The sequence below is a fragment of the Brevibacillus brevis NBRC 100599 genome (genome assembly GCF_000010165.1).
GTDB classification, from domain to species: Bacteria; Bacillota; Bacilli; order Brevibacillales; family Brevibacillaceae; genus Brevibacillus; species Brevibacillus brevis_D.
Window position 1 is genome coordinate 5,865,955 of record NC_012491.1, and the last position, 57,671, is coordinate 5,923,625.

58 protein-coding genes and 3 riboswitches (2 of these 61 only partly in view) are annotated in these 57,671 nt (G+C 46.3%); of the genes, 18 read left to right on the top strand and 40 right to left on the bottom strand.

Going from position 1 to position 57,671, the window contains the following annotated elements; translation table 11 throughout:
• Both BBR47_RS27745 and BBR47_RS27750 read right to left on the bottom strand, forming a co-directional pair.
• Positions 1-943 carry the 5' portion of a glutamine--tRNA ligase/YqeY domain fusion protein gene (locus BBR47_RS27745; RefSeq protein ID WP_015893717.1) on the bottom strand. The gene continues 725 nt to the left of window position 1, outside the view, so the window shows 943 of its 1,668 coding nt (coding positions 1-943); it begins with the start codon at positions 941-943; its stop codon lies off the left edge, out of view.
• A gap of 79 nt (positions 944-1,022) precedes the next feature.
• Entirely contained in the window at positions 1,023-1,640 is a 618-nt protein-coding gene (locus BBR47_RS27750; protein ID WP_015893718.1) for an SET domain-containing protein, read from the bottom strand.
• A gap of 240 nt (positions 1,641-1,880) precedes the next feature.
• Positions 1,881-1,969, top strand: a riboswitch (cyclic di-GMP riboswitch).
• A 181-nt stretch (positions 1,970-2,150) separates the two neighbouring features.
• Here BBR47_RS27750 and ggt point away from each other — a divergent pair.
• On the top strand, positions 2,151-3,869 hold the full coding sequence (gene ggt / locus BBR47_RS27755) for a gamma-glutamyltransferase (RefSeq protein ID WP_015893720.1): 1,719 nt from the start codon (positions 2,151-2,153) through the stop codon (positions 3,867-3,869).
• Positions 3,870-3,949: 80 nt separating this feature from the next.
• Positions 3,950-5,938 carry a methyl-accepting chemotaxis protein gene (locus BBR47_RS27760; protein ID WP_015893721.1) on the top strand — a complete coding sequence of 663 codons (1,989 nt, stop codon included), beginning with the start codon at positions 3,950-3,952 and terminating at the stop codon, positions 5,936-5,938.
• Between the two features lie 62 nt (positions 5,939-6,000).
• Here the strand turns inward: BBR47_RS27760 and BBR47_RS27765 are convergent, their stop codons facing one another.
• From BBR47_RS27765 to BBR47_RS27810, 10 genes are all read right to left on the bottom strand, one after another.
• Complete coding sequence (locus tag BBR47_RS27765) at positions 6,001-6,720, bottom strand: glycerophosphodiester phosphodiesterase (RefSeq protein WP_015893722.1); 720 nt, start codon at positions 6,718-6,720, stop codon at positions 6,001-6,003.
• 30 nt (positions 6,721-6,750) lie between these two features.
• Positions 6,751-8,079: an ABC transporter substrate-binding protein gene (locus BBR47_RS27770; RefSeq protein WP_015893723.1), complete on the bottom strand. Its 1,329-nt coding sequence runs from the start codon at positions 8,077-8,079 to the stop codon at positions 6,751-6,753.
• 32 nt (positions 8,080-8,111) lie between these two features.
• Positions 8,112-8,939, bottom strand: coding sequence for a carbohydrate ABC transporter permease (locus BBR47_RS27775; RefSeq protein WP_015893724.1), 828 nt, complete (start codon positions 8,937-8,939; stop codon positions 8,112-8,114).
• A 26-nt stretch (positions 8,940-8,965) separates the two neighbouring features.
• Positions 8,966-9,922 (bottom strand): carbohydrate ABC transporter permease, encoded by a 957-nt coding sequence (locus BBR47_RS27780; protein WP_015893725.1) that lies wholly within the window; start codon positions 9,920-9,922, stop codon positions 8,966-8,968.
• Positions 9,922-10,989, bottom strand: coding sequence for an ABC transporter ATP-binding protein (locus BBR47_RS27785; protein WP_015893726.1), 1,068 nt, complete (start codon positions 10,987-10,989; stop codon positions 9,922-9,924). The genes BBR47_RS27780 and BBR47_RS27785 overlap by 1 nt, the downstream gene beginning before the upstream one ends.
• Positions 10,990-10,995: 6 nt before the next feature.
• On the bottom strand, positions 10,996-11,658 hold the full coding sequence (locus BBR47_RS27790) for an HAD family hydrolase (protein ID WP_015893727.1): 663 nt from the start codon (positions 11,656-11,658) through the stop codon (positions 10,996-10,998).
• Entirely contained in the window at positions 11,636-12,235 is a 600-nt protein-coding gene (locus BBR47_RS27795) for a glycerol-3-phosphate responsive antiterminator (protein ID WP_015893728.1), read from the bottom strand. The genes BBR47_RS27790 and BBR47_RS27795 overlap by 23 nt, the downstream gene beginning before the upstream one ends.
• A gap of 448 nt (positions 12,236-12,683) precedes the next feature.
• Positions 12,684-13,871, bottom strand: a complete 1,188-nt coding sequence (locus BBR47_RS27800) for an MFS transporter (RefSeq protein ID WP_015893729.1) — start codon at positions 13,869-13,871, stop codon at positions 12,684-12,686.
• A 66-nt stretch (positions 13,872-13,937) separates the two neighbouring features.
• Positions 13,938-14,990: an LLM class flavin-dependent oxidoreductase gene (locus BBR47_RS27805; protein ID WP_041749703.1), complete on the bottom strand. Its 1,053-nt coding sequence runs from the start codon at positions 14,988-14,990 to the stop codon at positions 13,938-13,940.
• Between the two features lie 60 nt (positions 14,991-15,050).
• Positions 15,051-15,332, bottom strand: a complete 282-nt coding sequence (locus tag BBR47_RS27810; protein WP_015893731.1) for an ArsR/SmtB family transcription factor — start codon at positions 15,330-15,332, stop codon at positions 15,051-15,053.
• Between the two features lie 211 nt (positions 15,333-15,543).
• Between BBR47_RS27810 and BBR47_RS27815 the strand changes: the two genes are divergently transcribed.
• A complete protein-coding gene (locus BBR47_RS27815; protein ID WP_015893732.1) occupies positions 15,544-15,897 on the top strand; it encodes an ASCH domain-containing protein in 354 nt (117 codons plus the stop codon).
• Between the two features lie 2 nt (positions 15,898-15,899).
• Entirely contained in the window at positions 15,900-16,343 is a 444-nt protein-coding gene (locus BBR47_RS27820; protein ID WP_015893733.1) for a DUF2269 family protein, read from the top strand.
• A gap of 60 nt (positions 16,344-16,403) precedes the next feature.
• Here BBR47_RS27820 and BBR47_RS27825 read toward each other — a convergent pair whose 3' ends face one another.
• The 7 genes from BBR47_RS27825 to BBR47_RS27855 all read right to left on the bottom strand — a co-directional run bounded on the left by BBR47_RS27825 (position 16,404) and on the right by BBR47_RS27855 (position 24,411).
• Positions 16,404-17,126 carry a nucleoside phosphorylase gene (locus BBR47_RS27825; protein WP_015893734.1) on the bottom strand — a complete coding sequence of 241 codons (723 nt, stop codon included), beginning with the start codon at positions 17,124-17,126 and terminating at the stop codon, positions 16,404-16,406.
• Between the two features lies 1 nt (position 17,127).
• Positions 17,128-17,793, bottom strand: a complete 666-nt coding sequence (locus tag BBR47_RS27830; protein ID WP_041749704.1) for a sulfite oxidase-like oxidoreductase — start codon at positions 17,791-17,793, stop codon at positions 17,128-17,130.
• Between the two features lie 40 nt (positions 17,794-17,833).
• A complete protein-coding gene (locus tag BBR47_RS27835; RefSeq protein ID WP_015893736.1) occupies positions 17,834-18,748 on the bottom strand; it encodes an ABC transporter permease in 915 nt (304 codons plus the stop codon).
• A complete protein-coding gene (locus BBR47_RS27840; RefSeq protein ID WP_015893737.1) occupies positions 18,735-19,805 on the bottom strand; it encodes an ABC transporter permease in 1,071 nt (356 codons plus the stop codon). The genes BBR47_RS27835 and BBR47_RS27840 overlap by 14 nt, the downstream gene beginning before the upstream one ends.
• Positions 19,780-21,309, bottom strand: coding sequence for an ABC transporter ATP-binding protein (locus BBR47_RS27845; protein ID WP_015893738.1), 1,530 nt, complete (start codon positions 21,307-21,309; stop codon positions 19,780-19,782). The genes BBR47_RS27840 and BBR47_RS27845 overlap by 26 nt, the downstream gene beginning before the upstream one ends.
• Before the next feature lie 123 nt (positions 21,310-21,432).
• Positions 21,433-22,461 carry a BMP family lipoprotein gene (locus BBR47_RS27850; protein WP_015893739.1) on the bottom strand — a complete coding sequence of 343 codons (1,029 nt, stop codon included), beginning with the start codon at positions 22,459-22,461 and terminating at the stop codon, positions 21,433-21,435.
• Between the two features lie 200 nt (positions 22,462-22,661).
• Positions 22,662-22,784, bottom strand: a riboswitch (SAM riboswitch).
• 151 nt (positions 22,785-22,935) lie between these two features.
• The gene (locus tag BBR47_RS27855) at positions 22,936-24,411 is read right to left on the bottom strand and encodes a methyl-accepting chemotaxis protein (protein WP_015893740.1); all 1,476 of its coding nucleotides are present in this window, start codon (positions 24,409-24,411) and stop codon (positions 22,936-22,938) included.
• A 155-nt stretch (positions 24,412-24,566) separates the two neighbouring features.
• Here BBR47_RS27855 and BBR47_RS27860 point away from each other — a divergent pair, with 155 nt between their 5' ends.
• Positions 24,567-25,184 (top strand): DUF3298 and DUF4163 domain-containing protein, encoded by a 618-nt coding sequence (locus BBR47_RS27860; RefSeq protein WP_015893741.1) that lies wholly within the window; start codon positions 24,567-24,569, stop codon positions 25,182-25,184.
• A gap of 118 nt (positions 25,185-25,302) precedes the next feature.
• Here the strand turns inward: BBR47_RS27860 and BBR47_RS27865 are convergent, their stop codons facing one another.
• Entirely contained in the window at positions 25,303-25,740 is a 438-nt protein-coding gene (locus BBR47_RS27865) for a hypothetical protein (RefSeq protein ID WP_015893742.1), read from the bottom strand.
• 260 nt (positions 25,741-26,000) lie between these two features.
• Here BBR47_RS27865 and BBR47_RS27870 point away from each other — a divergent pair, with 260 nt between their 5' ends.
• Positions 26,001-26,414, top strand: coding sequence for a MarR family winged helix-turn-helix transcriptional regulator (locus tag BBR47_RS27870; RefSeq protein ID WP_015893743.1), 414 nt, complete (start codon positions 26,001-26,003; stop codon positions 26,412-26,414).
• Between the two features lie 50 nt (positions 26,415-26,464).
• Here BBR47_RS27870 and BBR47_RS27875 read toward each other — a convergent pair whose 3' ends face one another.
• From BBR47_RS27875 to BBR47_RS27885, 3 genes are all read right to left on the bottom strand, one after another.
• Complete coding sequence (locus tag BBR47_RS27875) at positions 26,465-26,740, bottom strand: hypothetical protein (protein WP_015893744.1); 276 nt, start codon at positions 26,738-26,740, stop codon at positions 26,465-26,467.
• Positions 26,715-27,050: a hypothetical protein gene (locus BBR47_RS27880; RefSeq protein ID WP_041749705.1), complete on the bottom strand. Its 336-nt coding sequence runs from the start codon at positions 27,048-27,050 to the stop codon at positions 26,715-26,717. The genes BBR47_RS27875 and BBR47_RS27880 overlap by 26 nt, the downstream gene beginning before the upstream one ends.
• A 180-nt stretch (positions 27,051-27,230) precedes the next feature.
• Positions 27,231-28,664, bottom strand: a complete 1,434-nt coding sequence (locus BBR47_RS27885; protein ID WP_015893746.1) for an NAD(P)/FAD-dependent oxidoreductase — start codon at positions 28,662-28,664, stop codon at positions 27,231-27,233.
• A 51-nt stretch (positions 28,665-28,715) separates the two neighbouring features.
• Positions 28,716-28,815, bottom strand: a riboswitch (purine riboswitch).
• A 300-nt stretch (positions 28,816-29,115) separates the two neighbouring features.
• Here BBR47_RS27885 and BBR47_RS27890 point away from each other — a divergent pair.
• From BBR47_RS27890 to BBR47_RS27900, 4 genes are all read left to right on the top strand, one after another.
• Entirely contained in the window at positions 29,116-30,303 is a 1,188-nt protein-coding gene (locus BBR47_RS27890) for an amino acid deaminase/aldolase (RefSeq protein WP_015893747.1), read from the top strand.
• On the top strand, positions 30,291-31,607 hold the full coding sequence (locus BBR47_RS27895; RefSeq protein WP_015893748.1) for a D-arabinono-1,4-lactone oxidase: 1,317 nt from the start codon (positions 30,291-30,293) through the stop codon (positions 31,605-31,607). The genes BBR47_RS27890 and BBR47_RS27895 overlap by 13 nt, the downstream gene beginning before the upstream one ends.
• Before the next feature lie 62 nt (positions 31,608-31,669).
• Positions 31,670-32,014: a helix-turn-helix domain-containing protein gene (locus tag BBR47_RS30710; RefSeq protein ID WP_155801110.1), complete on the top strand. Its 345-nt coding sequence runs from the start codon at positions 31,670-31,672 to the stop codon at positions 32,012-32,014.
• Positions 32,015-32,252: 238 nt separating this feature from the next.
• Positions 32,253-33,134: an ankyrin repeat domain-containing protein gene (locus BBR47_RS27900; protein ID WP_015893750.1), complete on the top strand. Its 882-nt coding sequence runs from the start codon at positions 32,253-32,255 to the stop codon at positions 33,132-33,134.
• Between the two features lie 328 nt (positions 33,135-33,462).
• Here BBR47_RS27900 and BBR47_RS27905 read toward each other — a convergent pair whose 3' ends face one another.
• The gene (locus BBR47_RS27905) at positions 33,463-34,176 is read right to left on the bottom strand and encodes a restriction endonuclease (protein ID WP_041749706.1); all 714 of its coding nucleotides are present in this window, start codon (positions 34,174-34,176) and stop codon (positions 33,463-33,465) included.
• A gap of 273 nt (positions 34,177-34,449) precedes the next feature.
• Here BBR47_RS27905 and BBR47_RS27910 point away from each other — a divergent pair, with 273 nt between their 5' ends.
• Positions 34,450-34,980: a hypothetical protein gene (locus BBR47_RS27910; RefSeq protein ID WP_015893753.1), complete on the top strand. Its 531-nt coding sequence runs from the start codon at positions 34,450-34,452 to the stop codon at positions 34,978-34,980.
• A gap of 91 nt (positions 34,981-35,071) precedes the next feature.
• Here BBR47_RS27910 and BBR47_RS27915 read toward each other — a convergent pair whose 3' ends face one another.
• The 5 genes from BBR47_RS27915 to BBR47_RS27935 all read right to left on the bottom strand — a co-directional run bounded on the left by BBR47_RS27915 (position 35,072) and on the right by BBR47_RS27935 (position 39,418).
• On the bottom strand, positions 35,072-35,638 hold the full coding sequence (locus BBR47_RS27915) for an N-acetylmuramoyl-L-alanine amidase family protein (protein WP_041749707.1): 567 nt from the start codon (positions 35,636-35,638) through the stop codon (positions 35,072-35,074).
• 401 nt (positions 35,639-36,039) lie between these two features.
• Positions 36,040-36,264, bottom strand: coding sequence for a helix-turn-helix domain-containing protein (locus tag BBR47_RS27920; protein ID WP_015893755.1), 225 nt, complete (start codon positions 36,262-36,264; stop codon positions 36,040-36,042).
• Positions 36,227-36,814, bottom strand: a complete 588-nt coding sequence (locus BBR47_RS27925; protein WP_015893756.1) for a sigma-70 family RNA polymerase sigma factor — start codon at positions 36,812-36,814, stop codon at positions 36,227-36,229. The genes BBR47_RS27920 and BBR47_RS27925 overlap by 38 nt, the downstream gene beginning before the upstream one ends.
• Before the next feature lie 357 nt (positions 36,815-37,171).
• Entirely contained in the window at positions 37,172-38,581 is a 1,410-nt protein-coding gene (locus BBR47_RS27930) for an amino acid permease (protein WP_015893757.1), read from the bottom strand.
• Positions 38,582-38,653: 72 nt separating this feature from the next.
• The gene (locus BBR47_RS27935; RefSeq protein ID WP_015893758.1) at positions 38,654-39,418 is read right to left on the bottom strand and encodes a dimethylarginine dimethylaminohydrolase family protein; all 765 of its coding nucleotides are present in this window, start codon (positions 39,416-39,418) and stop codon (positions 38,654-38,656) included.
• A 280-nt stretch (positions 39,419-39,698) separates the two neighbouring features.
• Between BBR47_RS27935 and BBR47_RS27940 the strand changes: the two genes are divergently transcribed.
• The 5 genes from BBR47_RS27940 (at position 39,699) to BBR47_RS27960 (ending at position 45,298) form a co-directional block, all read left to right on the top strand.
• Positions 39,699-40,439 (top strand): IclR family transcriptional regulator, encoded by a 741-nt coding sequence (locus BBR47_RS27940; protein ID WP_015893759.1) that lies wholly within the window; start codon positions 39,699-39,701, stop codon positions 40,437-40,439.
• Between the two features lie 58 nt (positions 40,440-40,497).
• Positions 40,498-42,135, top strand: a complete 1,638-nt coding sequence (locus BBR47_RS27945; RefSeq protein ID WP_015893760.1) for a M20/M25/M40 family metallo-hydrolase — start codon at positions 40,498-40,500, stop codon at positions 42,133-42,135.
• Between the two features lie 94 nt (positions 42,136-42,229).
• Positions 42,230-42,613: an OsmC family protein gene (locus tag BBR47_RS27950; protein ID WP_007720051.1), complete on the top strand. Its 384-nt coding sequence runs from the start codon at positions 42,230-42,232 to the stop codon at positions 42,611-42,613.
• A 62-nt stretch (positions 42,614-42,675) separates the two neighbouring features.
• Positions 42,676-44,256: a helix-turn-helix domain-containing protein gene (locus BBR47_RS27955; protein ID WP_231850527.1), complete on the top strand. Its 1,581-nt coding sequence runs from the start codon at positions 42,676-42,678 to the stop codon at positions 44,254-44,256.
• A 67-nt stretch (positions 44,257-44,323) separates the two neighbouring features.
• Entirely contained in the window at positions 44,324-45,298 is a 975-nt protein-coding gene (locus tag BBR47_RS27960; RefSeq protein WP_041749708.1) for an ABC transporter substrate-binding protein, read from the top strand.
• Between the two features lie 417 nt (positions 45,299-45,715).
• Here the strand turns inward: BBR47_RS27960 and cls are convergent, their stop codons facing one another.
• On the bottom strand, positions 45,716-47,164 hold the full coding sequence (gene cls, locus BBR47_RS27965) for a cardiolipin synthase (protein ID WP_015893763.1): 1,449 nt from the start codon (positions 47,162-47,164) through the stop codon (positions 45,716-45,718).
• An 82-nt stretch (positions 47,165-47,246) separates the two neighbouring features.
• Positions 47,247-48,191: an aminopeptidase gene (locus tag BBR47_RS27970; protein WP_015893764.1), complete on the bottom strand. Its 945-nt coding sequence runs from the start codon at positions 48,189-48,191 to the stop codon at positions 47,247-47,249.
• A 292-nt stretch (positions 48,192-48,483) separates the two neighbouring features.
• On the opposite strand from BBR47_RS27970, the gene BBR47_RS27975 reads away from it, so the two are divergent.
• Positions 48,484-49,767, top strand: a complete 1,284-nt coding sequence (locus tag BBR47_RS27975) for an HAD family hydrolase (RefSeq protein ID WP_041749709.1) — start codon at positions 48,484-48,486, stop codon at positions 49,765-49,767.
• 38 nt (positions 49,768-49,805) lie between these two features.
• Here the strand turns inward: BBR47_RS27975 and BBR47_RS27980 are convergent, their stop codons facing one another.
• From BBR47_RS27980 to BBR47_RS28000, 5 genes are all read right to left on the bottom strand, one after another.
• The gene (locus BBR47_RS27980; RefSeq protein ID WP_015893766.1) at positions 49,806-51,269 is read right to left on the bottom strand and encodes a DUF4179 domain-containing protein; all 1,464 of its coding nucleotides are present in this window, start codon (positions 51,267-51,269) and stop codon (positions 49,806-49,808) included.
• The gene (locus BBR47_RS27985) at positions 51,262-51,834 is read right to left on the bottom strand and encodes an RNA polymerase sigma factor (protein ID WP_015893767.1); all 573 of its coding nucleotides are present in this window, start codon (positions 51,832-51,834) and stop codon (positions 51,262-51,264) included. Before BBR47_RS27985 ends, BBR47_RS27980 begins: the two co-directional genes overlap by 8 nt.
• 246 nt (positions 51,835-52,080) lie before the next feature.
• Complete coding sequence (locus tag BBR47_RS27990) at positions 52,081-52,704, bottom strand: hypothetical protein (RefSeq protein WP_231850528.1); 624 nt, start codon at positions 52,702-52,704, stop codon at positions 52,081-52,083.
• Between the two features lie 166 nt (positions 52,705-52,870).
• Positions 52,871-53,332, bottom strand: coding sequence for a hypothetical protein (locus BBR47_RS27995; RefSeq protein ID WP_015893769.1), 462 nt, complete (start codon positions 53,330-53,332; stop codon positions 52,871-52,873).
• A gap of 70 nt (positions 53,333-53,402) precedes the next feature.
• On the bottom strand, positions 53,403-53,807 hold the full coding sequence (locus BBR47_RS28000) for an Rv0361 family membrane protein (RefSeq protein ID WP_015893770.1): 405 nt from the start codon (positions 53,805-53,807) through the stop codon (positions 53,403-53,405).
• A 285-nt stretch (positions 53,808-54,092) separates the two neighbouring features.
• Here BBR47_RS28000 and BBR47_RS28005 point away from each other — a divergent pair, with 285 nt between their 5' ends.
• Positions 54,093-55,055, top strand: a complete 963-nt coding sequence (locus tag BBR47_RS28005) for a hypothetical protein (RefSeq protein ID WP_015893771.1) — start codon at positions 54,093-54,095, stop codon at positions 55,053-55,055.
• Positions 55,056-55,168: 113 nt separating this feature from the next.
• Here BBR47_RS28005 and BBR47_RS28010 read toward each other — a convergent pair whose 3' ends face one another.
• From BBR47_RS28010 to BBR47_RS28025, 4 genes are all read right to left on the bottom strand, one after another.
• A complete protein-coding gene (locus BBR47_RS28010; RefSeq protein WP_231850529.1) occupies positions 55,169-55,720 on the bottom strand; it encodes a YjgB family protein in 552 nt (183 codons plus the stop codon).
• A 327-nt stretch (positions 55,721-56,047) separates the two neighbouring features.
• On the bottom strand, positions 56,048-56,500 hold the full coding sequence (locus BBR47_RS28015) for a hypothetical protein (RefSeq protein WP_015893773.1): 453 nt from the start codon (positions 56,498-56,500) through the stop codon (positions 56,048-56,050).
• 79 nt (positions 56,501-56,579) lie between these two features.
• Complete coding sequence (locus tag BBR47_RS28020) at positions 56,580-57,074, bottom strand: hypothetical protein (protein ID WP_015893774.1); 495 nt, start codon at positions 57,072-57,074, stop codon at positions 56,580-56,582.
• Between the two features lie 92 nt (positions 57,075-57,166).
• Positions 57,167-57,671, bottom strand: the 3' portion of a protein-coding gene (locus tag BBR47_RS28025) for a hypothetical protein (protein ID WP_155801111.1). The gene runs 548 nt beyond the window's last position; 505 of the gene's 1,053 nt are visible here — the last part of the coding sequence; its start codon lies off the right edge, out of view; its stop codon occupies positions 57,167-57,169.

Here is a 57,671-nt window from a genome sequence, read left to right on the forward strand (position 1 = left end):
CTTCACGAGCGAATGTACGAATCGCTTCCGGTGTATAGCCGCGACGACGGAAGCCTGCGATGGTTGGCATGCGCGGGTCATCCCAGCCGTCTACCACATTCTCATCGACTAGCTGTTTCAGCTTGCGTTTACTCATAACGGTGTTTGTCAGGTTCAAGCGAGCAAATTCGTACTGGTGTGGTACCTTCTCCATTTCGCACTCGCGGACTACCCAGTCGTATAACGGGCGATGATCTTCGAATTCCAGCGAGCACAGGGAGTGTGTCACGCCCTCAATAGCATCCTCCAACGGATGAGCGAAGTCGTACATCGGATAGATGCACCATTTGTCGCCCGTGTTGTGATGCGTTGCATGGGAGATTCGATACAGAACCGGATCACGCATGTTGAAGTTCTGCGAAGCCATATCGATTTTCGCACGCAGCACTTTTTCCCCGTCCTTGAATTCCCCTTGGCGCATACGTGCAAACAGGTCCAGGTTTTCCTCCACAGACCGGCTGCGGAACGGACTATCTGTGCCTGGCTCTGTCCATGTTCCACGCATTTTACGCATGTCTTCAGGAGACAGATCGTCTACGTAAGCCAGACCTTTTTTAATCAACAGCACCGCTCGGTTGTACATCTCTTCAAAGTAATCAGATGCAAAAAACAACCCGTCCCATTCGAAGCCAAGCCATTGAACGTCCCTTTTGATGGCTTCTACGTATTCGATGTCTTCCTTCACCGGGTTCGTATCGTCAAAACGCAGGTTGGCCTTGCCGGAGAATTCTCGTGCCAACTCAAAGTTGAGGCAGATTGCTTTTGCATGTCCAATATGGAGATACCCGTTCGGTTCTGGGGGAAAGCGGGTAATGATTTCCTTTACTTTGCCCTCTTGCAAGTCATCAATCATGATATTGCGGATAAAATTGGATGCCGCTACCTTGTTTTCCAATGAAATCAACCTTTCACTTCACCTTTACATTCCATAATACTGATTCTCTTCCCAGAGTTCAACAAAATCGGGTCGTTGACCGACCCGCTCACGTCTCCCATTGCTGCCCCGTTTGCCATTGTGACCTGCAATACAGGTGAATAACAGAATCAATGGCTAAGCGCTGCTCCGTGATCCCACGAATCGTTTCGAGATGCTTAGAGGGAATCAGATGCAGCAAAGGCTGTTCAACATGATTGAACCGTTGGAATGCTTCCGCTGCAATCCGATCCCACTGCGGGTAATACCGAAGCAAATCATCGGGCATTACACGGGAGCGGTCCGTGTCGGACTCGGGCAAACACTCAAAAGGTTCATCCAAATTTAACGTTCCATAATCATCAGTCAGCTCTTCGCCCGGAAAAATATCCCGTGCAGCCAATTCCATATCATACATGGTCGGCACACAATTCGCATGAAAGCTGTGGTTCACGTACCTTGCCTTATCCCAACAAAGAATGTACTTTCCGAACTGGTTCTTAAACGAATATTTTTGTACGTCCTGTTTTCGTAATGAGTCAAGTCTTTCCACAAATGCAGGGTCCAATACTTGGTCCAAATCATCCTGTGCCCATACAATCGTTCCTTTTGGGATAAACCTTGTCGCAAACACACCGTACCCGATCTCATCGTTGATATAGCGCAATTCCGTATCGGGATGCATCATGGTCTTTGTTTCACTCCTTGGCAAATGTGCCTTTTTATCATCATAAGCAGCTTTGCCCCAGGAGGTGTGTGAATATCTGTCGAAAAATACATAGCATTCCTAACTATTTTTCCGGATTAAAATATTTTTCTTATTTACCACAAATGGTAAATAGTCTATATTATTGGCAAACGGAGTTTTAGGAACATTTTCCCACAACGATTGAATCAGTATATGTGTCATTTTATGCTTCACCCATTGATATCGAAACGGCATACCCGGGGAAATCCGGCGACGCAAAGCTACAGGGGCTACCTCCGCAACAGCGGACACGCTTGCCAGCTACCGAAGTATTGATGTAGGACGCGACCAATGATCCTATATCATTGGTCTTTTTTTGCGCTCATAATGTCTATTTTTGTCTACTTTTGTATGTTTGTGTATTTTTAACTTTTAAAGGAGGTGAGGCAACAGCGGATAGCCGGTTTAATGAATCATTATTCTTTTCATCATGAAGGAGGTTTCATAGGAATGTCATTCTGGAAGAAACTCTCGACCGTCGCGCTGACTGCTGTCATCGGGGTATCAACATTCTCTGGAGCACAAGCTGCTAACCGTCCAACATCGATGTCACCGAACGCAATGGTGACGACTCCTCACTATCTGGCTACGGCTGCGGCCCTGAAAACATTGGAAGACGGTGGAAATGCAGTAGATGCTGCTATTACAGCCGCTTCCACCTTAGCTGTTGTCTATCCTCATTACACAACCATTGGCGGAGATAACTTCTGGCTCATCTACAATGCCAAAACAAAAGAGCTGAAGGCGCTGAACGGCAGTGGTCGCGCAGGCGAAAAGGCAACCATCGACTATTACAAAGGCAAAGGCTACGAAAAAATCCCGTCCCGCGGTTATGAATCAGCAAACACTGTCCCTGGTGTCGTCTCCGGCTGGTGGGAGGCGTACAACTACGCCCATAAAAGCATGGGCAACAATAAGCTTCAATGGAACAGACTGCTGGAGCCTGCCATTGGATACGCCGAGAACGGATATCCCGTCTCCCCCAACCAAGTATATTGGACAAAATACGCGACAGATCCAACTGACAATGACTTGAAGAATCTTCAACGTTTTGATGGATTCCGCAAAACATTCCTGAAGCCCAACGGCGATCCTTATGCAGCGGGCGAAATTCTCAAACAAAAGGATCTTGCCAATACTTTGCGAATCATTGCGAAAAAAGGCGCTGACGGTTTTTATAAAGGAGAAGTTGCTAAAAAAATCGTAGCAGACATGAAAGCCAACGGCGGATTGCTCACGTTGAAAGATTTTGAGAAGCATACCTCCACTTGGGCAGATCCCATTACGGTAGACTACCGTGGCTACAAAGCGTATAACGTTCCACCTAACTCCCAAGGCATGGCATCGCTCTCTATTCTTAATGTTTTGAATAACTTTGACCTCAAAAGCATGGGTGAAGGAACACCTGATTACTACCACACGATTGTGGAAGCTACCAAACAGGCTTTCGCTGACCGCGACAAATGGCTGACTGACCCCGCCTTTGCGGATATCCCTGTGGATGAGCTGTTGTCCAAGCAGCACGGGAAAGATTTAGCTGCGCGCATTGATATGAAGCAAGCAGCCAAATCCGTAGAACCGCTTGATCCAAAAGGCGATACAACCTGGTTCGGGATCGTCGACAAAGATGGAAATGCCGTGTCCATCATTCAGAGTCACTACTTTGACTGGGGTTCTGGCATCGTAGCGAAAGATACGGGTGTCCTTTTACAAAACCGCGGAAGCTACTTCTCTCTGGATTCCAAACACATCAATCACTTGGAACCAGGAAAACGCACCTTCCACACCATTAACCCAGCTATGCTCTTTAAAGGGGACAAGCCTTATCTTCTTTACGGAACACAAGGGGGAGAAGGACAACCGCAAACGCAAGCCGCTCTCGTCACACGCATCGTAGACTTTGGTTTCAGCGTGCAAGACGCAATCGAAGCGCCAAGATGGCTGCATGGACGCAACTGGGGATCTGCTTCCAACAATCTCAAGGTGGAAAGCCGCATCCCTCAAGAAGTCCTGGACGAGCTCATTAAACGTGGGCATCCAGTCGAAAAGCTGGAAGCAGCCTATACCGATGCGATGGGACAGTCCGGCGCAATCCTGATTGACCCGCAAACCAATGTAAAATTTGGCGGTGCTGACCCTCGCGGTGAAGGCGCAGCAATGGGCTATTAATATATTGTCAGACTGCTGAGCTCATCTCAGCAGTCTGCCTGTTTCTATTTCGCATTCACGGATTAGGAGTGGACAAACCTATGTTTTTGTTCAACAAACTCAGGAACAAAATGATTCTTTGGTTTCTCGTCGTGGCCGTCATTCCACTTACTGCCGTTTCGTTGTTTATCACGAGCAGCTTTTCATCCATTCTCATTGATAAACAAAAATCATCCTATGTTGACCTTACTTCCAGTACAGCCATAGCGATGGATCAATATCTGGACCGGCGTATGACAGAAATTCAAATTTTAGCCCGCACCTCGGATATTCAATCCGATGATGCAGCAGCAAAAAATGAATTTATTCGCAAGTTTACCGAGGAAATGAAGCTGTATGACGGAAACACGTTTATCGCAAGCGATGGAAAAGTAACGGCTGATACGTTCCCCAAAAGCGTTGGAATCAATCTTGGCGAGCGCCAATTCTTCAAAGACGGTATGCAGGACAAGCCCAGCTTCTCCGATGTTCTTGTTGCGAAGACAACCGGCAATCGCTCTATCATCGTCGCTTCCCCTGTAAAAGGGAAAAACAACGAGAAGCTTGGTGTCTTGACCGGGCTCGTCAATGTAGATGACTTCACAGCTACCTTTCTCAAAGATTTGAAAGTAGGCAACGATGGTTATCCGATTCTCGTTGATAACAAGAACCAAATTCAGTACCACCCTACCCAGGATCTGATCGGAAAACCGCTTGCGGAATCCGCTCTGCCGCAACCATTAACGGAAATCCTTCAATCAGGAAAAACAGAAAAGGGCTCATACAGCTACTCGGACAATGGCAAGGAATACGTTGTCACCTACTCCCCCATTCCCAAGACCAACTTTGGTTTATATCTGCATATCCCTGTTGAATCTATAACGTCTGCGGTTTCATCCGTTACCACCATGGTCAGGATCATTGTCATCGTTGTTGTTGCTGTCGTGACCGCAATCGCCTACGCTGTTTCCCGGCAAATTTCACGCCCTATTGCAGCAGTTGCCTCCGTGGCTAACCGCATTTCCGAGGGTGAACTGACTGTACAACCCTTGCAAATTCGAACCAAGGATGAGGTTGGACAGTTATCCCAATCAGTAAACACAATGGTGCTCAACCTGCGAACGATTATTCAACAAGTGAATGATACAGCCTCAGATCTTGCTTCTTCCGCAGAGGAATTGTCGGTCAACGCCGACCATACGAGCAAGGCTACCGAGCAAATCGCCATAACGATTCAGGAAGTAGCTTACGGTGCGGAAAAACAAGTGAAGAGTGTAGAGGAAAGTGTCACCGCAATTCAAGGCGTATCGACAGGGGCTCAGCAGGTTGCCACGAATGCACAGCAAGCTGCTGAATCGGCTATGGGCGCTTCCCAAATTGCAGTGGAAGGCAATCAGGCCCTTCAGGTCGTTATCAGCCAGATGCAATCGATCGAGAACACTGTCGGCAACATTGCTGATATCGTCAAACGATTAGGAAACAGCTCGCAGGAAATCGGACAAATCGTACAAGTCATCACCGCCATTGCTGAACAAACAAATCTGTTAGCGCTAAACGCAGCGATTGAAGCGGCGAGAGCTGGTGAACAAGGTCGCGGTTTCGCCGTTGTAGCAGACGAAGTGCGCAAATTGGCTGAGCAGTCCGCGGAATCCGCTCAACAGATTAAACTATTGATTACGACGATTCAGCTCGAATCAAACCAGGCTGTCCTTTCGATGGAACAAGGCACCAAAGAGGTCGCCACTGGACTTACGGTCGTTAACAATGCAGGCAAGTCCTTCGAACAGATCCAAGATGCTGTCACGCAGGTGGCAAGCCAAATCCAAGAAGTAAAGGCTTATTCTGAGCAAATGTCTTTTGGCACCAAACAGGTGGTAGAGTTGGTTAGTGTCATCGAAGAAGTAGCGGAGAATTCTGCTGACGGAACACAAAGCGTATCGGCCGCCACAGAAGAACAGCTGGCAGCTATGGAAGAAGTCAGTTCATCATCAACTTCTTTGGCAAGAATAGCCGAAGAACTGCAATCTCATGTAAGCAAATTCAAGATATAGTCCAAACAACGAAAAAGGAAAGCCGCCTTGCAAATTGCTCGGCGGCTCTTTCCTGCTTGTGCTTATACAAACTCCCACATCCGGTCAGGATGATTCGTGCAAATTTGAACCTGAGGATGCCACGAAATGACTTCGCGGATATGTTTCGGATCATCCAGCGTCCACGCAATGACTTTGAAGCCTTTTTCAATCGCGGCTACTGTTAGCTCACGATTCAGAAACGGATATCCCATGGAGAGGATCGTAGCACCTGCTGCCTCCATCTGTTCCAGCATGAGTACAGGGCGACCATATACAATCAGACCTGTCTGCACTTCTTGATCGAGCGTGCGAACGTGACGGATCAAATCGTGGTCAAATGAAGTCAGGTACACCTCTTGCTTCATTCCGTGCTTTTCTACAAGCGCGAGCACCTTTTCAGCGATATCCGGGTACATATCACTTGTTGCTTTCAACTCGATATTTAGCGTGCAGCGACCTTTTACTGCGATCAGCGCTTCCTCCAGTGTAGGGATTCGCTCGCCCGCAAACTTGTCGCCAAACCAGCTCCCTGCATCCAGCTCACGCAGCTCTGCCAAGGTACGATCCATGACCAGACCGCGGCCATTGGTCGTGCGCTCCAGCGTAAAGTCATGAATCAGCACCGGAACACCGTCACGCGTCAGCTGTACATCAATTTCCATTGCTTTGATAGCTGGCTCTGCCAAAGCCAGTCGAATCGCTGTCATTGTATTCTCCGGGGCTTTGCCTGACCACCCGCGATGTGCCATACAAATGTTCATTTCGCCAGCTCCTCTATCATTTCGTTTCTATTATTTTTTCAAAAGCTTGCTGCCTTTTTCCGTTGCCGTCTGCATCGCTTCATCTACTGTCGCTTGGCCAAGCATCGCACGCTGCAGTTCTTTTTGAATCACATCCTGCAATTCTTTGTAGCCTGGAGCCATTGGACGAGGATAGCCGTATTGCAGCTGATCTACCGCGACCTTGAAGTTTGGATCTTTTTCATAGAATGCCTTCATTTCAGTCGAATCAATTGCTTCTGTCGTAACAGGCATATAACCGGAAGCGATCGACCACGGAACCGTTTGCTCGGTATCGGTCATCCACTTCATGAATTCCCACGCCGCTTTTTTCTCTGCATCAGTCGACTTCGCCAGCATCACGAGATTCGCGCCGCCCGTTGGCGTACCAAAGTTTTTATTGGCTGGAAGGAAGGCTGCACCCATGTCAAATTTGGCATTTTTCTTCAATTCCGTCAAGGAGCCTGTCGATGTAAAAATCATGCCTACCTTTTGATTCAAGAAGTCTTGCTCCGCTACATCCCACGCATTGTAGTTCTCTCCTGGAGGGTTTTTCATGATGCCTTCCTTCACCATTTTGGACCAAAGCTCAAGTGGCGCTTTTCCTGCTTCGTTGTTGATCGTCAGCTCTTTGCCGTTCTCACTCAGAATGTTGCCCCCGCCTTGGAAAACGAGCGCTTCGTAGAACCAAATATCAACTGGTGTCGAGAAGCCGTACCGGGTAATTTTGTCTCCCTCTTTTTTGCTCAGCTTTTGAGAAAAGCTGACGAGCTCATCCCATGTTTTCGGACCGTTTGAATCAAGCCCTGCTTCTCTTAACATATCGCGGTTGATGTACAGCAATGGAGTGGAGCGGTTAAATGGTACTGCGTACAGTTTGTCATTCCAATAAGAGTTTTTCATGAGACCTGGAATGTACTTCTTTTCATCCCCTTCGGAGTAAGGTGTCAAATCTTCCAAAACCTTTGCATCTGCAAATGCCGCAATCGAAGCGATCTCGACCATCGTGACATCTGGATTGTTGCCCGCTGCTACAGATGCCAATACTTTGGAGTGGTTCTCTTGATACGCCCCTTGGTAGGCAGGTTTGACGATAATATCTTTATGTGTTTCATTGAATTTTTTGACCATATCCTCGATGGTTTTCCCACGAACGCCACCCAACGCATACCAGAAATCAATTTGGACAGGGCCACTGGATGCTGTAGACGCTGCAGGCTGAGAAGTGCTACCTGTACTAGCAGACTGTTCTTTGCTAGATGATCCGCATCCAGCCAATACTCCTGACAAACCGATAGTCAATGCACATAGAATCGTTCCAGTTCTTTTCAATGAAAACATGGTTTGATTTCCTCCCTAAGAGCTCACTTTTATTATTTGGATTGATAGATGAACGCTTTGATAATATGCCGTTGTGCCACGAAGAAAATCACGAGAATCGGTAGAATGAGGATCATGTTGCCCGCCATCATGACGTTCCACAAGGTTCCGCCGTCGGACATGTGCAAGCTGGATATTCCGATCGGCAAGGTGCGTACCTCGTCGCTGTTGGTCATAATCAGCGGCCAGAAATAGTCGTTCCAGTGATAAATAAAGCTAAATAGTCCAAAAGTGACCAGCACCGGCTTCGCCATCGGCACCATGATCGTCCACATGATCTTCCATTCAGACGCGTTATCCAGACGTGCTGCCTCGATCACTTCATCGGGCACCTGCATGAATGCTTGCCTGAGTAGGAAGATTCCGAAAGCACTGGCTGCGTACGGCAGGATGAGCGACCACAGCGTGTTGACGAGTCCCCAACCGCTCAATTGCACGTAGATCGGCAAAAAGATGACTTGTCCGGGAATCATCAAGACAATCAAGACCAGACCAAACAACAGATTGCGACCGGGAAACTTGTAGCGTGCAAAAGCGTAAGCCGCAGGTACCGCTGTTAAAAATTGCAGGAGCAATATCCCTACCGCAACCAGAATGCTGTTCCACGTATACATAAGGAACGGACCAGATTCCCAGGCTTGGGCGAAGTTGCTCCACTCCCACGTCTCAGGCAAAAGCGTCGGGGGAAATTGCAGGACCTCTGGCATCGTTTTGAAGGCCGTCGATGCCATCCACAGAAACGGGAACACAAACAGGAAAGCTACGAGCAAAAGTCCAATCCATTCTACGGTCTTGCGTGAAGCCAAAACCACTCGATACATGCTGCTCCTCCTTTCTCACGAGTTCATCAACGATAATGCACGCGCTTGGACATCACCAAGAAATGTACAGCTGTTAAAATCCCTACTAGTATCAGCAAAATGACAGAGGCAGCCGAAGCAATCCCGCCATTGTAGAAGTCCATGCCCTGCTCGTAAATGTAGTAGACAAGCATGTTCGTACTATTGATTGGACCACCCTGTGTCATAATGGCGATCGTGTCAAACGCTTGGAAGGATGAGATCGTATTAATAATGAGCAAAAAGAAAATGGTCGGCGACAGCATCGGTATCGTAATCCGTCTCAGCGTCCGCCACCACGGCGATTGATCGAGCGCTGCTGCCTCGTATATATCGCCCGGAATGCTTTGCAATCCTGCGATGAAAATGAGCGTGTTATAGCCGACACCTTTCCAAATGCTGACGATAATCAGTGACAGCAAGGAGCTTTTTGGATCAGTCAGCCACGTATACGCAGGCAATCCGACCGCTTCCAGTCCTGCGTTCAACAGGCCAAACTGCGGGTCCATCAGCCACATCCACAGCATCGAGACAGATACCAGCGAAATAATGTGAGGACTGAAAACAGTCGCCTGAATAATGCCGTACACCTTTGCCTTTTTGTTCAGCCACAGGGCGAGCAGGAAGGATAGCGTCAAGCCGATCCCCACTGTCGCAATGGTAAAGACCGCGGTATTTCCCAATACTTGATGAAAATCCCCGTCTACCATCAAGTCCTGATAGTTTTGCAAGCCTACCCATTCCATTTGCTCCAAATTGATCAATGACCAGTCCTGAAAGCTCAAATAAATGATCGAGCCAATCGGGTAAAAGAAGAACAGGGCAAAGCAAATCAATGCGGGTGCCAGATACAAGTACGGACGCAGCCGGGATGCGAGGTCAGACCATGCAAATGCCTGTGAACTCACTTCTTTTTTTGACTGGCTTACACCCGGCAACTCCTGTACAGTTGCCGCTTTTCGCATCAGTTATCCCCTCCTGCGCGTGTCGATACAGGCACTCGACCACTCATGCGACCTACTCGTTTTCCGCTCCCTTTTTCGAAAACATAGATGTACTCCCACGGTACAGTGACCGTGACTGAGGAGCCGACCTGCATCGCGACCTCCGAGTCCGCTTTGACGATGACCCTGCCTTTTTCCGTCTCCACGTGAAGGAGCGTGTCTGAGCCGAGAATTTCCCTGGATACGACTTGACCTCGTGCGTTCCACATCTCTTCGCTCGTGATGGCAGAGACAGCAGCAGGCAACAACACTGCTTTTTCCGGGCGGAATCCCCATACGTGCTCACTCTTACCCTCCGCAGAAACAATGTTCATCGGCGGAGAACCGATAAATTGGGCAACAAACAGATTTTCCGGCTCCTGATACAAATCCATCGGGGTCGCTACTTGCATAATGTGTCCGTCATTCATGACGACGATCTGATCGCCCATGGTCATCGCTTCTACCTGATCATGCGTCACGTAGATGAAGGTGCTGCCCAGCTGTTTGTGCAGGCTCGTCAATTCCACACGCATCTGATTTCGCAGCTTCGCATCGAGATTGGAGAGCGGTTCGTCCATCAGGAAGACCTTCGGCTTTTTCACCATGGCCCGCGCGAGTGCAACACGTTGCCTTTGACCACCGGAGAGCTGAGAAGGCTTGCGCTTGAGATAATCGGTTAGCCCGACGATTTCCGCGATCTCCTCTACTAGCACCTGACATTCCTTTTTCGACGTTCCGCGGTTTCTCAAGCCATAGGCGATATTGTCGTACACGTTCATTGTTGGGTAGAGAGCGTAATTTTGAAAAACCATCGCAATATCACGCTTGCCAGGTGGCAATTGGTTCACCGTTTGATCACCGATTATGATTTTGCCGTCCGTCACTGTTTCCAAGCCAGCAATCATCCTGAGTGTGGTTGATTTCCCACAGCCGGACGGACCTACCAGAACCGTAAAAGAGCCGTCTGGAATGACCAAATCTAATCCTTTGACCACACTTTGATTCTGAAAGGCTTTCGTTACCTTCTCCAACACCACACGTGCCATCTGCTTTTATTTCCCTCCTTGTGCCTTTGCGGCCAGCATCTCCGTAACAAATGTCTCGAAATCGGCGTAGCGGTAATCCGGAGAAGCGTAGGGCCATTTCTCTTGTCCGTACCACTCCAGCACGACAGATTGCACACCCGCTCCTACCGCAGCCAGTACATCATAGCGACTGTCACCGATCATCATGGCTTGCTCGGGACGTTTGCTTAGCGCTCCCAGCGCTTTTTGTACAGGCTCAGCCGACGGCTTGCCTCGTGATACATCATCGACGGTGACGATTGCCTCAAACAGATGCTCAATCCCCGCCATCTCCAGACCAGCCAATGTAAACTCCCGTTGCTTGTTTGTGACGATCGCCATCGTAAAGCCCGCCGCCTTCAGCTTTTCCAACCCTTCACGAACAAATGGAAACAGTTTGACGTGTTCTTCATGATGCTCCCGTACATAGGCGAAGTATCTCTGTAGCACTTCCTTTTTGTCAGGAACGCCTGCTGCTGTAGCAACTGCCGCCAAAAAATCATCAAACGATTCTCCAAAACGGGCGAGAAGCTCTTCCCTGCTAAAATGTCCCGGTGCGTACTGCTCAGCAGTAAAAGCAACGGCATCCACGACCGCATCCCGACTGTCCAGCAAGGTCCCGTCCAAATCAAATAACAACGCTTGAATCAAGGTTCTTACACTCCTTCCACAGCAGGGGACTTCCGACTGAAACAGCTGTCGCTCCATGCTTTAATACTTCCTCCATCTGTTCCCGCTTGCGAATTAGCCCGCCAGAAATGATCGGGGTATCGATCACACTTCGAAATTCTTCGATAAACTCTGGCAGCAAACCAGGCATCAGCTCAACAGCGTCAGGCTGTGTATCTTGCAGGGAGGTTAGGCCTGATTTAATCGAGTCGCTATCAACCAAAAACAAACGCTGAATCGTCAGTAGGCCTTGCTTTTTCGCCAGCTTGACCAGTGTGTTGCGCGTAGTGACGATCCCGTCTGGCTTAACGTAATGCCCCAGAAATGCAATGCCTTCCCTGTCATGACTGATTCCGCCAATCCGCTCCAAATGAAGAAATACAGGGATATTTTTCGCCTTAAAATAATCCACGTAGCCTTTAATCACACCAATGTTGCCAATCGAGAGTACCGCAGCACTCAAATTTGCCTCTGCCGCTTTTTCCAGGTGCTTCGCTTCTTTTACAGAAGCGATTAGCTTGTACTGTGCCAGTCTTGCACGAAACTGTTCCCGGTTCACTCGTTACGCCTCCTTATGCCCAAGACAAAAAACCCTGCGACATGACAATGCCAAAGAACTCTCGATGAAAGTGCTTGGAAAGGCTGTCGGGGGTTTCTCCATGGCTCCAACCGAAGGGATGTGTTCACTTGTTACTTTGAATGGTACTGTACGAGCGTTAAGGAAGCTTAAAGGGAATGTTAATTATCGGAAAAGATGTGATTTACAATTGTTGATCGGACTTTAGTGGAGGAGAGGAAGCTGTAATTAAAACGATGCCCACTAGAATACGACGGCTTCGTCATTTCCTAAATGATCTCGAGAAGAAATCAACTTGTGCTTTTAAACCTGGTATTCTGCAATTGATAATTCTCTTTTATTGTTCAGAGATAATAAAGTTATAGACCGGAACCCCTTACAGTACAAGAAGTCCCGGTCTTCTAAATCACCATGTCATTGAAAATTAGTTTTAGTCTATAGTCTCAGACAGTTCTTGTCCTCTAATATCAGATTGGCTCCGCATGGATAAAGATACCACTGCTGGCAGGAGCGCAATCGCTACACCGATTGCGCCAATCCAACCGACGGCTTGAAGCGATATGTTTTCTACAACCATGCCCCCAATTACAGATCCAACGGCCATGCCCAATTGTACGATGGAAGTGTTCAAGCTCAGAATGATTCCGGAGGCTTTGGGTGCCATACCAATCAGATATACTTGTTGGACCGGACCAGTCGACCAAGCAAAAAAAGACCACAACATCAGTAAAGGCAGCACGAATACGGAAGAATGGGAGAATACTGTTATTAGTAGCAAGATCCCGGAGTGGAGAAGCAAGCCACCAATCATAGTACGGGGAATCCCCCATTTATCTGCGCCATAGCCGCCAACCTGAGAACCAAGAAGACTGGCTATGCCGAATACAAATAGCCCGATACTGACCATCCGGTCGCTCATCCCAGTAATGGTCAGGAGGAACGGAGAAATATAAGTATAAATGATCGTATAACCTAGAATCCAGAAAAAGCTAATGGACAAGGCAATAGAGATTCGAGGCGTTTTAAGCAGGGAAAGCTGCTCCCGTATGGGAACTGGAATCTCGCCCTTAGACTTGGGAATGGTCAGCAGAAGGACAAACATAGCGATCAGGCTGAGCACTCCGATACCCGTAAAGATGATCTTCCAATCATAGGAACCAGCAATAACTCTCCCCAGAGGAACACCTAGAATAAGCGCGAGATTAAAGCCTAAGAGAACCGTTGCAATCGCACCGCCTTGCTTGCCCGGCTGAGCAATCTTAGAGGCAACGGTTAGAGCGACCACCATAAATACACCGGTTCCAATCGCCAAAATAATTCTAGCTCCGAACAACATGGCGAAGCCAGTCGTTGTAATCGTGACTAGATTTCCTAAAAGAAATAGCACCAAAGCAGCCAACATGAGCTTTCTTCGGTCCATTTTTGCGGTGATTGCAATCAAAATTGGAGTACCGATCGCGTATGCAAGCGAGTAGACAGTGATGAGCTGCCCGGCTGCTGCTAGCGTCACGCCGACATCACTTGCGACCCTATCTAATATTCCAGCGATAACAAATTCAGATGTCCCTACCAAAAAACTGACGATGGCCAGTATGTAAATTTTCCATGAGTTTAGCATGTCGATCCCTCTCATTCTATTTTCGCAATTCTAGAAACGTGCGAAAATCCCCAGATAAAAATCCTCTTATTGTTTGGCAAGCTCCTTACGAACAATAGGTGCAACCTTAGTACCGAGAAGCTCGATCGTCCGTAGCAATTCGCGATGCGGCAGTGAGCTGAAATCGACGTACATAAGGAAACGGGTCAAGCTTAAATTCTGCTGTGCAAGCAGAATCTTCTCCGCCACATATTCTGGATCTCCAACATATAAGGCACCACGAAGGTCGCAAGCTTCTTCGAACGAGTTACGAGTGTAATGTGGCCACCCTCGTTCCCGTCCAATCTGGTTCATCTGCTCGGCCATAACGGGAAAGTATCGTTCCGCCGCAGCTTCAAACGAATCCGCAATGAAACCATGGGAATGCGTTGCAATCTGCAAATTGCCGGAATCGTGCCCTGCCTTCTCGGCGGCTTCCTTATATAGTTTCACCAAAGAGGCAAACCGTTCCGGCATCCCACCGATAATCGAGAAGATAACAGGAAGTCCCAGCGTGCCGGCTCGAACTGCTGATTCCGGCCTGCCGCCTGTGCCAATCCATACGGGCAGCTGGACCTGCTGTGCACGGGGGTATACGCCCATATTGTTAATTGCCTGGCGATGCCCTCCACCCCAGGTCACCTTCTCCGTAGTCCGTATTTTTAATAAAAGCTCAAGCTTCTCTTCGAACAACTCCTCGTAATCGTTTAGGTTATATCCGAACAGCGGAAACGACTCAACGAAAGAACCTCGTCCGGCCATGATCTCGGCCCGCCCTTTTGATAGGCAGTCCAGCGTTGCGAAGTCCTGATATACACGGACCGGATCATCCGAAGAGAGCACCGTTACGGCGCTAGATAGCCGAATTCGCTTGGTTGTGCATGCTGCAGCTGCAAGAATGATAGCAGGAGACGAGCTTGTATAGTCGCTCCGATGATGCTCACCAATAGCATACACGTCAAGCCCAACTTGATCAGCCAATTGAATCTCCTCGATCGCTTGACGCAGCCTCTCTGCCGGCGACACTCCTCCATGATCAGGCCTTGTGTGGAGAAAAGTGGTAATTCCCAACTCCATGCTCTTTGACTTTTCTTCCAACATAGTTTCCTCCCCCAAACAATTCATCACTTCTAGAAATGTAGAAATCTATTTTAAAAAAATTTACGCCAGCAAATAAGGCGCAAATTTCTCTGCAACTTCTTGATTAACACTATAGTGAATAAACGATCCATTCTTACGCGAATTGATTAAGCCAGAATCGGTTAATTGCTTCAGATGATGCGACAACGTTGAGCCAGCCACCGTTTCGAGTCTTTCACCAATGGCAGTAAAGCATTGATTACTCTCCTTTGCTAGCATCAAAGCGATTTTTAAACGCGTGGGTTCACCTAAAGCTTTGTATACTTTAACCGCCTGCCCCATTTCTTCTTCGTTTTCAGCCATGATGATCTCCTTCCTAAGAGTTACTCTACATTTCTATAAGTGTCGAAATGATATTAGCACTACATTGTTGAAATGTAAAGTGCTCATTATTGCTTACCTACCTAGGAAAGCCTAGAGAGTAGCACCCGTCCAACTATACAATCGTGTGCTTGTGCATTCATGGCTCGACTTATGATAAAGTGGTTTTGAAGAAAAAAGGAGGATGGCATGTATGCAAAATCAAATCGGTTCTGACGCTTTGCCGCCAAAAACCTGTACAATCGATCGTTTAATTACCGTGAAGCCGGATATCGAGAAAGTATTATTGGGACAAAAAACCGCGACCCGGCGCAATGGACGCTACGCAGATGTTGGTGAAATCATGACCCTCGAAGGCCACGAATTTGTAATCGACAAGGTTTATTCACAGTCGCTCGGGGAATTAACCGATGAAAATGCCAAGCAAGAGGGATATTCGAATGTAGAGGAATATAAGCAATCCATTCTATCCTCTCATCCTGGGATGCCTTGGCTGCCGCAAATGCGAGTGTGGGTCCATGAATTTAGCCCGGGCAAGAAAAAATAACGGTGGGCATTTTATTATATAAGGCGATTCTTTATCTACATATTCTCAGTGCCATGATGTCTATTGGACCGTTTTTCGTTCTGCTACCCATGATGAAAAGATTGCGAGAGGCTAACCTCACCAAACAACAGGCCTATCTGGATACTTTCAGGTCTACAACACGCTTGGCGAAGCATGCCGGTCATGTTTTGGTCATATCCGGGGTATTGCTAGTCATGGGTGGGAATTGGTCATGGAAGACGTCCTGGATTGTGTTGACCGTATTGATCCTGGTAAGCTCCTTGTATTTCCTGGCACGCGCATTTTCGCCGAAGATACGGAAGTTTAATGAAACTGACCAGGACAAGGATAAATTGGTGCAGTCGCTTACCCGTTCGATCTGGATCTATTTGTTTCTTTTGCTGACCATGTTATGGTTCATGGTGGTGAAGCCTGAGGTATGGTAGAGATGATAAAAATAAAACACCCAGAACTACAATCAGTTCCGGGTGTTCCTTTACATGAATTTACGAAACCGCAATAACCGCATCCAATGCGATCAACGCTTCTGCTTCAATGGCTTTTGCCATCACATCGGTGTGCGGGTTATACGATTCGAGCAAGTCTGCATCGGCATATCCGTCGATAGCCAAAATAGAGCCTGCCTTCATTCCGCGAAGCGCCGCAATCACGAACAGGGCGGTGTTTTCCATTTCGACGGCCAAAACGCCAGCTTTTTGGTACAGCTTGTGCGGAAATTCCAACACCCCACTGTAAAAGACATCGAGTGTCAGCGTGATTCCTTCGAATACCTTCAAGTCTGATGCATTTGCTCCCGATGCTTGTACGAGCGCGTCCACGACATGGCGATTGGCAACAGCCGGGAAGCCCGCCGGAACCAACTGACTGGTCAAGCCGTCTTGGCGAACTGCCGCGGAGCTGATGACGAGGCTACCTGTCTCAATTTCCTTTTGGTATGACCCGGCAGTTCCTACGCGAATGATGACCTGAACGCCGCCCTTCGCCAGCTCCTCGAAGCATACGGCTGCTCCCGGTGCCCCTACCCCATGGCTCACAACCGCTACCTCGACGCCTCTCCACGTACCCGCATAGCTGTGATACTCGCGGTTTTCCCCGATTTGACGCTGATCATCGAGTTTCGATGCAATCAAGGCCGCACGTTTTGGATCACCGCACACGATGACGCGCTTGGGCAGTTGTTCTGGATCTACCTTTAGATTCGTCAACATCTCAATCGAACTCCTTTTTCTCCCACTCATCCTCTGGGATCGGCAATGCTTCACCGGAGAACCGCTCTTCGCGGAACGGGTCTGCGATCAAGTGAAAACCATTTTGCTCCCAGAAGCCGGGCTTGTTTTCCGTCATAAATTCAATTCCTCTGATCCACTTCACGCTTTTCCAGAAATACAGATGTGGAACAACCAGGCGAAGCGGCCAGCCGTGCTTGTCCGTCAGTCGCTCTCCGTCAAAGGAGTGAGCCAGCAACACATCATCACGCTCCAGATCAACGAGCGGCACATTGGCGGTATAGTCGTGATCACCGTGCAGCATGACGAAGTTCGCCTGCGGATTCACGCCAATCGCCTGTAGAAAATCACGAAAACGCACGCCTGTAAACGCATTGTCAAAACGGGACCAGCGCGTCACGCAGTGAATGTCGCTTGTCACTGTCACCTGCGGCATCGCCATGATCTCTTCGTAGGAGAGCGTCACTTCCCGATCTACCTCCCCGAAAACACGCAGCGTCCATTCGTTCATGTCATACACCGGCACGTCTCCCTCATGCAAAATGGGAAAACGCTCTGTCAGAATTTGTCCCGGCGGAAGTCGTCTGGCGAGTCCCGGTTCCACTGGGGCGGGTACTTTCATTTTTTTGATCCGATCTGCCTTGTTCATATCGCATTCCCCCTGTCTTCGCTGTCTATATGACCTGTGTTTAACGGGTGCTCTGCTGATTGTCGCTGCCGATCTGACTCTTGTTCTTTAAAAAGAACATCGCCGCAATCGTCAGCACGTATGGCAGCATAGCCGTAAATTGCGTCGGAAGCGAAAAACCCTGCAAACGAATACTAAGGGCATCCATCAATCCGAACAAAAGGCTCGAAGCTATAATACCGAGTGGATGCGACTGCCCCATCATCATCGCTACCAATGCGATAAAGCCCCGGCCAGCTGTCATCCCTTCTGTAAACATCGTGACTTGCCCCAGTGAAAGCTGTGCCCCTGCAATCCCGCACAAGGCGCCACTCATCACAATCGCCAGCACCTGAAGCCCGGTCACTTTCAGACCGAGACTGCGCGCCGCAACAGGATTCAGACCAACTGCAAGGACGCGGAAGCCCGTAACCGTCCGATAAAAGAACACATACAGCAGAATGGCAGCCAAAAACGCAAAATATACGAGTGGCGAATGGCCGGAGACAATGCCTCCGATGACCGGAATATCGTGAATGAAAGGAATCTCGACGGTTGGCAAGCCAGTCATATCCTTATCGTAAAACGCCCCTTTGACACCAAAGATCGCCCGCAATGCAAATGTCGTCAACCCCAGCGCGAGAAAGTTAATCGCCACACCGACGACGATTTCATTCGCCCTAAGCTTGATCGTCATGTACGCGAATAAGAGCGAAAAGACGATGCTGACCAGCGCTGCAATCAAAACGGCCAGAAAGAGATTCCCGGTAAAATGATTGCCGACAATCGCGGAAAAGGCACCGACCAGTACCAATCCCTCCAAGCCAACATTAAAAATTCCGACACGTGCGCAGAGCGCTCCACCCAAAGCTGCCAACAAGATCGGCGTAACCATCCGAATGGTAGAACTGAGGAGGGACCAATCAAAGAGCTCCATGCGATTCCCCTCCTTTTGCCTTCCGCTTTTTCCACCAGTCGTAGCTGAACTTGGCGGAGATAAACAATATCAATACGGCTTGTATAACACTTGCCAGCTCCAGCGGCACATCTGTATTGCGCTCTACACCCATGGCTCCTGTCTGAAAAGCAGCAAGCAGGATCGAAGTCACAATAATACCAAGCGGGTGCGAGTTCGCAAGCAGAGCTGCCATCAGGCCCGTCCAGGCGAAGCCCGGTACAGTCAGCGCCCCGTCCACGAAGCGATAGTGCGCCCCCATTACCTCGACGGTTCCCGCCAAGCCAGCCAAGCCACCACTGGCAAACATCCCGGTCAGCATCACCCGAATCCGATTAATTCCTCCGTATTGAGCAAACAGCGAGTTTTGACCCAGCATCTTCACTTCATAGCCAAAAGGCGTAAAACGAAGGACCCAGAACAGCAAGAGCGCTGCAACAATCGCAAACAAAAACCCTGCATGCACGCTCATTCCCGCAAACAGCTTCGGAAGCCAAGCGCTTTTCTCCAGCATGACGGTCTGTGCCAGTGCGGCAGAACCCGAGCGATCCCGGAATGGCTCTGTCACGAGATAGCTCGCAAACAATACCGCAATATAGTTGAAGAGCAACGTAGAGATGAGCAACGGAATGCGAAAGCGTGCTTCCATAAAGCCCGGCAACAACGCCCAGAACCCGCCGACCGCCATTCCTGCGAAAATACCCGCCACAATTTTGATCATTCCCGGCGCTGGCAAATAGATCGCGACTAACGCAGCACTGACGGCACCCAGCACCATTTGCCCTTCCGCTCCCAGGTTGAATACCCCTGCCCGAAATGCGAGGGAAAGACCCAAGGCAATCAGCATGATAGGTGTGGCTCTCGCTAAGGTAGACGTTAAGAAATAAAAACTGCCAAAGGCCCCTTTCCACATTTCCTGGTAGGTTCCCAAGATCGATTCGCCAACGGCAGCAATAACCAGTGCCCCGGTCAACAAACCGATGACGACAGCCAAGAACGGCTGAACCAATGACTTAGATAGCTCTTTGATTGCTGCCATGAATGCTTCCTCCCGCCATGATCACGCTGATTTTTTCTTCGGTTGCCTCTAGGCGTGACAGCTCTCCAGCGATTCGCCCTTTATACATGACCAAAATTCTGTCAGACAAGGCGAGAATTTCGGATAACTCGGAGGAGACGAGCAGGATCCCGTCTCCCTGATTGCGCTTTTCGATCAGCGCCTGATGGATGTACTCCATGGCACCGATATCCACGCCTCGCGTAGGCTCAGCCGCAATCAAAAACGGGGTTTCATGTCCCAGCTCCCTTGCTACGATCAGCTTTTGCAAATTTCCACCTGACAGATTCCCTGCCAGCTCCTGCAATTGTCGGGAGCCTGTTTTGATGGCAAACTGATCAACCCAGCCTTTTATGACTTGGCGGAATTTCTCCCGCAAAACGACGCCACGGCGGTTGTAAGCAGGCTTTCGCTGATAGCCCATCAACGCATTTTCCTCGACGCTTGAGAGTTTGGCCGTTCCCCACAGGTAGCGATCCTCCGGAATATGCGCCAAGCCGGCATCTCGAATGGTGGCTACTGATTTGTTCGTCACATCCTTGCCACCTAACCGCACCGTACCCTCCTGTGCCGCTCGCAAACCGCTGATCGCTTGTAGCAGCTCGGATTGTCCATTCCCGGAAACACCTGCGATTCCTACAATTTCCCCGTGGTGTACGGTAAAGCTGACTTGATCGAGAAGGGTCTGCTTTTCTCGAACGGCAAGATTCTCCACCTGCAACAAGGGGCCTTTATCCAGAGGAACTCGTTCAGCTAGCTCCTGCAATTCTCGTCCGACCATCAATCTTGCCAAATCATCCGCATTTGTCTCATTCCGCGAAACCGTTCCCGTCACTTTTCCCCCGCGCAGTACCGTAATACGATCGGCTACCTCCATGACTTCCTGCAACTTGTGTGTAATCAAAATGACGCTCTTGCCGCTCTTTGCCAAGTTTCGAATCGTTTGCAGCAGGTCGCGTACCTCCAGCGGGGTAAGGACAGCAGTCGGCTCGTCCAGCACGATAATATCCGCTCCCTGATACAGGACCTTCAGAATTTCGACCCGTTGCTGTTCCCCGATCGAGCAATTCGCTACCATCGCCTGCGGATGAATCGGAATGCGATACTGCTCACTCAGCGCCCGCACCTTGTCCTCTGCGTCCTTTCTTTTGAAAAAGCCTGCTTGCTTCGGCTCATATCCGATCACGATATTTTCAGTCACACTGAATTCTCCGAAGAGCATAAAGTGCTGGTGAACCATCCCGATTCCATTTCGAATCGCGTCCTCTGGTCCGCGAAAAACAACTGGCTTGCCGTTTAACACGATCTCTCCCGACGTCGGCTGCTCCATCCCGTACAGCATCCGCATCAGTGTCGTTTTGCCCGCTCCATTTTCCCCGACAATCGCATGGACCTCTCCTGCTGCCAGTGAGAACGACACCTTGTCGTTGGCGGTAAAATCTCCGTACTTCTTGGTCATGGCCCTCATTTCCAAGCGATCGGTCATTCCCACTCCCTCATTTCTGTACGTCCTTTTATGAAAATGGAAGACCGACTACACAGCCGTAGTCGGTCACATCCATCACTGTGCACAAGCTATAAATAAACGTTCAGCACCGAGAAACATTTGTTAAAACTGGTCTGGTACTTTGCGGGTGCCCGCTACAATCTCATCGTTGATCGCTTTCACTTTATCCACCACTTCTTGTCCAATAAAAGCATTCAGCGGCGTCTTGCTTTCGTGCGTGACATAGGTTACACCAACACCTTTTTCCTTCAAGCCGTACGCCACAACACCTGGTTTGAAGGTTCCTTCTACAAAGGTCTTCACGGTTTCATAAGCTGCCGCGTCAGTTCCTTTCAATTGGGACAGAACAATATGCTCTGGATCAATCGTCGTACGGTCAACGTCCTGACCTGCTGTGAAGAAGCCTTTTTCCTTCGCTGCTTCGAAAACGCCGAGGTCGCCTACTGCTGCTGCACCGTTAATGAAATCAGCGCCTTTGGAAGCTTGGAGCAAAGCCAATTCCTTCGCTTTTGCCGGGTCAGTGAAGCTTCCTACATAGTTGACCATCAGCTCTGCTTTTGGGTTTGTCGCTTTCAAGCCCTCTCCGAAGCCAACCGTCCATTTTTTCAACTGCGGAATATCAAGAGCGACAACCATCCCCACTTTGTTCGTTTTCGTTGCCAGACCTGCTGCTGCTCCCACCAAGTAAGCCGCTTCCTGCTCACGGAAGGTAACACTGCGAACGTTTGGCAAATCCACTACGGTATCAATAATCGCAAAATTACGGTCAGGATTTTCGGTAGCCACTTTTTTCAATGCATCCTCTGATGTAAAGGAAGAAGTGATGATCAAATCATAATTTTCTGCAACAGCCACACGCAGATTTTCTTCAATCGCTCCATGGTCTGTAGATTCGATCGTTTTTACTTCTGCGCCCAGCTCTTGTGCGGCTTTCTTTGCACCCTCGTCCATTTGTTGGAAGAATGGATTCACACCGATTTTCTCAGGCAAAATCAAAGCAATTCGCTTTTTGGCCGCGCCCTCTTGTCCTGCTGCTTGTCCTCCTGGCTGATCTGCCGGTGCGCTTGTGCCAGTCGAGCACCCTGTTGCCAATACTGCGAATGTCGTTAATGCCAGCAATAACTTCTTCATGATGTATCTCTCCCTATCCGAACTTTACGTTTTTCTTTATCCTATTAGGTAATGTACGGCTTTTTACCTATTTTTTCAATACTATTTACGAATATTCTCTTATAAAATTAATTTATCGTTCGTTTATTCCTCCTCTTCTTTTACAAATACAACAAAAAAACTCTCCCCGGAGGAAGAGTTTGCGTACGAAGCCGTTCTCTTCCTCATCTGTCAAAACCATGGTACAGGTTTTGCAGGAATTGGCACCTTTCTGTTCATGCATAGACATGATCAGTGGTTGCCGGGCATCATCGGGCCAGTCCCTCCGCCGCTCTTGATAAGGTAGGTGAATATATTTAGTTACAATGGAATTCATTCTAGCAGAACGGTTCGAAAATGCAATTCTTTTTTCTCAATTCCAAACACTTCTACAAGTAAATAAAAGTTTCAAAACTCGTCTTTTCAGCACCGAGAAATTGGCGAGAAGCGCAACCTCTAATTTACGTGAAAGGTTTGCTGGAGGCGATGCGACAACGTATTCAGCTCGCCCAGCTCTTCCGTAATCTCACGCACTTTTTGATGCTGGTTTTCTGCTGTCGCAAACAGCTCTTCTAAGTTGGCTACGGATTCCTCGGTTACGGCTGTAATGGTCGACATCTCGATGGCAACTTCGCCGGAACGCACTTTTACCCGGTCCATGCTGGAGCTTACTTGATCAGCTGCTTCTAGGAAGGCTATCATCCCGGCACGCACTGCTTCAATGGAGGCCACTGTTTTTACGGCCAGCTCTTGGCCTTTTGCAACAGACACTTCCCCACTGCTCATATGTTGCACCGCATTCTCACTTTCCTGGTGGAGTGACTTGAGAATGTCGGTAATTTCCTGTGTGGCTGTCGCGCTTTGTTCTGCCAGCTTGCGTACCTCATCCGCTACCACAGCAAATCCCCGTCCATGCTCGCCTGCACGCGCCGATTCAATCGCCGCATTCAGTGCCAAGAGATTCGTTTGTGTCGCGATCTGATTAATAGCGCCGACAATTTCCTCTACGCGATTCGCCTGCCGATTGAGCTGGTGAATCGTAGAGGCTGCTACATTGACTGCCTGCACAATTTGCTCCATCTGTGAGGACAGATCGTTCATCATCTGAACGCTTTCTGTCAGACGACGGTTGTTTTGTTGCGATTCTGTTTTCATTGCGTTGGTCTGCGATGTGACTGCCTCGATTTCCTGATCGATGGATTGAACCTCTTCTTCGATCTTCACCGTAGAATTCGCCTGCGATTCCATGCCGACGGCGACTTCCTTGAAGGCTACCATCATTTCATCTGTATTGCGCTTCGTACCTTCCGCATGCTCATGCACATGATCGCTTGTACGATCTAGCTGCTCCGTCATTTCCTGGATGTTCAAAAGCATTTCTCCCAGACGGCGCTCCTTCTCTTCCGCTTCCTGCCTTGCGTCGTGCGCTTTTTGCAGGGAGGCTTGTCCGGCGAGACACAGATACGTTACGGCTCCCATCATCATGAGAATCGTGACAATACGCATAAGCAAATTGAGCTCCGAAAAATCGCCATCGAAGATCTGGTAGGTTCCTGTGTAGAACCCAATAACCGTGACAATGATTTGGGTAATTCCCGCTGTTACGACCAACTTCCAATCCAAATACGCTGCCAAAAAGCCCATGACGATAAAAGCGAGGAAGGTGATCTCCTGGTAATCGGTAAAGTGATCGAATGAAATCGCATAAAACATGAGTCCAATTGCTACCAGATAACGAATCACAAGACTATCCTTGCGAATGAAATAATACGGCGAAACAATTAAAGTGACCAGCAATCCCAAGGACGTTACTTTCCAGAAGTTCACATCTACTTGGTAGGCAATGAGCCCCGCCATCCACAAATGGTTCCATAGGATAAATATCATAAAGCCTTCTTTGTCAGTTAAGGTATTGCGAATCAATTGAATCATAATTGCCCCCCTTTTCCTTTTTACTTATGTATTGGATTCTTTCCCCATTATATAGCCAAACCTTTGGCAAATTTGTGAAAAAAGTGAGAACAGCCAAAAACAATTTCGAATAGGCTATTACACAACTCTCGCGTACAGGAGGTAAACGGAGAAAAGTGGAACTTAATCAATTGCCAGCTACCGTGCTGACACGGACGATTAGCCGTCCGAACACCACGATTTACTATCCGCAATTGGCGGGATTAGCCAACCAGCAAGCGGAAAAAGATATCAACCGGGCGATTTATCAAACGGTTCAAGGCTTAATTCACGAGCAACAACGGGTCCAGGTACCGGGAAATACAGAAATGCAAGGAAGCTACGAAATCAAGACAAACGAACGCGGCATTTTCAGTGTTGTGTTGAGCAACTACGCCTATACACCGCAAATGGCTCACGGCATGACCTTCCTCGGTTCGATCACCGCTGATATCCAAACAGGCAAGCTGTATACACTGCGGGAATTATTCAAGCCAGGAAGCGATTACGTCAAGGTGATTTCCGAAAACATCAAGCGTCAAATCAAAGAAAGAAACATCCCCACACTTAATGGCTTTACTTCGATTAAGCCCGATCAAGATTATTACATCGCCGACAAAGCACTGGTTATCTACTTCCAGTTGTACGAAATTACGCCCTACTACGTCGGTTTCCCCATGTTCCCCATTTCGGTCTATGAACTGGAGCCAATCATCAATGAAAAAGGACCACTGAGCATCTTGTCCGCAGATTAAATGCACTGTACCGCCGTTTTTACCCCCAGGCGCAAGTATCTTTTTTCATGACAGTGGCCTGGTGGGTATTTGTGGCAAAAGAGAAAGCACCACATGGGTGCTTTTTCTACTTTCTCTACTAATTAATAGTAAGCTTGTACGGATTATTTTTATCAAAATCAGATGCGCTGTGTCCGTATACCTTGATATATACCTGATCACCAAGACCTATCTGGAGACCCAGAACATCGGATCCACCTGGTCCAAAATCATTGGGCTTATATGTCTCATGCACTTTTCCGTTTGCAGAAATATAGACCAAATCAAAATCATAGTTTTGGTTTTGTGGAGATTCCAATAGTACACTGATACTCTGTCCAGATCGATTATCATATTCGTACCAATCTACATCATTACTGTCAGAAATAGTATGCGACATTGGTTTGTAAATTTTGATAGGAACTGCCTTATCCTGCGTATCTCCATATCCGTCACTAGCAAAAGCCGATTGTGTCCCCATTGCCAACGCAGCCAATACCATACAAGAAGACAAAATTCTTTTAAAGGAATGTTTCATTTCGAACTCTCCTCGCCATCTATTTATTTACATTTTTAGTATATTTAACAATGGTTATTTTTTCAATAAGTGAACTTTTTTAGAAAACATTTATCTTTCGTGTCCCTTGCTAGGGGCATTTTGTTTGCAGAAAATCCATAATTTCGCCATCGAATAAACGTTTACTTATATGTCTAGAACTGCTAGTATGTTAGTGTACATATTTACTTAAGCAATAAGTGTACGATATATCGGACCAGCTTTCCTGGAGGTATATACTCATGCAATATTATGGTCATCGAATTAGCCAAACCGCAAGAATATTCAGCAAATCACTAAATGGGACTATGGCTCCCATGGGACTATACAGCTCGCAATGGGGTATTATTCTTTGCTTGCATTATCGTGAATCGCTTACTCAGGTTCAATTGAGCAACTACCTGAATGTTGAAGCGCCGACGATTACCCGGACACTCACCCGTTTGGAAGAGATGGGCTGGATCATTCGTTCAGAAGGTGATGACAAGCGTGAGCGCTATGTGTCCTTGTCTCCGCAAGCAATCGAACGGTTCCCGGAATGGCTGGAGGCTGCAAAAGTGCAAGAAGAGCTGGCACTCCGCGGCGTTGACGAAGCAGAGCTCGCTATCTTTAACCGCGTTTTGAAGAAAATGAACGATAATTTACAACCGTTGTAACAAGTAAAAAATGACTTCGCCCAAAAGCAGTTTGGTGAAGTCATTTTTTGTTAGCCATTTTTCCTTGTGCTATGGATGAGGGTGTTGAGCTCTTGTTCCAATTGAATCAGATCAAGCTGTATCTGTTGCTTTTGCAATTGTTTTTTCTGTTGCAGTACTTGTTTTTTCAAATCATTTGCTTCTTTGTCATTTGCTTGGTTGTCTGTAGACGCAGGCTGCTCCGGTTCCACCTGTCCAGTCGAACCTATGGCAGCTATGAAAGTGCCAATCACTGCGATCCACCCCCCTACCGCTACCAACTCATTGGCCAGATTTCTTTCGATCATCCTTTTTCCCTCCGTTTTTGGGTTGATTCTCCTGTAAATTCTTTTTTATATCTTGAACGCTATCTCGCAATTGAGCAATTTGCTGTTCAATTCGTTTGAACTGCATATCGTCATCATTGTCATTGCCATTTTTGTTTTTCCCATTGATTTGCTTGTTTAATTGGATGAGGGGCTGTATCATTTTGTCGTTGTTGCAGGCAGGCTTTTGACTTAATTTGGTTGTTTTATCAATGGCGAGGATGACAAAGCCAAGCGAAATAATCCAAAGTGCTATTACAGCGGTATCATCATCATCATCACAAAAAAACATAGATACCTCCATGCCAATAAAGGTCGTGGTTTGATTATTGGCCCTTCTATACAATACGCTCCTGCCTAATTCCTCGTGACATCTGGACCACCACTTCCCTGATGTTGTTCTGTCATAAAAAAGGCTCCCCGCCAGCACAAGCGTGCCCAGCAAGAAGCCTATTGGTTATAATCGTATTCGTTATTGCATGCGTTTCGTAATATTGCGAGCCATCCAAACCCCAGCAGCTCCGGCTTGTGCCAGACCACGCGTAATTCCAGCGCCATCCCCGCCACAGAACAATCCCTTAATTTCTGTTTCGAATTCCTCAGTCAGTTTCGGACGAGCCGAGTAAAATTTCGCTTCCACTCCATAGAACAACGTGTGCTCAGAAGCGATTCCTGGTGTTACCTTGTCCAGTGCTTCCACCATCTCGATCAAGCTTTTCATCGTGTTGTAAGGCAACACGAGTCCCAAGTCACCTGGTACTGCTTCCTTCAGAGTTGGCTCCAGGAAGCCTTCCTTAATACGCGACTCTGTAGAACGGCGACCGCGCAAAATATCGCCGTACTTTTGCACGATGACCCCACCGTTTGACAGATCATTCGCCCGCTTGCAAACTTCCCTCGCGTACTCATTCGGCTTGTCAAACGGCTCTGTAAACGTATGAGATACCAAGAGCGCAAAGTTCGTATTCATCGAGCCCAGCGCTGGGTCTTTGTAAGAGTGCCCGTTTGCCGCCATAACGCCACTGTGGTTTTCCACGACCACGTGACCGGATGGATTGCTGCAGAACGTCCGTACACGCGTTCCGACAGATGTGTTGAAAATGAATTTTCCTTCGTACAAGTGCTCATTGATTTCGCGCATGACGACATCGGATGTCTCCACACGTACGCCTACGTCGACTTGATTGTTGTACATTTTCAGGCGGCGCTTCTTCAGGATATCCGTCAACCATGCCGAGCCATCGCGTCCTGGTCCGATTACCACGTAATCAGCTTCATACTCTTGTCCGTTTTTCAAAATTACACCCTTTACCTGATGTCCGTCTGCTTCTTTCACCGTGATGATGTCCGCGACCTCTGTCTTGAACATCATGTCGATATGCTTCTTCAAATGCTCGAAGATCGACTGGAGAATCTCCAGGTTTTGCTCCGTTCCCAAGTGACGCACCTGTGCTCGCAACAGCTTGAGGCCTGCTGCATAGCCGCGCTGCTCGATGCTCTTGATCGTCTCTGTGGTCGGGTCCGTAATCGATTGGGTAGCCCCATGCTCCAAATTGATTTCATCTACGTATTTGATCAGCCCAAGTACAGTGGAAGGGCTGAGATAGTCTGTCATCCAACCGCCAAATTCGGTGGTGATGTTAAATTTGCCATCGCTATAGGCGCCTGCTCCACCAAAACCACTGGTAATCGAACAGGCCGGCAAACAGCCTGCGAAATCTTTTTTTCCTGCTGGCGGCGGGCAGAGCTTGATCTTTTCTTCCAAGATCGGACAGCGTCTGCTATAGATGTCATGCCCTTTATCAATCAACAGCACCTTGGCATTCGGTGCTTTTCGCATGATCTCGTAGCACGTAAAAATCCCTGCTGGCCCTGCTCCTACAACGATCACATCATACTTATTCATGTCGTTCCCTCCCCGAAAAAATAAAAAAATTCCCGGCCGACGAATAGGGTATACCAAAACCGCCCTATTCGTAGCCGGGAATTTACGGTTCCCTGTAGAGACCCTCAAACCATATTTCTGAGGATATACGAATACAAATTACTATTTCATTCGTCAAGCCTGTGTTGTTCTTCACAACAATATGTATAGTAGCTTATAAGGTGAATCAAGTCAACCGAAAACAGCCCATTTATTCGTCTTTTAAAGTTAATTTTATCGTAAACATGCCTTTACAATCCGTAAATACAACAAAACACGAACATTAAAAACGAACATTCGTTATTTCTGTTCATGCCCCTCATTTGTCAGGAAGGAATCAAATATAAACGAATAGAATAGATAGAATTTTAAGAAATATTTACGATTTATTAATTCATTTTAAATCGCGTGCAAAAAAGGATGAGGCCTGTACATGCGGGATTATCGCTATTATCAGTCTGCCTTTGCTGGTGTTCCCAAGCCGTTCGCTTTCGTCGATCTAGATCTGCTGGAGGAAAATGCGGAGCAAATCAGTTTGCAAAGCAATGGAAAACCCGTTCGAATCGCGAGCAAATCGATCCGAAGCGTTGCCATTCTCAAACGTGTATTGCAGGTGAACGATTGTTTTCGTGGTCTCATGTGCTATTCCGCTCCTGAGGTGCTTCACCTGTGCGAGGCAGGCTTCGATGACCTGCTGCTTGGCTATCCGCTCTGGGAAAAAAGCTGGCTTTTGTCAATCGCCTCCGAGATTAAGAACGGACGCTCCATTACTTTAATGATCGACTCTCTCCCTCATGTCGAACAGCTCGAACAAATCGCCCAGGAAACGGGAACCAGGCTGCCTGTCTGTCTCGATATCGACATGTCGTCTGATGTGTTGGGGCTGCATTTCGGCGTCTGGCGCTCGCCACTCCGCTCTCTCGAGGCGTCCCTCTCCCTAGTCAAGCGCGTTGCTTCCTCCGATCATCTCTACCTAGATGGTGTCATGGGGTACGAAGCTCAAATTGCTGGCGTAGGTGATCGATACCCTCGTCAATTCCTAAAAAACAGCATCATCCGTCTCCTCAAGCAATATTCCGTGAAAGAAGTGGCTGCTCGACGTGCCACACTGGTGCATGCCATTCGCGAGCTAGACATTCCTCTCCGCTTCGTAAACGGTGGAGGAACGGGCAGCTTGCACTTGACCGGGAAGGAAGACGCCGTTACAGAGGTTACAGCAGGCTCCGGATTTTTTTCGCCTGGGCTTTTTGACTACTTTCAGGATTTTCGGTTTCATCCTGCTGCCGGATTTGCTTTGGAGATTATCCGTAAGCCCACAGCGCATATCTACACATGTGCCGGCGGGGGCTACATCGCATCTGGTTCTGCTGGGCGTGACAGACTCCCCAAGCCTTACTTGCCAGTGGGAGCAAAGCTGTTCCCCAACGAAGGAGCAGGTGAAGTACAGACACCCATCCACTATCAAGGCATGGAAACGCTGGAGCTGGGAGACCCGATCTTTTTTCGCCATGCCAAAGCAGGAGAGCTCTGCGAACGTTTTACCCGGCTGTATTGCATCTCTGGCGGGAAAATAATCGAGGAAGTGACCACCTATCGGGGGGATGGATTATGCTCACTGTAAAGAAGCACGCGAATCACTGGACCAATTGGACAGGAAATGTACAAAGCCAGCCGAAACAAATCGCGATGCCAAAGTCCGTAGATGAGGTCGTGCAGCTTGTCCTTGCTTGCAAGAAGGCAGGTACACGGATTCGAGTCGTCGGCTCCGGTCATTCCTTCACTCGTCTCGTCCAGACAGAAGACTGCTTGCTATCCTTGGATCATCTCCAAGGAATCGTCAGTGTAGACCCTGCCTCTGATACTGTTGAAGTCTGGGCAGGCACCAAGCTCAAGACACTCGGACAACTCCTGCACCAAGCGGGCTACTCTCAAGAAAACCTCGGAGACATTAACGCCCAGTCCATTGCAGGGGCTGTCAGCACCGGAACACACGGCACCGGCATTCATTTTGGCAGCATCTCCACGCAAGTCGTCGGACTGACAGTCGTGACCGCATCCGGGGAGGTTTTGGAAGTATCCGAGCAGGCCCAACCGGACCTGTTCAAAGCCATGCAAGTCTCGCTTGGTCTCTTGGGCATCATCGTACGTGTCAAGCTGCGTGTCCTCCCAGCCTATCGCCTGCGCTACCAAAGCCGTCGCATGCAGATAGAGGAGTGCTTGTCTTCTCTAGAGACGTTTAAAACCGAGCATCGGCATTTTGAATTTTTTATCTTCCCGTATTCGGACACCGTTCAGGTGAAATTCATGAACGAGACCAGCGATCCCCCCAGCGGCAATCAACGATGGAGCTATTTGAAAAAAATGGTGGTGGAGAACGGGCTGTTTTGGCTCTTGTCGGAGAGCTGCCGATTGCGCCCTTCTCTCACCAAAAGTGTCAGCAGGCTGTCCGCTCAAAGCGTTCCCTCTGTCCATGAGAGCGGCTACAGCCATCAGCTTTTTGCTACCCCTCGGCTTGTTCGTTTTTATGAAATGGAATACTGCTTCCCTGCTGAGCATATGGGCGAAGCCATACGGGAGCTGCGTAAGGCGATTGAGCAGGAACGCTTTGCCGTTCATTTTCCGCTCGAATGCCGGTACGTCAAAAAGGACGACATCTGGCTCAGTCCCGCCTATGAACGGGATAGTGCCTTCATTGCCGTCCACATGTACAAGGGAATGCCGTACGAAGCGTACTTTGCCGGGATGGAAGAGATTTTTGCCCGATATGGTGGACGTCCACACTGGGGGAAAATGCACAGTATGACCACCGAGAAGCTTCATCAGGTCTATCCTCGCTTGCCCGATTTCCTCGCCATTCGTTCTGAGCTCGATCCCGACGGCTTGTTCGTGAACCCGTATTTAGCCGAGTTGTTCGGCATCTCCTGAAACACTGCCTACACATAAAAAATGCCCCGACCAGTCTTAGAGCAGCACGGACAGCAAAACAGATGTACTTGGTTGATCTTGCCGCTGCCACAGGATTGTGTACAAGAACAATCGGATTAGCAGAAGCTAATAAATTGAAAGTATCGCCTCCTAGCCTAAGACGACTTTCCAAAGTGCTTTGTGTATCAGTTGCTTTTCTCGGTTGTTTTGAGAAACTGCCGGAATCAACTTTAGGGGAGCGTATTATTAAAGCGCGCTTCTACTATGGGTACACCAAGAGAGAATTTTCTGCGCTTTTAGGAATAAGTGAACGCACTCTATACGAATGGGAACATGACCGCAAGATTCCACCCCCGACGCCCTTAAATGACCTATCGAAGTATTTGGCTGTATTAATGAAGGAATAGAATAAAGCGGCCCCTTCTGAAATTTAAAGGGCCGCTTTATTTTTGCCAGTAAATCTTTTTACCTTTCTGAACTAGAATGGTACTAAACGAAAAACCGGCTTAGTAAAATCAACACGAGTTCCAGTAAACAATATTCACTGTGCCTAAATAATGTTTATGTTGCTCGAATGCGTAAACAATTTAAGAAAAATACATGGTACAATCTTCCTGTTATGCTCTTTAGGAGGGAAGTCTTAAAATGTCTATGAAACTCAAACGAAGCTTATTTTTGGGAACAATTCTCTTGGTTTGCTTGTTCATATGGATAGTAGTATTTCAGACCATTACAGGTTCTGATATATTTTCAAAGTCCAGTACAAACAAACCAAAGTCTGCAGCAGAAAAAGAAGCTACTTCTCTTCCCAAACAAACTAAATCAACATCTGCTATTAATGTGAGTCAGACTGTCTCAACAAATCAGAATCCTACTTCTAATCCTATCTCTGAACAAGTTGACACTTCACCGAAACCAGAACAAAACTCAATCCCTGCACAGGCTCCATCCGATCCAGTCGATTCAATGAGTCCTATACAAGCTAGACAAGAGATTGGGAAGTTATCTGCTAAATTTGATTCAAAAGACTTTGTACAAGCAGCACGAAATAAAGATATTTACTTAATGAAGTTGTTTCTTAAAGCAGGTATGGACCCAAATGTGTCTTATTATGATCCAGATCAGAATCTTACAATTCCTTTGGCCTATGCAGTATATAACGAACATTTGGAAGGAGTCCGACTTCTCCTTAAACACGGAGCTGATCCTAATGCGATAGAGATAGATGGTGGATTAACGATGCTCATGATTGCAACCGGTGAATTAGAAATAATAAAAGAATTAATAAATTCTGGAGCACAGCCTGACTTGAATTATGACAAATTTAATTCACCACTTTATCAGGCAGTAAGTTTGGGACGTACAGAGGTTGCTAAACTACTGTTAACACACGGAGCGGACCCAAACCTCACTACTGTTGATACAGAAGATATAAATGGTGAGAGTACATTGATTCGCTTAACTCCATTAGAAAAAGCAGTTAAGATGAGGAATAAAGAGATGATCCAATTGCTGTCCAAGAATTAATTTTAGATTATTAAAGTCTCTAGGATAGCAGACTACATCTACTACAACAATAACCTGGAAGATGCTCAATGAAATGACATACATGTTCAATAAGTATATTAAGAACTAATCATTTACTACTTCAAAAGATTATGTAGCATTCTTCAAGATTTTATCCTTTGAAGTGAAGGAATATACCAAATAACATGTCGAGGCACCTCCTAAATAACAGGAAGGTGCCTCAAAACTTTAAAAACGCTGATCTATGCTGCAAGAATAAAGTCGACAAACACTGGCGAACGAAGCATGTTAGTTCCGCTTTATCCCTAGCACGATAAAACATGCAGACTTAAACCGCTTTTGTATTCCTGCACTTTGGGTAACTACTGCATCCGTAAAATTCCCCTTTTGTTCCTTTTCTTAAAACCATTTGGCTACCACATTTTTCACAAAGCCTTTTTTCAGTTGGAAACTGAGATATAACTTTTTTGGGATCTGGTTTTGCTGAAGGATTCATCTGGATTATCATTTCAATGAGTGCTTCGCGATTGATCAATTTTACCCCGTTAGAGGCAGCCAGCTTATAAGCAGCATCTGTAAAGTCTCTATTAGTTACTACCCACGAACCCAATGCATCATAATGTTTCATTGCCCCAACGACTTGCTGAATTGCTTCGATCCCAACGTTTTTCGAGTAGCGTTTGGCTTGGACAACTGTTTTAGTGCCATTCTTTTGCAATATCAAATCTGCTCCGAAGTCTCCTGAAGCACGTGTTACTTCTGCTTTAAAACCTTGGGACCTGAATAATAGCCCAAGGTATTGCTCGAATTGCAGGCCATCCATTTTGTCTATTTCGCGTATTCCTGATTTCCTTAATTTCTCTTCTCTCTTTGAGCTCTGAGCAATAGCAATCCAAAGAGCAGCACCCATTACAGCAGCAAAAGCAATTCCACCGATGATAAATGAATTTGTATAGTAATATGCCCCGCCAAATGCAAATAAAGAAAGCAGGCCCACCAACTGGCTTATCGGGTCATCTCCCTTTTTCCTTCTTCGTGCCAAAAGTAAAGTCCCCTTTCAAAAATGGTTCATTCAGCATACTTAATTCCCTATTTTCTAACAAACGAAACAATTATACTCAAATATACAAAATAATAAAAACCCACCCTTCGTTACGAATAGGCGGGTTCTTGGCATACTTTAATCCCTCAAGAAAAAGTTTCCATATTAAATGTACTCTTTTTAGTTAATTACATTTGTGTAACCTTTAGAATGAATAATCCGTTATAATTATTGAAAGGCGAAAAATGCACAAAATGGAGGAAGTGTAATTACATGGTAAAAAAGTGGAATATACTTGGTTTGGCTTTATTGATTAGTATCTATGCGATTTATCTTCAAATAGAAAACAAAGAGCTTGAGCAACGGCTTGAAATTATTTCTGGATCTAATTTATTTCTTCTTTCAAACTCTTATGATGAACTAAAGGAAACGATTAATTCAGAAAAACAAAATGCAGAAATTATTAGTGATGTTAATATAATACTAAAAACAATAAGGCATCACTCATCAACTATTGACACTGCTTTAGGTCGTGATGAATTGAAAACAATATTCTATAAGTTTAATGAAATATTTTCACATCCTGCAAAAATCTACACCTCAGTTGATAATATTAAAACAAAGGAGTTAATTGAAATTACGGATCTAATACAAGAACTGAATAATAGCATTACTTCTACTTATTATAAAAAGGGCTACCCTGGAGATGGTAAAGCGGAGCTGTATATAAAAGATTTCGGCAAAATGGATGCATATATTGAAAGACTAACCAACTATACTAAGGAGTTCACGCAAAAAAAATAGTCTCTCTACGAGTCCCGATTTTAATAAAAATGTTGAGCAGTTTATTACTGCTCAACATTTTTTATCTGCTATTTTTCTTCAATAATTGAGGTTACACTCGTCCAAGTCGCAAGTCATGAAAATAATCATTAAGTCCCATTGCAATTTCATTCGCAACGTCTTTCAATCTGTCGGAATCATCTAGCCACTCTTCGTCGATTTGAGCAATTTCGATTAGCGATTTTGCACCAGCTACTGTTGTTTCACGTAGGATTGCTAAATCATCTTCAAAACTATTCTTACCCATATTTACAGCAATATTTTTCGCTAATGTTTTGGAGGCTTTTGCACCCTCTTGATAAAATGCACCAATTCGATTGAAAGCCCGTTCAGTATTTACATGAATACTAACCAATACGTCAATACCCTTACCTTTGTATTTCTTATTAATGTATTTTACTCGCTTCATGATATCATCATCCGCATCCGTACCACCAAAATCCTCATCACGAGTACGCGTCAGATAGACTTTTGCACCTTCTGCTTCAAGCAGTTCCTCAAGGATTTTACTCATCTTCAAAGTAACATCTTTTTCTTGTCGACCTTCATATGTCTTACCTGGATGGATGCCGCCATGTCCTGGGTCAATAACAATCTTTTTACCTTTCAATTCTTTCATTGTGATTCCACCTTTTAATTTGGTAAGGTATTCTGGCCAGAATTTCCTTTCAATATATAAAGTGAAAAATCTGATTAAAAATACAACCTTAGGAAAATTACATATAAAAAAATACATCCCGTTGTATTTGGCAAACGGAAAGTGCAGAGTTTGGCAATGAACGACATTCACAGATATGTAGATAATTTTCATAATTATGCGAGGTTTTACACGGAGCCTCTACGGGCATGATTTCTTGCAAAAAGGCGGTATATTAAGGTTTCGCAAGGGTACCGAGCTTATCATGCCCGCCTTCCATGTAAAACCTAATGAATTGCCATTGTATCAAAAATAGTTGCCAAACTCTGCACTTTTATTTTGCCGTGCCGTATACACATTCCCTCTTTTTTTATTTTTTAGAATCATAATGGTTCCCGATCAATCAACCTGTTACTCTCATTCGCCAGTCTATAAGATTTGACAGCTTTAATCATTCGGAAGACTATCTCTTGATGTATGTCTTCACGTACAGATATATCCGTGAATCTCAACGACTTTCGAATCTTTGGCTCAAATCTTTCAATGATCTCTACCATTGCACTCTCATCATTATTTTGCGCTCGCTTTACTAGCGTTAACAGGCTCATGTATTCCGCCTCCCTCTAGCTGTTTTCTGAGCTTCAGTAGCGCTCGTTTCTTTGTTTTAGATACAGCTTGCTGACTAACGCCTAACAGACTTGCAGCTTCCGCCTCTTTGAGATTCCTCAAATAGAGAAGTGTAAGTATCTCCTGTTCGTTTTCTGTGAGTGCTTGAACAGCATCCAAAATTCTTTTGTCAGATAATACATCTTCCCACTCAGAATTGTCCTCCCGCTCACTTTTATCAGGGTCACTAACAAGACTGTCTATCACCCTTTCAATTTCGTCAGTAGGCTGGCATACGTTGCTAGTCTTTTGGTTACGTACAGCCAACTCGATAGCTGTAAAACGGATGAGCGAGGAGATAAACTTAGTAAATCGGACTTCACCGTAAAATTCCTGAAATCTACTATCCAATTCATCGTTCCTCTGCGTATCGTGCGGCGAATTAAACACTCGTTCATATAGCTGTTGATTATCTTCTTGAGCTAGAAATGCATCCAGCAACCTCTGATTAGCTACGTCTGTAAGTTTGATATCTAAATCTCTCCTCACCATTAGGATTATACGTTCGTATTTCAGGCAAAAAAAATAGACGCGCCATATTACACAGCACGTCCCGAACCACTCTATCTATTTTACCAAAAAGCCTATTTTTCCCATTTAATATTCCTGTAGTGTAAACTTTTGTAAATGTATGTAATTTTGGACACTCGTGCTTTACAATCGAACACTGCCTCTTTTCTGCGTTGGCTCAAAATATAAAACGAATGATTAAAGTCCTGCCAGCATAAGATACCTGCCAGTTCACATACGCTAAGAATACAAAATGGGTTAGGGACAACAATCCCTAACCCATTTTGTCAACGGCCACATCATTCATAGCAGGGGCATTTTACTACCAAGCAGGACAATTTAGCCTTGCGTTGGGAAATTCGGTTTATGCGCCCCTTTGCGTCCATAGCGCACATAATAGAAGGTATAGAACAGCACCAACGCACCAATTCCGTAGAAGAGTCCAATTCGCTGTGTCGGGTCAAACGCCGGGAAGATAAGAATGAATGTACAAAGAGCCAGACACAGGAGCGGCATCACCGGGTAAAACGGTGCTACGAACTGCAAATCTTCTATTTTTCCACCCTCACGCAAGTATTGACGGCGGAAATTAAATTGAGAGAGAGCAATCCCCATCCACGTGAAAGTGACCGCAATACCAGATACAGACATGAGCAGCACGTATACCGTATCCGCTGCAGCCACGCTGGTTAACAGGGACAGAAGTGAAAACGCCAGCGTCGCCAAGAGTGCGTTCAAAGGCACTTTACGCTTGGTCAGCTTTCCAAAAACAGGATGGGCCATGTTGCTATGGGAAAGGGACCACAACAAACGCGTGGCTGCGTACAAGCATGAGTTGCCGACAGACAACAGAGCCGTCAAGATGACGAAGTTCATGATATCCGCTGCAAAAGGAATCCCCACTGCATCAAATACCGTCACAAACGGACTTTCCAAGAGCCCCAGCTCGCTTGAGGGAAAGAGGGCGGACAAGATCGTGACCGACGCCACATAGAACACGAGAATGCGAAACACAATGTTGCGGATCGCCCGCGGAATGGTCTTTTGCGGGTCTTCTGCTTCCCCGGCTGCAATTCCGATCAATTCAGAGCCTTGATAAGAGAATACGACGTTCATCATCGTCACAAAGACGATCGCGATGCCAAACGGGAATAGTCCCCCATCTGCCGAGAAGTTGGAGAGAAACGGAGCGGGTCTTCCTTCCATACTGACAATACCGAATATGGCACCTAGTCCGACAATAATAAACATAAGTACAGCCAATACTTTAATTCCGGCAAACCAGTACTCCGTTTCCGCAAACCCCTTTGTCGTCAGCGCATTGAAGGCAAAGAGCAGAACGATAAAGAGCGCGCACCAAATCCAGATCGGTGTATCCGGGAACCACCGTTGCATGACCATGCCCGCGGCAGTGAACTCTACCCCTGCCGTTGTAGCTGACCCTAGCCAATACATCCATCCCAGTGTAAATCCGCTCGCCGGACCAATATACTTGCTGGCGTAGGCTTGGAAAGAGCCTGTTACTGGCATTTTTACAGAAAGCTCACCCAGGCACGTCATGACCAGATACAGCAAAATCCCGCCGACGATATAGGCAACGAGCGCTCCGCCAGGTCCAGCCTGATTAATCGTGAAGCCAGCGTTGAGGAAGAGGCCTGTCCCGATGACACCACCTAACGACAGCATAAACAAGTGGCGACTTTTCATGGAACGTTGTAGCTGTGTGTCTCTTTCATTCCCAGTGTTCATATGATTCCTCTCTTTCACCTGCTTTTTAAGAGGTCTATCAGGAGTCTATAAACGAAGAGAGAACTGCCTGCGCTAGAAACGCAGGGACAGGCAGCTCAATCCTCCGTCTTGTTTCTGGAATTCAGACATATCCAGCTCAATCACATGGTAGCCAGCGTCAGTGATTTGCTTTTTCGTGCTCTCAAAGCCTTTTGGAATAATGACATAGTCGTTGATATGGATGCAGTTCGCAGAGTACTCGACTTCTTTTTCCACGACCAGATGCTTGTACTTGCTAAATACTTCAGAATCAATGAACTCCCCAGCCAGAACCAGCAAGTCATTGCCAAGGTAAGCGATTCCGGTTTTCAGGTGGAAAAACTCTTTCAATGGTACAATGGTGACCTCATATCCGTATTTGGAGAGAATCTCGCGGAACTGGATGGCTCCTTCTTCATTGGTGCGTGTAGACAGACCCACATAGAAATGGTTGTCTACCTGCATGACGTCTCCACCATCGAGGAAGCCTGGGGCTTGAATATACTCAATCGTGTCATAAAAACGAGGAAGCACCAATTTCATATCCTCAATTTCACCATTGCGGCTTTCTGCACCAGGATTGGTGATGACGGCGCACTTTTCCGTGAGAACAGCTGTATCTTCCACAAACGTAGAATCTGGGAAACGCTCGTCCGCTTCCAGAACGGTTACATCCAGACCTGCCTGTTTCAGCGCTTCTACATAAGCGGCATGCTGTTTAAGAGCAAGTTCAAAATCAGGTGTACCCAAATCAGAAGTCGTCAAACCATTTACATAACTCTTTCCCGGTTTTCTTACAATCGCACGTGAAAATTTCATGATGATAGATCTCCCTTCTGTTTTTGAATCTTGCTTTTGTCTAACAGTATTCATTCTCCTCTGAGCAATCACCCAGAAATATTCCGCATTGTGGAATCACTTCTGCAATACAAAATTACACTCTTAATGTAAAATAGTTTCAAATTTTTTGTCAACGGATTTTTATCTAGTTTAAATGATATTGATTCGGTTGAAAAATTCTGATAGATTGAGGTCATATTAAGCTGGCGTGACTTTCAACGAACGGTCACTATGCAACAAAGCCAGGAGGTAACCCACGTTGGTACAATCGATAGACCGGGCGATGAGCATCATCTCCGTCCTGGTATCAGATCCAAACAAGCAGCATTGGTCCATCTCGGAAATTGCTGAACAAACGGACCTGCCGCTGAGTACGGTACACCGTTTAATTAGTAGCCTCATCAAGCATGGCCTCATCCTCCAGCTTCCCGAGAGTAAGCAGTACAAGGTCGGCTATACGTGGATGGAAATCGGGCTGCGCATTCTCGACAAAATGGATATGCGCGCTGTCGCACGAACTGTCATGGAGCGATTGGCAGCAGATGTACGGGAAACAGTCTATCTGAACATTCCACAGGGCTCTCATGCCATCGTACTCGAACGAGTGGAAGGTCCTATGTCTGTCAGAAGCATGGATAATCTGGGCGAGCGTATTCCGCTTCATATCGGTGCGGCAAACAAAACGATTCTCGCCAGCATGAATCCGAACGAAGCAGAGCAAATCGTGACCGGTTTAATCCCGGATGCAGAAAAACGTCGCGAGCTGTTAGAACGACTGCCAGAAATCAGACATAATGGCTATGCAGTCAGCTACGGTGAGAAAACCGAAGGCACCGCATCCATTGCTGCTCCTATCTTCGGTGTCAACCAAAAGGTCGTAGGCGCTTTGAGTATTGGCGTGCCGAGCTACCGGATCAACGAGCAGCTCTTGTCCTCACTCATTGAACAAGCCCAACAAAGCGCCAAAGAAATTTCCCACAAAATCGGTGCCTTACCTTAATTTTTTTGCCCACTAACCGGAAACAGTTTTCACTATACGGAAAACGGAGGCGTTTTTTATGCAAAAATGGCAAACAAAAGAGCAGCTCGTTGATCTCTTGTGCAATTTGGTAAGCATCCCAAGCATTACAGGATCATCTGCCGAGAAGGACTTGCCTGGCTACGTCGTCGATCAGCTGCGTACCCTGCCTTATTATCAAGCCAATCCCGATCATGTACGTGCGAATCCGACTGAAGACGGGCGCCATTTTGTCACTGCTTTGGTCAAAAAAGAAGGCGTACGGGACACCGTCATTCTCGTCAGCCATTTTGATGTCGTCGACGTCGAGGATTACGGTGCCTGGATGAAGCATGCTTTTGATCCGAAGACCCTCACTCCTCTGTTCCAGCAAAACCAAGCGGATATGCCAGCAGACGTTCAACAGGATATTCGCACCGGCAACTGGCTGTTTGGCCGTGGCACCATGGATATGAAGTGCGGACTGACACTGCACATGTCGATGATTGAGCAAGCGATTGCTGGGGAGTTCGACGGCAACATTTTGCTTCTGACAGTCCCTGACGAAGAGGTGAATTCTGTCGGGATGCGGGCAGCAGTCCCCGCGCTGTTGAAAATCGCCGAGGAGTTCCACCTGAGCTACACCACCGTGCTCAACTCCGAGCCGATGTTTACCCGCTATCCAGGGGATACGAATACGTACTTGTACACAGGCTCCATCGGAAAAGTGCTGCCAGGCTTCCTCTGCTACGGCAAAGAAACACATGTCGGCGAGCCTTTTGCTGGGTTAAACGGCAATTACATGGCCTCTCAACTGACATGTGAGCTCGAGCTGAACACATCCTTTTGCGAGGTCGTTGAGGGGGAAGCATCTCCTCCGCCGACGAACCTGATTCAAAAGGATCTGAAAAAAGAGTACTCCGTGCAAATTCCGCACCGTGCCGTGACGCTATTCAACCTGTTCCTGCTGGAAAAGCAGATGGAGGATGTCGTAGAGCCGCTGCTGGAATCGGCAAGAAATGTTGCAGAGCGCATGAAGGAAAACTACCTCAAGCACGCGAGCCAGTTTGCCAACTTTGCGCCGTTTAGCCCGCGTGATCTGTCCATTTCCGTCATGACTTACGAAGAACTGTATGCCTATGCGAAGAAAACGTACGGGGAAGAAAAGCTACGCCAGCTGGAAGCAGATGTGATCGCCAACCGCGGCGACAAGGACGACCGCGACACCACGATTGAGCTGGTGGATCAATTAGCGATTCTGTGCAAAGAACTGTCGCCGATGATGATTTTGTTCTTCGCTCCACCGTTTTACCCGGCAGTCAGCTCGCGCAATCACCCTTTGATCCAACAAACGATGGAAGAGATGAAAACATACGCGAGAGATCAGCACCAGGTCAATTTGGTCAAACAAAACTACTTTGGCGGTATCTCTGACTTAAGCTACGTCGGACTCCAATATCCGGCAGCATCCATGAAGCCATTGGTAGCGAACATGCCTTTGTGGGACAACGGCTACTCCATTCCGCTTCAGGAGCTCGAAGCTTTTGATGTACCTGTCATGAACCTCGGTCCAGTCGGACGTGACGCCCATCAATGGACTGAGCGTCTGGACATCGACTATGCATTCGATACGTTAAAAGACATGCTCCCTCGTTGCATCCAGTCTCTCTTGCAAAATGGGAAAGCCGTAAAGGAATAGCAAAAGAGAAAAGGTTCCCGTACCGATAGATGACTGTCGCACGGGTTCCTTTTTCCTTATAATGAAGAAAAACCATTTCAAGGGAGGGTTACCCATGGAATTTCAAGCGAAAGAAAATGGCTTTGTCACTCAACTGTCCTACGGTGAGCTGCACGTATCGGGTGATGAACAGTATGGATTTCGCCCCTATCAGCTCTTGGTCTCTTCCATCGCTGTTTGCAGTGGCGGTGTTCTGCGAAAAGTGTTGGACAAGATGAGAATGCCGTGCACGGATATGAAAGTAACAGCAGATGTTCAGCGGAATGAGGCAGAGGCAAATCGCGTTGAGAAGATTCACCTCCACTTCATCATTACGGGTGAAAATATGAAAGAAGAAAAAGTACAAAAAGCCATTGAAGCCGCGAGCAAAAACTGCCCGATGGTCCAATCTGTCAAGGGAAGCATCGTCGTAACCGAGTCCTTCGAATTGGTATCATGATAGGAAAAAACGTGCTACCGCCCACTCCTTTGTTTCTACTTCAAGACATACAGCAGGTCACCTTGTCACCGACAGAAGCATGGACGTTTTCCGGCGAATCAACCCATGCTGTGCTCATCGTGACAAAAGGATCGGGTCGGATGCTGAGCGAGTCGGATCAAGCCGCTCTACTTGATGGAAGTGCGCTGGTTCTTTCGCGAGAATCTGCGAGACAAATAAGCGCTGATACGGATGATCCACTCCGTTTCCTCGTATTTTATTTTGACGCTCTGCAACAGCAAGATCAGGTCAGCAACGACTACAGCCCGAGTCTTTCCTGGCATCTCGACCACAGCTCGTGTGTATTTCACCAGGTAGATAACAGTACGGAGCTTGCCCTCACGCTGTATGCCCATCGACAAGCCAATGATCCGTTGGAAGCTTTTCAAAATCAAATTCGCTTTCAACAATTGCTGCACCTGATTTGGAGCCATGCAGAACGGCAGGCTACCGTAGAAACGTCAAGCGTTGTCGATCAGACGATTTCTTATATGCATACGAATTATGCGGAGCCAATCACCTTAGATGATTTGGCAAATCGAGCTGGCCTTACCCCGCGGTATTACACCGAGGTCTTCAAGAAAAAGGTTGGAAAAAGCCCAATCGAATATTTGACGAGCTGTCGGATGGAGCATGCAAAGACACTTCTGCGAGAATCGAATAAGCGATTGCGCGAGGTAGCACGTCTGGTCGGGTATGCCGATGAGTTTTACTTCAGCAGACGCTTTAAGCAGCAGGTCGGCGTGTCCCCGACTGTCTTTGTCCGCATGAATCAGAAGCAAATGGCACCCGTCACCTTCCACTATGCCGAATATTTATTGGCACTTGGAATCAGACCGATTGGGGCTCCGGAAGAGCAGGTCACTTATTTACGCGAGCAATTACGGATGAAAGAGGCAGATGAGATTGTCAGCCTGCCCGAAAACACACCAGACTTGATCAAATCATTGCAGCCGACGTTTATTTTGACCGAATCGACGGGAGATAGCGCTGCTTTTTCCAAGGTTGCACCTACTCTTGCGCTTCCATGGCTGGATCATGATGTATTTGGTCATTTGAACATACTAGCCGACGTGCTTGGCTTGAAAGACCAGGCACACCTGTGGCTCAAGCAGCATGAACAGAAGGTTCTGAAGGCGAAGCGATGCATCGATGCTCATATTCAGAAGAAAGAAACATTCTTGATCCTCAATGTGCGTCCACAGAGCCTATTGGCATACGGTGCCAGAAATATCGGGCATGTGCTGTACAAATCCTTGAAGCTGACGCCACCCAAAATGATTCAAGAAGAGTTAACACGCAACCCCAATTTCTGGGCAACCCCCATCAACGAGGATCAATTAAGCCAATACGCAGCAGATTGGCTGTTCGTTCATATTTTTGATGATGATCTCTCACGGGCACACTTCCTGGAGTTGATGAAACAGGATGTCTGGCAACGAATTCCTGCTGTACAAAAAGGGCAAGTGGTTATTCTTAACCCGATTTGGTTCTCGTATGATCCCCTCTCCCTCGACATCCAGCTGGAAGAGGCCGTCCAAATTTTGACCCATGCAAACACCGCCAAATTATCCAAAGAAAAACGGAACATTCTCCATGGATGAAAAGAGTGCGTTCAAGGTAAGATGGACTCTATTAATGAGAATCATTTTCATTCATGGAGGATATACAATGAAACGATTACGCATACGAGCTTGGTTGCCCGGATTGATGATTCTTTCCTTGTTCTTGCTCACGGCATGCGGCCAGACAGCCAGCCCCAATCCAACGGCACCTGCCCAAGAAAATAAAAGCAGCGAGACTCGTGTCCTGAAGCACACAAAGGGTGAAGCCACCATTCCTGTGAAAGCTCAGCGCGTCGTAGCCTTGCAATATTTGGGCCCCATGCTTGCCCTTGGGGTGAAGCCAATCGGTGCAGTGAAGGGACATATGGAAGGTCCAGACATGGAGCCACTGGTTAGTGGAATCGAAGTCGTGGGAGATTATGATGCCTATAATCTGGAAAAAATCCTCGAGTTGCAGCCTGACTTGATCCTCACCGGTACCGAAATCGAGGAACAGGTATATGAAAAGCTGACAAAAATTGCGCCTGTCGTGGCGATCGCCTTCGATCAATATGATGTCTACGGGCATGTACAAAAGGTAGCGGAAGCGCTAGGTCGCGAGGAAGAAGGAAAGGCTTGGGAGCAGAAGTACAAAGCAAAGGTGGAAGAAGCACGTAAGCTGGTCCATGCCAAGGTCGGGAAGGACGAGACCGTTGCAGCATTAAACGTCCGTGCGAAAACGATCAAAATGTACGGTGCTCGCAATATGGGCCATGTTTTGTACAACGATCTTCAATTGATTCCACCGCCACTCATTAAGAGCGAGATCGATAAAGACCCACTGTTCTGGTCAAAAGACGTGTCTATGGAGCTTTTACCGGAATATGCAGCCGACCATATTTTCCTGATGCTGTTCCCGGGAGAGGATGCCGCTCAGTATTTGAAAGAAATCGAGCAAAGCAGTCTGTGGAAGAACTTGCCCGCTGTCAAAAAGAATCAGGTTTACGTAGTCAATGTGGATAGATGGCTTGGCTACGACCCCATTCTGATTGAAAAGCAGCTGGATGAAGCTGTGCAGGATTTGACTGGAGCCAAGAAATAATAAGATAGGTCATTTGGTTTGAGTCAACATAGTGGTGGAGAAGAAAAAGCACAGTTCTCTTCGACTCTGACACGCCCGCAAGGGGGGATTCACTGACCGTCTCCACTTCCAAAAGGGGACCGTCGAGCCAAAGCCACCCTACGGGCGGAAGTTTCTCAAGGAAGAAGTGTTCGACAAGCGGGTCCCCTTTTGGAAGTTCCGACTGGGTGGGCGTTGTCAAGGTCTACGAGCTCTGTGCTTTTTCTTCTCACCAGCTTTATTGGTTCATCGATACCTTTTAAAGCTTAGGGTGATCATAACCGCCGCATCCAATGGGAGTTACGTTAGGAACCGCAAAAGCGTGAATAGGAAAGGACCTGCCAGCCCGTGTTTGTTCACATAGGCTAACAGGTCCTCTCTTGCTTTCCAGTCCAGCTATTATAAAAGCGGAGACAACAGCCGCGCCAACGATTCCAGCAAGCGCAAACGCAGTGGTCGGTTCACATACTCTCCCAATGTCATTTCCCGGCAATCAGCCAGATCGGAGACGAACAGTTCCTCCAGCTCCTTTGCCATCTGCGAATCGTACATAAACGCATTCGTCTCGAAATTCAGCTTGAAGCTGCGAATATCGACATTGGCCGTTCCCACAGACGACAACTGGGTATCGACCACGATGGCTTTGGCGTGCATGAAGCCTTTTTCGTAGAGGAAGCAGCGCACACCGCTCTTTAACAAATCGCCGAGATAAGAGTGAGTTGCCCAGAATACCAACAAATGATCTGGCCTTCCCGGAACCATCACCCGCACATCTACCCCGGACATTGCCGCCATTTTCAGTGCGGTCAGCATACTTTCATCGGGAACGAAATAAGGCGTCTGCAAGTAAATCTTCTTCCGTGCCTTGTAAATCATCTTCAAAAAGGCATGCTTGATTTGCTCTTTTTCCGAGTTTGGCCCGCTCGATACAATCTGAACGCCAATCGTACCCTCGGCCTCATGAAGCTCTGGAAAATACGCGAGTGACTCATGCATTCTTTTCGGTGCAGACAAATTCCAGTCCAGGAAAAAGCGTGCTTGCAGCATGTACACCGCTCTTCCCTCAATCAGCAAATGGGTGTCACGCCAATACCCCAGCTTCTTATCCTTGCCCAAGTATTCATCCCCGATGTTGAAGCCTCCAATGTAGCCGATCTTGCCATCAATAATCGTCAGCTTGCGATGATTCCTGAAGTTGACCCGAAAATTCAGGAATGGAATCTTCGCCGGGAAAAAGGAGGCGACTTCTCCCCCCGCTTCTACCAATGGGCGCAAAAATCGGGAGGAGACACCAGAGGAACCTACCGCATCATAGAGCAATCGAACCTCGACACCCTCCTGTGCCTTCTTCGTCAACAGTTGAATGAGCTGTTTCCCTAAATCATCGTCATTCAAAATGTAGTAGAGCAAATGTATATGCTCCCGTGCTTCCTCCATCTGTTTGAACATGAGCTCGAACAGACTATGACCTTCTTTAAAAACCTGAATGGTATTATCCTGCGTATAATACGCTCCATCACTTACCACGTTCATGAAAATCATGTCGCGGTGTTTCTCCATTTCCGGGTCGTTCACTTGTAGTTCACCATGGGCAAGCAACTGCTTTTGTCTATCAACCGCAGCTCGAAAATGGGAAAACTCCCCTTCCTTGAGCCGATACAGCTTTTTCTTGCTTAGCTTATGTCCAAAAATCAGGTAAACAATAAACCCAATACCCGGCAAAAACAGCAAAACCATCAACCAGGCCCAGGTTGCCGCAATGTTACGCCTCTCCATGAAAATAAGAACGGCACCCAAAATCAGGTTACCTATTGTTACTATCACAATTATCTTTTCGGACAACGCCATCACACCACATCCAGCTCTAGGATTCCTCCCATATTACAACATTTGCTATCGGGATTCATCCTTCCTATCCATCTAGTTTATCCTATGTTGCCAATAGTTTTCCGTTTTTCATGATACATTTGTCGTCCAAATACACATCCGGCTCTTTGACAACCAGATCGATATGTACCCCCGCGACAATCGTCCCGCCAAACGTGTTGTTGCTACCAAAGGCTACGTGAATCGTTCCGTACACCTTCTCGTCCTCCAGCACAACTCCCGTAATACGCGCCTTATCATTTGTTCCGATTCCGAATTCACCCAGCATCCGCCCGTCTTGGTCTCCAAGCATTTGCAGGAGGCGTTCAGCCGATGTTCCTTCTGCCTCTGAGATCCGACCATTTTGAACCGTCAGCAGCAGGGGCGAATCGATTTTACCGATACCCGCGATAGAGCCATCGACGAGGATTTGTCCCTCTGCTGTCCCTTCCAGTGGAGCGATATACGCTTCCCCAGAAGGCAAGTTGCCCGATTCTCCAGGATTGACGTACATGCCTGTACTCGGCACCCCATTGCGAGCTGCGATGGAAAACGTCAGTGACTTACCCGCTTTTTCAATTCGCACGGTACTTGCCCGCGTCAGCATCTCGGTCACGCGCTCGGTGAGTGCCTTTACTTGTGTATAGTCAGCGGAAATCGCTCCCGCAAGAAACATGTCTTCCGTAATAGCTGGCATGGTAGCCAGTCTCGTACCATTTGCTGCTGCTTCTTTTCGTGCTTTTGTATGCGTCAAAGAGTGCTGGGTCACACATACCACCACATCTGCGCTCTTCATCGCCGCTGCAACAGCCGCAGGAGGCTCTTGACCGGACTTTTCCCGCTCCTTCATGACCATCAGCATCGCTTCTGCCCCGAGCTGTTTACCGGCTTCCCAGATCGCCTCACCGATGTCCCGCTTCCGTTCGTCAGCCACCACTAAAAAGGTCTCATTCGCTTGTAATGCCAAGCAATTTATCAAAATGGCTTTGCTGGATTCTATCAACGTCATGTCAGAATCATTCCTTTTCATCTATCTTATGGTTAGATTATATCCACTTTTTTCTTGCAAACTCTTCTGTCTTCGCTAGATTGGATCGTTAGTCCTGCCCTTTTCCTGTTTATCGGAATCTTCTTGCTTTTGCTGTTAAATTTAGTATGATTAGAATACAAATGAAAACGCTTAAGACAATGAGGTCTTCTACCCGCGCTTTATCAATAGGCGTGGGGAAGACCTTTTTCTTTTGAAAAAATGATAACGTTTTCATTTGGGGGATCGAGAAAAAGAAGAAGGGGATGACAACATGTCACACAGAAAAGTACAACCCAAAACGTGGTGGCTGACCATGCTGATGATCGTCGCTCTACTCGCGATGCAGATGCCAGCATTGGCCAAGGACACCAACGTGCAGATGCTCGACAAGGGGAAATGGGCACCTGCGACTTATCAAGCCGTCCACGAAATGATTGAGAAAAACGGCATCAAGAGTGCCTCCTACAATGCCAAAAAGAAACCGTATGCCGTTTTTGACTGGGACAATACGAGCATTATGCATGACACAGAGGAAGCGCTGCTTGTTTACCAGATCAACCATTTGGCTTACAAGCTCACACCAGAAGAATTCGGGAAGGTCATCCGCACGAATGTACCAGAAGGACCGTTTTCCGATTCGTATAAAAATGTCGACGGCAAGCCTGTCACACTCGATGCCATCGCGACTGATCTCGTAGCAGACTACACGTACTTATATCAAAATTATCAAGGTCTTAAAGGAACGAAGTCGCTGGAGGAAGTGACAGCAACAGAGCAATTCACAGATTTCAAAGCCAAGCTGTTTTTCTTGTATGAAGCGATCAACGATACGCACAGCACCTCGATTGGCTATCCGTGGATCCTCTACCTCTTCACGAACATGACAGTGGAAGAAGTGCAACAGTTGGCGGAAGCATCCAATGATCTTGGCCTGGGCATGGCGATTGAAAAAGTAACCTGGACAAGCCCGAAATCGTTGGCAGGCAAAGCAGGCGTGGTGAAAGCCTCCCATACAACAGGACTCCGCCTCACTTCCGAAGTAGCAAACCTGATGAACACACTGCGTGCCAATGGCATCGACGTATATGTCGTGAGTGCCTCCTTGGAGGATGTTGTTCGTGTTTTCGCTACTCTCCCGAAATATGGCTACAATCTCCCAGCGGAGAACATCATCGGCATGCGTCTGAAAACAGAAAACGGACGGATCACAAATGTGTACCAGCCTGACTACCCGATCACGGTAGGCCACGGCAAGACGGAAGTGATCCAGAATGTATTGGTGAAAAAGTATGGTCATGGCCCTATCTTCATCGCAGGCGATAGCAACGGTGATTTCGAGATGATGACTGAACTCGACAGTGTAAAACTCGCGCTCGTCGTGAACCGCGTCAAGGGCGGAAAAATTGGGCAGCAAATTACCAAAGGTGCTGAGCAAATGGGCAAAGCAAACCCGACTGTAGTCCTGCAAGGACGTGACGAGAACACGGGTATGTGGATTCCGAGCGAAGCCACGATCCGACTTGGGCAAAAAGAGCCGCAGTTGGTCGCGAAATAAACAGGAAAAACCGCCCCGTACAAAGGGCGGTTTTATCTTTATGGATGGGTAACTGGAATTCGCCACTCTAGCGGATATTTTTTCTGAACAGCATCCAGCCGTAGCGTTATCTTCTCCGGGAGCTTGGTTATTTCCCCTCCTTCCCAATGACCGCTGTCCTCCAGCCGAATTTTGTACGATGCTCGCTCGCGTCCTGACTGATCTACGGGTCCCTTGGATTGATGACCCTTTTTAGCCCGGTAGGTTGTCCCCTGACCATCTTGAAGTACCCACCAAGGCAAATAAATTCTCGTAATGTCTTTGGAAAGTACATCGATCTCCATTTCCATTTGCTGTTTTCCCGAATCATCATCTTTTGCCAGCTTGATGCTTTTCAACGTAAAGATATCTTCTCCCACTTGTTGGATCACTGGCTTCTTGTTCAATTCATCCGGATGGAAGGTGACACTCATATCGTACGGGATCGCCTTATGGAGGCTATTTATGACAAGTGTCGCTGCTTTGCCTTTTGGCAACGGATCATCGTCATTGATCCAACGGAAATGCCCATAGCGATCAATGGAATACGAATTATATATGATTCTTTCCTTTCCCTTGCTGCCATCTGCTCCCTCGTAGTAATATCCCAGCCTATATTGCTGATACGGAAGAAATGGAGCATAATCGGGGTTCGTCGTCTTTCCGGTTAGCTGTTTTGCTTCTTGTTCCAGTTGTTTTTTGGACGCCTCTGTCCATTGTGTCTCCAGCTCAATTCGGGTTGCCGTTGGCGTGTTGACGATCTGGTGCAGGGTCATCTTCAATCCATGCTTCGTCACTTGCGTTTGATTAACAGGCAGCACAGTCGTTGCAGCCGTTGTTTTTGCCATCGTGATCGGAACTTGCAGCTTCCAGTTTCCTTTTCTATCACCGATTTCATCAAAATGGATCGACAACGTTTTCGGAAGGGGCTCCTGTTCTTTTTTCCCGAGGATAAACCGGATAAATCCGGCATTATCTTCAAAGGTCGTTCCCCACTCGTCAGAAATGACCGCCCCTTTCGCATCCAGCAATTCAACTGCATTGGATTCTGCGTTTGTCGCTGTCAGATATGTAGGGAGCAACGGCTTGTCATCCGACTGTTTTATCATTAAAGCTACTATTACCTGCGCCGGATCAGCAATGATTTCCTTTACCTCCAAGGTGATCCCCTGATCGGTAACAGAAAGATTCGATGTTTCGGAGAAGCCTTGTCTCGCTGCCTGTTGTACTCCTTCATCGAACCCTTCTTGAGCAAAGATCGATTTGACATAGGCCGCAAACGTTGGGGACACTTGCATGGTTCCGAGCAGCCCGAGTACGACAGCGGAAGCGATGCCGATGGAAGCCCATTTTTTGCTTCGGAAAACTGAGCGTCTTCTCACTTGCACTACGTTATTCTGGCTTGGCATTTGAAAACTCGGCGTATCAACAGCTCCCGCTACTTTCCTAAGCGTCTCTTGGATTTGCCGCTCCTCGTTAGTCATGAGTCATTGCCCCTTCCCGCAAAAAATCAGATCCTTTGCAATTCTTGTCCAATTGCTGCGCAATCAGCTTCCTCGCCTTATGCATCCGCGATTTGACCGTCCCCTCAAAGGAACCCGTAATTTTGGCGATCTCCGACACGCTGAAGCCCTCGTAATAGTAAAGAATAATGACCGCGCGATGCTCCGCCTTCATGCTGCGAATCGCCTGCCATATTTGCCTCTGCTCCTCTCGCTGGATCACGTTGTCCAGCGGCGTTAGCGCCTCTTCCGGGATCATCTCTTCGTATTCCACAGCAGGCTTTTGCTTGCGAACCAGATTCAGAGCCCGAAACGTAATGATCCGGTATAGCCAATTGCGAAAGGCCACTCCCCTTTTTGGATCGAGTCGGTCTATGTGCTGATACGCTTCGATGAGCCCTTCCTGAACCGCGTCCTGCGCCAGATGCTTGTCATGAATGATCAAATACGCTGTCCGGTATGCCATCGCCAGATAGGGCTTGACCAATTGTTCAAAGGCCTCAGGCTCGCCCTCTTGGCATTTGGCAATCAACTCCCACTCATCCACAGCGTTTCCTCCCCTCGTTTTTTCTCTACTGTATATTCACGAGAACGCGGAGTTTGGTTCACATGTCATAGGCGAAAAAATATGAAACATGGAAAAACCCGTCCCCTGAACAGAAAGTATGCTCCGCTATGCCATTACAACGAAAATAGGGAGCACCTAGGCTCCCGGCTTCCTTTGTAATTATCCGTGATCTCCTTTTTCTATCTACTTCGTAATGATCTTGCGGTTGAGAGAACCTTTGGGGAGCTAATTGGGAGAGGTTGCAATGAGTTGTTCAACATCGTTTCTAAGTTCAGAAATATTCTGCCCTGAATAATTTTCTGGGAGGAAATAAAGATCACCATGCTGATCTATTGTCTCTGGAGAAACTTGTGAAACCAGCGTGTTCTCGCTATTAATTTTAATCTTTCCTTGAACGGACCCTACTATGTTATAGATGTCATCGTCATCTTCTGTTAAGAAAACAAAATATGTATTTCCTTGTTTCATAGGAATACTTCCTGCAATCCCTTGCATGATTACTCCAAGATCATCATTCCTTGATTCAGATCCTGACTTTCTTGACTTTCCTGAGAAATATTTGGCCACCTCTCTTTCATCGAATTCCCCTCCAGTTTCCAGTACAGATACTGTATCATCTATCTCTACATCACCTTTATAGACTTTCGTTAATCTTAATTCAGAGACTGTATACACATCTAGTCTTTCATAATTAGAGTTATTTTTTTGAGAAATAACTTCAGCTTCGGCAATGATATCTGCATTTTCAGCCAGACCCTTCACGCTATGAAAGGTCTCCCTAAACGATACTTCACCCGAAACAATTTTATAATCTGAATCACTGGAATAAAGAAAACGCTGTTTTTTCAAGTCACCTATATAGTAAACAGCCAGTCCAGCAATTGTTATTAAACCAATGGTAGCCAGTGCTATTTTTTTCGTAGATTTAAAATTTTTAATGTTAATCGGTAGTGCTCCCCTTTCAACCAAATAATCAGTAGTAGAGGTACATGGCTAACTAGAAGCAATTTCGATATTATTTTTCCAACGCGTATTCCCATGCCCCATTGTCATATTTGATTTTGAAAGACAAGGTTTCCCCATCTTGTCTATTGAACGCGAAATAGCCTTCATTTAAATTTTCATCCAAAAGAATAACTGGAAGGGTATCTCCTTTTTTGGTATATTCCTGCATGATCTCGTCCTGAACTTCAATGAATGCATCCTTCACGTCCACAGAACGTTCATCTATTATTTTATCCATTAATGGGGCTCTTTTGGAGAATTTGTTATAAATCCACTCTTTCCCATTTTCGTCAATCACAGCTTGCATAGGTGCCAGTTCATCTGAATTTACTTTGATTCCCAATGAATGAAGAGCTACCAAGTGATTTCCTTTTTCATATTGCTCAATATCTTCACTTGTATATAGATTACTGCCAGTGAAAACTGCACCAGCGAGAACAAGACCCAGAATAAATGCATTTCTTTTTTTCATACGGTTACCTCCCACGTGTTTTTATTCAGGCCAATCGGCTTCGAAAACTCGTTCAGAGATTGCTGTTGTACTATCTTGTATTTTCAATTACTACTTTCCATTGATCATTTTCTTTAACAACTGGAAGAGTTATATCTTCCGAAACATGTTCGTTCGAATAATGAAACGTAACACTCATTTTTTCATCTTCAATCTTTTCTACCGATACGGAATCCATATCTATATCCATCTTTTGAGTACCAAAACTTTCGTACACTTTCTGTTTGTCTTTATCATTATCAAAGCGCTCATCAATTGTGTATTCAACCATAGTTGGAGTGTCACCGTTCTCAAGAGCTTCCAAATAGATTTGAACCGTTTCTTTTACTTCATTTTCCTCATTAACCGAAGCGTAAGTGTTGGAAGTCCAAATACCGCCAGTAACCACAATAGCCCCAAGTAGTAGAATTGCAGCAGCTTTAGCAGACTTTTTCATGCTCTTACCTCCCAATCAATTAATCTGTTTATCTGTATATGATTACATATTTTACCAGACCAATAAATGATACTAAAGAACCACTGACACCGAAAGCCATTTACACCGCTTATCATTGTAAATCCGCGTTTGGCTGGATGGGCCCTGCTCACGATATAAAAAAATATGATATGAACCGAACCTTTTTCCAGTAAAGAGGCAATATAGTGTGTATGCTGCTTATTCAGAGAACAAATAGAACAATCCGATTCACATTATTTACAACAAAAAAGGAGCGAATTAATTATGAAAAAACGTTTAATTGGTGGAGTGGTTGCTACTGCGATTTTGATTCCAGTTGCAGCATTTGCGGCTTCTGGCGTGATTGACATGCCTACAAGAACACCGATGACTGCTGAACAAGTCAAAGTGGATGAGGTTGGCAAATCAACACTCGAGAAGCTGTATCTCGCATATCCTGAAACAAAATCGTTTGAGATTATCGATGCAAGCAACGTTCAAGGTGATGTATCCAAAGGGAAAAATGTAACCAACATGAAACAAACAAGCATCGTACTACAAGAAAAAGGAGGAACTGGCAAAAAGATTACCCTCCATACAAACGGTAGTACGGATGAGATTGAACACGTGATTCAAGAGAATTGGGAGCCTAAGGAGAAGTCACTCATTACGTTAAGCGATCAGGAAATCAAGGCGAAGGTAAATGATCTTATTGATAAAATGTATGGCAACGTCGAAACGTACGAGGTTGCTATCGAGCAAATGGAGAATCCAAATCAAAAAACATGGATGTTGAATTACACCAATGAGATGTTCGATAAACCGGTCTTCCAGGTTTTTGTTCAGGACAATACCATTAGTCTTACTAAGATCGTAGGTATTCCTACAGCTGATACACCTTCTGATACACCTTCAAACATGAAAGTAGAAGGCCTATTCTCTAGAAATGGTAAGCCTGATTATACTGCTGATAACTTTTTAAACGATGAAAAACTGTTTGCTTTACTAAAAATCAGCCCGACAGAATTAAAACAAGAATTAGCAAAAGGTAAAACTGTTGTGGAGATTGCAGCATCTAAAAATGTCACGAAACAACAAGTGCTTGATGTGATTGCAGAAACACAGGCTAGAGGACAACTTCAAGGGGATGGAGTAGCGATCACCGAGAAAGCACTGAAAGAAATGATGGAAGCAGTTGAACCAAAAGTATTGCATATGATTGAACACAAAACAGAAACGGAATGGTAGAAAAACAGAGTCAACTGGGTTACACAAGTAAAAGAGAAGAGGCGGGAGAACCGTCTCTTTTTTTATGCAGTAATTTTTCAGAATTCAGACCACAATAAGCCAGGTAGTCTACCTTATTGGACTCGAAGGGTAACATACTTTACTGGACTTTCTTTTGAATCAAACGTAAATCTTAGTAGGTTTCCATTGTTTTCATATTCCAATATAAACGTATGATCACCTGAGTCATCCATAAACTCTCTAGAGGGTTCTCCTAAGGTTCTTTTGATTTCCTCAGGTTTTCCAGTCATTCCAACAGTCTTTGGTTCGGCATTCATTAGGACGACTTTACTCGTATCCTTTACTTCATCAATTGATTTAGCATAGTCTTCGAATTGTAAATGAAAACCCTCATAATTTACTGTGAATCCATACTCAGAATTTCCGCTCTTGACGGGAGTTCCGATTTTATCCAAAACCTCTTTCTTTGTTGCTCCGATGCCAATTAAGACACCTTCTAATTGCCCATTTTTTACTTTCTCCAAAGTGTCCGATTGGGCAGAATTAACAGCGATATCTTCAGTTTTTTCAAATATATTGGAGCAGCCAAGTAAAGTCATTGAGCTAAGAACTACAATAAGCAAAGCATTACGACATATTTTAGGCAGATCAACCACGCTCCTCATAAAACTTAAATTTGTCAGTGGTAGGATCAATGATTGATTACAATTAGAAATGCAATAGGAACTACTAGTAAGATTAAGATGGTTGAAATTAAATCATTTTTTATTGGCTTTTTCTGTTTAGCACTTTCATACGTTTTCATTCCATAAAACAACGCTGGAGAAAGGCCAAGTAGGATGGCGAAATTCGTATGTACAGACATTATTAAAACTACTGAAACTAGAATACCAGTGAAAAGAGCTACGTATTTATACACCTAATCACCGCATTTCAACGCTATTTTAAATTACGGGAAGCTATAAACAGGTTCCTAGTCATTGTTGCTTTTATTATTGAGCCACATACTTTAAGTAAATAGTTTCGGTGTGATCTATACCTTCCTCATCAGTCCAATCAATTTTGAAAACAGGATAGTCACCAAAAAACGATTTTACTTCTTCGTCCGTTACTCCATTCTTAAAATCATTTTTAGTGCTATCCGTGTTAGGTACATCTTGAAAGATGATGATATAACCCTCTTTAAAATTGGGGGTTTGAACACGACCTGTTTGTTGACTTGTTTGGGTTAATTCAGAAATAAATTGAAGCTTCTTAACATCACCATTTCCTAAATACTTAATTTTACCTACAAAGCGTGCACCGTTTTCTTTATCGTAAAAAATTTCAGTAACTCCATTCCAATTGTCAGTAGCTCCTTCGTACTTGTAGGACCATCCCTTTTCGGAACAAGCACCGAGTAAAAGAAGTGGGAGAATCAGAAATACGAGTATCGCTTTTTTCAAATGTAAACCTCCTATCTCAAAGTATGATTTGAACGTAGCAGTATCAAAGTTTTTAGCAAGACAGGGAAGTAACGTTCCCTCAATGTTCTTCTTCTCTGGGAATTAGAAAGATAGTTGTTGTCTCAAAATATAAATACCTCATCTCATCTTCCTGTATTTCAGGGTCCAATTCTTTAAACTCCTCTGAGTGAAAATATTCCTCGTTACGTACATGGTTTCTCCAAAAGGACAGCCCTAATTTAGGGAAAGTGTAGGAGAAGCCAAGAGATGCATCGTTATCTCGAATATATGGTGAAATCTTATCAAGCTCCTCTACAAGCTTACTAGCTTTTGTATTAAATACATCAATATCTTTAAATAGACATGTATAATATTCTTTTACTGTATCTGTGATGTGTATATGAGTAACTTTTCCTTCTGAATCATACTCATATTTGAACAATGAATAAAAAAAATCACATGGGCGTATACATTTTTCCTGATATGTTCGAACATATTGATCTAATTCCTGCTTTGTCATTCCAATTCTAAGTGTGCCGACTGACCGCCCTTCTTCTATTATCAAATTATCCATTATATCCTCCTCCCAAATCTAAAGCGGAGCATGCCCCTTTCTCCAGCGAGCACATAAGAGATTTAAGGCTATGCTCCAAATAAGAAAATCAATTAGTTAACTCCAAAATATTCGTATGCTAAGACAGCTCCGGCAACCAAGTAATCGTTGTATTTGATTGCTAAATTAGGAAATTTACCTTCATCATCAGTTTCATTTCTAAAGCCGTCAACTTCAAATCTCATCAAGCCTTTATAGTCTTCGTTATTCAAATATTCCAACTCTTTTACACGCCACTCTTTAGAGCTAGTACGATTCCCCCAATTAGGCGTGTCTTCGTGGTCTTGCTTCATCATTCTAATCGCAGGGAAAGAGTCAGTGTTTGAAAAACCTGCTTCTTGTAGTGCTTTATCCGAAACAATGTGGTGTCTTTCCCCGCCTAATGGTTTTATACTTTTATATGCACCGACATCAAAATAATATCTTTGCCATTCATATTGAAGTTTTCCACTTTTATTGTCATAGTGCCAGACTGTTCCATCCTCTAGCACAACTATATCAAACTCAAAATAATCAGATACTGCGTTTCTGTCTAGCTCCCATTTAAAAACGTTCCCA

Bases quoted from the DNA above. Each gene is read 5' to 3' on its own strand.
- BBR47_RS28005 (WP_015893771.1), top strand. From the start codon at position 54,093: ATGAAAAAACGTTTAATTGGTGGAGTGGTTGCTACTGCGATTTTGATT.
- BBR47_RS27845 (WP_015893738.1), bottom strand. From the start codon at position 21,309: ATGACCGATCGCTTGGAAATGAGGGCCATGACCAAGAAGTACGGAGAT.
- BBR47_RS27935 (WP_015893758.1), bottom strand. From the start codon at position 39,418: ATGAAATTTTCACGTGCGATTGTAAGAAAACCGGGAAAGAGTTATGTA.
- BBR47_RS27830 (WP_041749704.1), bottom strand. From the start codon at position 17,793: ATGAACAAGGCAGATCGGATCAAAAAAATGAAAGTACCCGCCCCAGTG.
- BBR47_RS27770 (WP_015893723.1), bottom strand. From the start codon at position 8,079: ATGTTTTCATTGAAAAGAACTGGAACGATTCTATGTGCATTGACTATC.
- BBR47_RS30710 (WP_155801110.1), top strand. From the start codon at position 31,670: ATGTACTTGGTTGATCTTGCCGCTGCCACAGGATTGTGTACAAGAACA.
- BBR47_RS27750 (WP_015893718.1), bottom strand. From the start codon at position 1,640: ATGATGCATCCCGATACGGAATTGCGCTATATCAACGATGAGATCGGG.
- BBR47_RS27875 (WP_015893744.1), bottom strand. From the start codon at position 26,740: ATGATCGAAAGAAATCTGGCCAATGAGTTGGTAGCGGTAGGGGGGTGG.
- BBR47_RS27885 (WP_015893746.1), bottom strand. From the start codon at position 28,664: ATGAATAAGTATGATGTGATCGTTGTAGGAGCAGGGCCAGCAGGGATT.
- BBR47_RS27815 (WP_015893732.1), top strand. From the start codon at position 15,544: ATGCAAAATCAAATCGGTTCTGACGCTTTGCCGCCAAAAACCTGTACA.
- BBR47_RS27900 (WP_015893750.1), top strand. From the start codon at position 32,253: ATGTCTATGAAACTCAAACGAAGCTTATTTTTGGGAACAATTCTCTTG.
- BBR47_RS27870 (WP_015893743.1), top strand. From the start codon at position 26,001: ATGCAATATTATGGTCATCGAATTAGCCAAACCGCAAGAATATTCAGC.
- BBR47_RS27775 (WP_015893724.1), bottom strand. From the start codon at position 8,939: ATGTATCGAGTGGTTTTGGCTTCACGCAAGACCGTAGAATGGATTGGA.
- BBR47_RS27850 (WP_015893739.1), bottom strand. From the start codon at position 22,461: ATGAAGAAGTTATTGCTGGCATTAACGACATTCGCAGTATTGGCAACA.
- BBR47_RS27825 (WP_015893734.1), bottom strand. From the start codon at position 17,126: ATGTTGACGAATCTAAAGGTAGATCCAGAACAACTGCCCAAGCGCGTC.
- BBR47_RS27800 (WP_015893729.1), bottom strand. From the start codon at position 13,871: ATGCTAAACTCATGGAAAATTTACATACTGGCCATCGTCAGTTTTTTG.
- BBR47_RS27895 (WP_015893748.1), top strand. From the start codon at position 30,291: ATGCTCACTGTAAAGAAGCACGCGAATCACTGGACCAATTGGACAGGA.
- BBR47_RS27995 (WP_015893769.1), bottom strand. From the start codon at position 53,332: ATGAAAAAAAGAAATGCATTTATTCTGGGTCTTGTTCTCGCTGGTGCA.
- BBR47_RS28020 (WP_015893774.1), bottom strand. From the start codon at position 57,074: ATGGATAATTTGATAATAGAAGAAGGGCGGTCAGTCGGCACACTTAGA.
- BBR47_RS27760 (WP_015893721.1), top strand. From the start codon at position 3,950: ATGTTTTTGTTCAACAAACTCAGGAACAAAATGATTCTTTGGTTTCTC.
- BBR47_RS27810 (WP_015893731.1), bottom strand. From the start codon at position 15,332: ATGGCTGAAAACGAAGAAGAAATGGGGCAGGCGGTTAAAGTATACAAA.
- BBR47_RS27950 (WP_007720051.1), top strand. From the start codon at position 42,230: ATGGAATTTCAAGCGAAAGAAAATGGCTTTGTCACTCAACTGTCCTAC.
- BBR47_RS28000 (WP_015893770.1), bottom strand. From the start codon at position 53,807: ATGAAAAAGTCTGCTAAAGCTGCTGCAATTCTACTACTTGGGGCTATT.
- BBR47_RS27980 (WP_015893766.1), bottom strand. From the start codon at position 51,269: ATGACTAACGAGGAGCGGCAAATCCAAGAGACGCTTAGGAAAGTAGCG.
- BBR47_RS27960 (WP_041749708.1), top strand. From the start codon at position 44,324: ATGAAACGATTACGCATACGAGCTTGGTTGCCCGGATTGATGATTCTT.
- BBR47_RS27910 (WP_015893753.1), top strand. From the start codon at position 34,450: ATGGTAAAAAAGTGGAATATACTTGGTTTGGCTTTATTGATTAGTATC.
- BBR47_RS27920 (WP_015893755.1), bottom strand. From the start codon at position 36,264: ATGAGCCTGTTAACGCTAGTAAAGCGAGCGCAAAATAATGATGAGAGT.
- BBR47_RS28010 (WP_231850529.1), bottom strand. From the start codon at position 55,720: ATGAGGAGCGTGGTTGATCTGCCTAAAATATGTCGTAATGCTTTGCTT.
- BBR47_RS27880 (WP_041749705.1), bottom strand. From the start codon at position 27,050: ATGTTTTTTTGTGATGATGATGATGATACCGCTGTAATAGCACTTTGG.
- BBR47_RS27975 (WP_041749709.1), top strand. From the start codon at position 48,484: ATGTCACACAGAAAAGTACAACCCAAAACGTGGTGGCTGACCATGCTG.
- BBR47_RS27945 (WP_015893760.1), top strand. From the start codon at position 40,498: ATGCAAAAATGGCAAACAAAAGAGCAGCTCGTTGATCTCTTGTGCAAT.
- BBR47_RS27930 (WP_015893757.1), bottom strand. From the start codon at position 38,581: ATGAACACTGGGAATGAAAGAGACACACAGCTACAACGTTCCATGAAA.
- BBR47_RS27805 (WP_041749703.1), bottom strand. From the start codon at position 14,990: ATGTTGGAAGAAAAGTCAAAGAGCATGGAGTTGGGAATTACCACTTTT.
- BBR47_RS27780 (WP_015893725.1), bottom strand. From the start codon at position 9,922: ATGCGAAAAGCGGCAACTGTACAGGAGTTGCCGGGTGTAAGCCAGTCA.
- BBR47_RS27835 (WP_015893736.1), bottom strand. From the start codon at position 18,748: ATGGAGCTCTTTGATTGGTCCCTCCTCAGTTCTACCATTCGGATGGTT.
- BBR47_RS27970 (WP_015893764.1), bottom strand. From the start codon at position 48,191: ATGACGTTGATAGAATCCAGCAAAGCCATTTTGATAAATTGCTTGGCA.
- BBR47_RS27915 (WP_041749707.1), bottom strand. From the start codon at position 35,638: ATGAAAGAATTGAAAGGTAAAAAGATTGTTATTGACCCAGGACATGGC.
- BBR47_RS27925 (WP_015893756.1), bottom strand. From the start codon at position 36,814: ATGGTGAGGAGAGATTTAGATATCAAACTTACAGACGTAGCTAATCAG.
- BBR47_RS27785 (WP_015893726.1), bottom strand. From the start codon at position 10,989: ATGGCACGTGTGGTGTTGGAGAAGGTAACGAAAGCCTTTCAGAATCAA.
- BBR47_RS27865 (WP_015893742.1), bottom strand. From the start codon at position 25,740: ATGAAACATTCCTTTAAAAGAATTTTGTCTTCTTGTATGGTATTGGCT.
- BBR47_RS27890 (WP_015893747.1), top strand. From the start codon at position 29,116: ATGCGGGATTATCGCTATTATCAGTCTGCCTTTGCTGGTGTTCCCAAG.
- ggt (WP_015893720.1), top strand. From the start codon at position 2,151: ATGTCATTCTGGAAGAAACTCTCGACCGTCGCGCTGACTGCTGTCATC.
- BBR47_RS27855 (WP_015893740.1), bottom strand. From the start codon at position 24,411: ATGATTCAATTGATTCGCAATACCTTAACTGACAAAGAAGGCTTTATG.
- BBR47_RS27765 (WP_015893722.1), bottom strand. From the start codon at position 6,720: ATGAACATTTGTATGGCACATCGCGGGTGGTCAGGCAAAGCCCCGGAG.
- BBR47_RS27840 (WP_015893737.1), bottom strand. From the start codon at position 19,805: ATGGCAGCAATCAAAGAGCTATCTAAGTCATTGGTTCAGCCGTTCTTG.
- cls (WP_015893763.1), bottom strand. From the start codon at position 47,164: ATGGCGTTGTCCGAAAAGATAATTGTGATAGTAACAATAGGTAACCTG.